The following is a 43,469-nucleotide window of genomic DNA, read 5'->3' on the forward strand; positions in this document are numbered from 1 at the left end:
TCCTCTTCCATTCTTGCCATCACCCTGGTTCCGGTATTGATGGTGCTGCTCATTCGCGGAAAGCTGCGACCGGAGAATGCCAATCCCATCTCGCGCGTTACGCAGGCCCTCTATCTGCCGATCCTTCGCTTCTGCTTGAAGTATCGCAAGCTGACCATCGGGCTCAACCTCATCTTTCTGGTTGCGACCTTGCCTGTCGCGTTCAAGTTGGGCAGTCAGTTCATGCCTCCGCTCTTTGAGGGCTCTGCACTCTACATGCCGACAGCACTTCCCGGCATCGCGATCGAACAGGCGAAGGCCTTGCTGCAAAAACAGGATGCGATTCTACGCACAGTCCCGGAGGTGGCCAGCGTCTTCGGCGCTGTCGGACGTTCGGACAGCGCGACGGACAACGCGCCGCTCGATATGTACGACACCACCATCATGCTCAAGCCGCGCGAGCAGTGGCGTCCCGGCATGACCTACGAAAAGCTCATTCAAGAAATGGATGCGAAGGTGCAATTTCCCGGCCTCGCAAACACCTGGACAAGCCCGGTCGAGAACCGGCTGGATATGGAACTGACTGGCATCAAGACACCTCTCGGCCTCAAGGTCCAGGGCCCAAACGTCGACGGCATCGAACAACTCGCTGCACGGATGCAGAGCGTTCTCGCGGCGATGCCGCAGGTACGGTCAGTCTTCGCGGAACGAATCTCGCAGGGCTTTTATGTCAACGTGGAAGCGAACCGTGAAGAGGCCGCGCGCTACGGCCTCAGTGTTGCCGATATTCAAACAGCCGTAGCCTCCGGTATCGGCGGACAAAACATTGCGGAGAACATCGAAGGACGCGAGCGTTACCCCATCAACGTCCGTTACTCGCAGGACTTTCGCGACAGCGTGGACCGGATGCGCAGCGTCTTGATCGCGACGCCTTCAGGGGCGCAGATTCCACTCGGACAGGTAGCACGCATCTCGTTCTCGCACGGCCCGGCCATGATCCGCGACGAGGATGGCCAGCTCACCGGGTATGTGTACATCGACCTCAAAGACAGCAACTACGGTGGTTTCGTCGAAGCTGCTACTCGGAAGCTGCACAGCCAGATTGCACTGCCTGCGAGTTATGGCTTCAAGTGGTCGGGAGAGTATGAGTTCGAGCTACGCGCCAAGCAACGGCTCAAGCTCATCCTGCCCATCGTCTTCTTCCTCATCTTCCTGCTTCTCTACATGGTCTTTCATTCCGTCGCCGAAGCCGTGGTGCTGATCGTTCCGACGATCTACGCGATGACCGGCGGACTGCTGCTGCAATGGCTGCTCGGTTACAACTTCAGCGTCGCGGTATGGGTTGGATATATCGCGCTGTTTGGCATCGCGGTGGAAACAGGGGTCGTCATGGTGGTCTACCTTCACGAAGCCCTGGAACATCGTTTGCAGCAAGGCACGACTCTGACAAACGCCGATATAGAGGCCGCGGCGATTGAAGGGGCCGTCCACCGGCTGCGCCCCAAATTGATGACGGTCATAGCCGTGCTTGCCAGCCTCGTTCCCATCCTCTGGGAGTCCGGCATCGGCTCTGACGTGATGAAGCCGATCGCCGCACCTATCGTGGGTGGCATGATTACTTCCACTATTCACGTCCTGATCCTTGTGCCCGTCTTCTTTGTGATGATGAAGGAACGAGCCTTGCGTAAAGGACATCTCCACGCGGAGAAAGAAACCGGGCATCCAGTTCAACCCTCAATTCAAGAAGAGCTCTAACGACTCGGGGCGTCATGGTTGTTGCACTTGCTTCGGAGATAGGTCCGGGCTTTAGCCCGGACATTCAAGACAAGAACGAATGAGGCTTTAGCCTCTGGGACAAGCCTTCTTTCTGACAAACGGCCATGCCTCAGGACAAGAATGCCTGTCCCAAGGGCTAAAGCCCAGACTGTGCTGGTTCATTCATGCCCGGGCTTTAGCCCGGACCTATCTCAGAAGCAACAACCATGACAACAACAAAAGCAGACCGTTCCGATTCCCCCAGGCACGACTAATGCGGATAAGAAATCAACATCATTTTATTTTTCGTCGATAACCGCAGAAAACACGGGCTTTGGCCATGGGTTACAGATACACTTTTCCCAATCTGTTTTCAGGATGTGCCATGCGCCGAATGTTATTCGCTCCGCTTCTATGCCTTCTCGCCTTGTTCGCGCTTCCGCAGGTACACGCGCAAGCGCCTCACCTTCTGCGCGCGCCTTCGATCTCTGAGACGCAGATTGCCTTTCGCTACGCCGATGACATCTGGCTGGTCTCTCGCGACGGAGGCGCCGCGCGGCGGCTGACCTCGACGTCCAACATCACCGAAGGTCCCTACTTTTCACCCGACGGCAACACCATCGCCTACTCCGCCAACACCGGAGGCAACACAGACATCTACACGATCTCCGCGACCGGCGGAGCGCCGAAGCGCATCACCTATCGCCCCGGCGGTAACTTCGTCACAGGCTGGACGCCCGATGGCCATGACCTGCTGATGCAGAGCATGCAGAACGCCGTGCGCGTCTACTTCCAGCTCTATCGCGTGCACGCCGACGGCAGTGGCCTGCCCGAGCGTCTGCCGCTGCCCTCCGCCTGGTACGGCACGCTGTCTCCCGACGGCTCACATCTCGCCTACAACCCCTGGCTGCAGTGGCAGGAGGAGTCCTGGAAGCGCTATCGCGGCGGCCAGACACAGCCTGTCTGGATCGTCGACCTGAAGACGCTGGACCGCGTCAAGATTCCGCGTGAGAACTCCAACGATCGCTATCCCCTGTGGCTCGGCGACTCGGTCTACTTCCTCTCCGATCGCAACGGCCCCACGACGCTCTTCCGCTACGACGTGAAGAGCAAAGAGGTGAAGCAGCTCGTCGAGAACCATGGCTTCGAACTCAAGACTCTGGGTGGCCGCGGCAACACACTGGTCTACGAGCAGTTCGGCACGATCCATCTTTACGACCTGACCGGCGGCGCGGATCACCTCGTCAACATCTCGCTCGACGGCGATCTACCCTCGCTTGTGCCGCACCTGGCCAAGATCAACAGCAGTGAGATCCAGAACGCGGACATCTCGCCTACCGGCGTGCGCGCCGTGTTTGAGGCCCACGGCGACATCTTCACCGTGCCCGCCGAGAAGGGCGATGTGCGCAACCTCACCAACAGCTCAGGCTCCGCCGAGCGCTCTCCCGCGTGGTCGCCCGACGGCAAGCGCATCGCCTACTTCTCCGATGCCACCGGCGAGTACAAGCTCTATCTGCGCGACCAGGACGGCCTCTCCGCACCGAAGGTCATCGACCTCGGCCCGGACCCCACGTACTACTACTCGCCAGCCTGGTCGCCCGACTCCAAACGCATCGTCTTCTCCGACAAGCGGCTGAACCTCTGGTACGTCAACGTCGATCCCGCGCTGGGCCCGGCAAAGCCCATCAAGGTCGACACCGATCTGCGCGAAGGCTTTGGTCCATCCGGCTTCAGTGCGAGCTTCTCACCCGATAGCCAGTGGATTCTGTACGCACGCTCTCTACCGAGCCTGGAGGACGCTGCCTTTCTCTACTCCATCGCAACGGGCAAGAGCACACAGATCACCGACGGCATGAGCAACGTCACCAATCCGGTCTTCGACAAGAACGGAAAGTATCTCTACTTCACCGCCAGCACCGATATCGGCCCGGCAATCGATGGCTTCGGTCTGGGCAGCCTGAACCGCACGACGACCGCGAATGTTTACATCGCAGTGCTGTCTAAGGACGAAAAGTCGCCCATACCGCCGGAGAGCGACGACGAGAAGAGCAAGGCCGACGACGATAAGAAACCAGCCCCAGGCGACGCCGCCAAGTCCGATGAAAAGAAGGACGCGGCAAAGGACAGCGATAAAAAGGACGACAAGGACAAAGACAAAAAAGACAAACCCACACCGCCGACAAAGATCGATCTCGACGGCATTCAGCAGCGTATTCTCGCTCTGCCGATACCGGCTCGCAACTACGTCACGCTGGTCGCCGGCAAAGAAGGCGTCATCCTTCTCGGCGAGGGCAACGCTGCGGCGAACCCTTCGGCCGGAAACGGAATCATGCGCTCGGTGTGGCGCTTCACGCTGGAGACGCGCAAGACCGAAGACGTGCTGCATGACTCCACGGCCATCGCTACCTCCTTCGACGGAGAGAAGGCTCTCTACATGAAGGGATCCGGCTGGTTCATCGCCAAGGTGAGCGACCTGAATCCCGGCGCCGCCGATGGCACTCCCGGCAAGGGACTCAACCTGGACGGCATGAACGCGAAGATCGACCCACGCGCGGAGTGGCGCCAGATGTACGCAGAGTCCTGGAGGATCGAGCGCGAGTTCTTCTACGATCCCGGCTTCCACGGCCTCAACCTGAAGAAGATCAGCGACAAGTACGCGCCGTATCTCGACGGGCTTAGCTGCCGCAACGATCTCACCTACCTGCAAAAGGAGATGCTCGGCGAGATCACCGTCGGCCACATGTTCATCGGCGGGCCGCACACCGACAACGACACGCCGAAGTCCGGCCTGCTCGGTGCGGACTATGCCGTGGACCACGATCGCTACAAGTTTGCGCACATCGTCAACGGCGGCAACTGGAACCCGAAGATGTACTCACCGCTCACCCAGCCCGGCGTCAACGTGCATGAGGGCGACTACCTGCTCGCGGTCAACGGCACGCCGCTGCACGCGACGGACAACCTGTACGCGGCCTTCGAAGGTCTGGCCGGCAAGCAAACCACCATCACGGTCGGCTCCAATCCCGAAGGCTCCGGTTCGCGCGACGTGCTGGTCGTGCCCGTCTCCAGCGAGGGCGAGATGCGCTTCCACGCCTGGATCGAAGAAAACATCCGCCGCACCAATGAGCTCTCGAACGGACAGATCGCGTATGTGTATCTGCCCAACACGGCGGGAGAGGGCTTCGACAGCTTCAACCGCTACTTCTTCGCGCAGACCGACAAGAAGGCCGTCATCGTCGACGAGCGCTACAACCAGGGCGGCGATATCGCTGACTACGTCATCGATGTGCTGAAGCGCACACCGATGCTCAACTACGAGTCTCGCCAAGGGCTGCACACGACCGAGCCCACCGGCGCAATCTTCGGGCCCAAGGCGATGCTGATCAACCAGAACGCCGGCTCCGGCGGCGACGCGATGCCCTGGCTCTTTCGCCAGGCCAAGCTCGGCCCACTGGTAGGCACGCGCACGTGGGGCGGCTTGGTAGGCATCGGCGGCTATCCCACGCTGCTGGATGGTGGCAGTATTACAGCACCGCGCACCGCCCTCTACGGCCTGCACGGCGAGTTCGAGATCGAAAACCACGGCGTCGCCCCCGACGTGGAAGTGGAAGACGATCCGAAGCTGGTGGCCGCCGGTCACGACCCGCAACTGGAGAAGGCTGTTTCTATTCTGCTCGACGAGCTGAAGCAGAACCCTCCACCGCAGTTCGTAACGCCTCCGTATCCCAACTATCACCAGAACGATGGGCTGGGCGGGAAGTAGCAGGGCGGGAAGATCTTCACAATCGCAGAAATTCAAACCCCACACGAGACATCGTGTGGGGTTGTTTTTTATCGATTGGACTATTTAGATGGAGTCATTGCGCGAAGCGCGTTCCCCGATGCTTCAGCATCGGGGAGGCGGAGGGTAAGGGAGGCAATCGCCTTTAGGCCCCTGAATTCGGGTTTAGCAAAGATGTGGCCTTTAGGCCCGGGCCTTCTTTCGGCTGCGGACAAAATGCCCGGGGCTAAAGCCCAATTCTTTCTTGGCCCCTTGTTCCGTAGCCTAAAGGCTACGGCTCCCTCCGTCTCCGCGACGCTAAAGCGTCACGGTTGGCGCTTCGCGCTATTTGAACGCCCTATGCTTCGTTGAATGATCAACGCACGACCCTAGCGCAGAAAATGCTGCCCCTCCAACCACTGCTGGAACAATTCAGGCCACGCCGACTCTTCCGGAATACCCGTCGCCAGGCCCGCTCCATGCAGTCCATGCTGAAAGAACTTCGCCTCCACCGGCACATTGCCCGCATGCAACGCCTCCGCAAAGAGCACGCTGTTCAGGGGGCTTATCCGCGCATCGTCCATGCTCTCAAACAAGAACACGGGCGGAGTGTGCGGTGTCACGTTGTCCTGTCCGGAGAGATAGCGCTGCAAGTGGTCGAGCTCCTTGCCGCGATAGCCGTACAACAGATGGTCGTGGGAACTCTTCGCCGCATATTGCTCCGGGTCCATCGAGATGACCGGATACCCCAATCCCAGCAAGTCGGGCCGGGCATTCGTGCTGTCCACTGCATCGTGTACGGGCAGGTCGAAGTCCGAAGCGCTGTGCAGGGCCAGCGTGCTCGCCAGGTGGCCACCCGCGGAGAATCCAAAGATCATCACCCGGTTTGGGTCCACGCCCCACTGCCGCGCGCGATACCGCACCAGCTTCAGCCCACGTTGCCCATCCCACATCGGCACAGGGTAGCGATACGTGCCGTCTGTCTGCACCAGGCGGTAGTACAGCACAAAGGTAACCGCATGCAGTTGGTGGGAAAAGTACTCGCCTACCGGCGTCTGCTCCTTCGCATCGGAGAGCCGGTCATAGCCGCCGCCCGGCATCACGATAATGGCTGGGCTGGCGGCAGACTGCCCTCCGGCCGCGGGAAACATCCGCAGAAAAGGGATGTCACGGCAAGGGTCGCTGCCTGTAGCGCCGGGCGCCGTGCCTTCCCACAGACGAATGTCGTTACGGTCGCCCGGATCAAAGCAGGGTGCGGCGGCCGGTGTCTCGGAACGCTCGTGATGATGTCTCTGGGCCGGCGCCGCCCCATGAAGCAGGACGGTCAAGATCAATAAAACAAGGGCCTTGCGCATTTCGTTCTCCATAAGTACCGCGGAAAGATCGTTGAAGGTTCCTGATCCTCAGGACAGGCCTTCGCCGTGGTTATGGGAACCCGCATTTCCTCCGCCTGTCGTGACCAGCCAGGGACTAAATGCAAATCTGGTCGTTAAACGGTATGATTTTTTTACATCCAGCACAGATCAAAGCAAACTGCTTGCGCACCTGTTATACTCGCGAGTGCTTAGGTTCCGGCGAAATTAGCCGAGAGCAAACTATTTCCCCAAAAATCATGGCCGTCCAAATGACGCGCCGTGGAGGCATCCTATCCCACCGCTCGACAAACGCTCCGCTAAGTCCTTTATCCGCACCAACGAACGTATCCGTGCCCGCGAAGTCCGCGTGATCGACGAGAACGGCGAACAGCTTGGCGTCATGGCCCCCTTCGAGGCCCTGAAGATGGCTCGCGAGAAGTCCCTCGATCTCGTCGAGATCTCGCCGAACGCCGTCCCTCCCGTCTGCAAGATCCAGGACTACGGCAAGTATCTCTACGAGAAGGACAAGAGCGACCGCGCTGCGCGCAAGAAGCAGAAGGTCATCGTCATCAAGGAAGTCAAGTTCTCGGTCACCGTCGACGAGCACGACTACCAGACCAAGAAGAACCAGGCCGTGCGTTTCCTCGGCGAAGGCGACAAGGTCAAGGCCAGCCTGCGCTTCAAGGGCCGCCAGATGGCACATCGCGACCTCGGCTACAAGATCATCAATCGCCTCATCATGGATATCGGCGAGGCCGGCACGGTAGAGTTCATGCCCCGCATGGAAGGCACCACGCTGCACGCCATCCTCGCGCCCAGCAAGAAAGCCGAGCCGAAGGCTGAAACAGCCCCTGCGCCACCCCGGCCGCCCAAGCCCGAAGCCCCTGCGGCTACGGCTCCCACTCCTGTGGCTTCGTAAAGCTATCGCTGTAAATGCAAAACCCCTCTCTGCATGAGAGGGGTTTTGTGTTGTCCGCCGATCGCCTCGGGAGCGCTGGAACGGCTACCCCTAGAGCAAATCTCCTGTAGGTGTATAGCGAAACCGCGACACTTATGGCCGTTTTTTCCTAGAAAAACGGTACTGCACGCCGATTCAACTTCCCAGTCACAGGAAATTTGCTCTAGACGCTGCCCGTTCCATCGCCTATCCACTCCATGATGGCATCGAGCGCTTCTTTTTGAAGCATGAAGTTATCTATGCCCTTCCCTGGTATTTGATTAAGAACTGGAGCCATCGCGGATCTCACACCTGGATTGGCAGCAGACGCATTCTCGGGGCTGAGAGCGGAGGACTCCGGTTGAACCGTCGGCCAGTTCTTGCTTTGCGAGTTCGACGAACCCGGGCTGGGAGTCCACCCCGTTTGCAGGCCATTCAGGGCAGTACGCACCTCCTGACGGCGGATCTGCGGTGGTTGGCCTTTCGGCTGTGCTGCCGAATTCTCTTTCCAATACAGCCCCTGTGCAATGCCCGGCGGCACATCCACGACGCTTCTGTCGAATCCAGGAACAACTCCGCCAAGCCACTTCTCCATGCGCGCTGCCTGCGCATTAAATGCCTCTTCCAGGAATAGGGTACGAATACCCACCAGCGCCGGAACTTCAATCATGCCACTGCGCATTCCAATGATCGACACATTGGGGTAAAGCATGGCGAAGTAGCACCATAATCCGAGTTGCGCGCTCCTCGCGTCGATGGCAGTACCTTTCAATATCTCTTTCCATTCCGGATCGTTCCAGAATTCTGCCAGATCCGGATCTGTCCGTAGACCAATGCGATCGCCCGCCGCCACCGGAATGATCCGGTAGTTGTTGCTTTTATCCTGATAGTGCTGGTCGAGCCTGTCTTTCAGTAGGTTCCAGGTCAGAATGGACGTAAAGTGGTGTGCCTTCTCCGCCGACCGGTCTCCCTGCTTTGCAAAGAGAAAGACGTATCGATTATTGGGATTGAATCTCTTTTTCTTCTCCAGCCAGGTGCCGACCTTCTCCTCCAATTCGGCTGACGTGCTGCCCAGGCGCCATAGGGTCTGCAACTGGCCACGCGCGGCAATGGCGTTCGCAGAATTGGGAACAACGACACGACCGGGACCCATCTCACCAAACGCATTTGCAATCACTTTCGTACCGAAGGTCGCCGACTGTACCTTGACCTTGCGCGAGCCAATCTCCTTCTTCAACCAGGCGGGACTTCCAGTAGCAGCCTTGTACGCTTCGGTAAGAGATCCCCTTGCGTCTTTCCCCGGTACGGAGGGAACCGCCACTGACGTCACGCGATCCGGCCCGGCCACCGAAGCGTAGAAGTTCTTCAGAACATCTCCCGATTGGAGTGCCCCAGGCTCCGTCAGGATGACTACGCCAAGCGTCTTATCCAAACGAAGTGCGGAGGCTATGCCATTGCGATCTCCGCTCATATACGTAGCTTGAACCAGTACGTTTTTGACCGCCGGATTCCAATTCATGTTCCGCTCCAGGCAAAGTTCAGGCTCTGGCCGTGAAAACTTTGCTTCTGGAGTAACACACACGATGCAGATTTATTCCGGCAGAACGATACTTCGGGGCACGGAGGTGCCGTTGTCAACTCTCCATTGAACTTCAGGAAGACTCCTCTGCCGTGCTGCGGAGCATACTGGAACCGGCTAAGAACCTCTCCTCCAGAGCTGTTGATAGTGGAGAGCACTGCTGAGACCCGCGAGTGGTGCTGGTCAACGATCCCGGCATACTCAACCGGTACAATTAGGTTCCGTGATCAATAGGCTCACACTTGCAAATCTCGCTCATCGCCCTGTCCGCACCGCATTGAGCATCCTCGCCATCGCCGTAGAGGTGACCATGATCCTCACCCTGGTAGGCGTCAGTAACGGCACATTGCATGAATCGGCACGCCGCGCCCGAGGGTCGGGTGCAGATATTCTGGTCCGCCCGCCGGGCAGCTCCATTCTTTCTTCCTTGAGCTCCTCCCCCATGAGCGACAAGTTGCCCGACGTCTTCAGCAAAGAGCCGCACGTTGTTCTTGCAACGGGCACGATCATCCAGCCACTCGAGCTATTCGACTCGATTACCGGTTTGGATATGGAGCAGTTCTCCAGGATGAGCGGAGGCTTTCATTTTCTGGAGGGAGGTTTGCCCGTTCAAGACACGGACATGATCGTGGATGAGCCTTACGCCAGAGAAAAGCATTTGCATGTCGGCGACACCCTCACGCTGATCTCGCATCAGTGGCACATTACAGGCATCTATGAACCGGGCAAGCTGGCCCGAATCTGTGTGAAGCTTGCAGCCCTGCAAAACTTTACCGGCAATCCCCACCACCTGAGCCAGATCTATCTTCGGTTGGACGATCCGAGCAAGGCGCAATCGGTGGTTGATACGCTCCGGGCCAAGTATCCCGGCTATCCGATCTTTACGATGGAATACTTCACCTCCATGCTCTCGGTGAACAGCCTCGGTCTGCTGCGCAACTTCACCTATGTGGTGATCGGAATTGCGATGATCGTCGGATTCATTGTGGTTTTTATGGCGATGTACACTGCGGTTCTCGAGCGAACCAGAGAGATCGGCATCTTAAAAGCGGTGGGAAGCTCCTCTGCCTTGATCCTCGGCATGTTGATGCGCGAGACACTCCTGCTCGCGGTCTTTGGAACCATCGCTGGCATTCTGTTGACCTACCTTACACAATGGCTCATGCTGCACTTCGCCCCGGGCGGACTGTATCAGGAGACAGTCTACGGATGGTGGCCGATCACAGCCGGAATCGCCATCGTCGGCTCCCTCATAGGCGCCGTCGTCCCTGGCATTAAGGCTGTTCGACAAGATGCCACGGAGGCGCTTTCGTATGAGTGAAACTCCGATGATCCAGACGCGGCAACTGACCAAAACCTATCGAGTCGGCGACATCGACGTGCACGCACTCCGCGGCGTCAACCTTGAAGTGAACAAAGGCGAGTTTATCTCCGTCGTGGGTGCGTCAGGTTCTGGCAAATCGACACTCTTCAGTGTTTTGGGTGGGCTCACTCCGGCAACCAGTGGAAGCGTTCGCATCAACGGTAGAGACTTGTCCCACATGACGAACGCTGAGCGCACCAACCTGCGTAAAGACACCGTCGGGTTTGTCTTCCAGAAATACAATCTACTGCCCACGCTGTCCGCTGAGGACAATATCAAGCTGGTTAAATACATCGGCAGTCACAACACCGAGCTTGACTCGTCCTTCAAGGAAGTCCTCACCCTACTCGGTATCGCAGACCGCCTGAAGCATAAGCCTCGCGCTCTTTCGGGTGGGCAGCAGCAGAGAGTCGCCATCGCGCGTTCGATCGTCAACCAACCAGCGATTCTGCTTGCCGATGAGCCGACCGGCAACCTGGACAGCCAGAACTCGGTAGCCGTTCTGACCTTGCTCAGGGACCTGAATGAGCGCCTGGGGCAAACCATCCTGATGATCACCCACGACGAAGAAGCTGCCTCCTACTCGCATCGCAGAGTGCATATGCGCGACGGACAGCTAACGTCCTAAGCCGCGCCCTTCTCTTTGCCAGCTCCTGCCAGCGGCTGCCTGCGCTCCACCTTGCCCAGCGCTGCACGCTCATACTGCTTCGGCCAGCTTGCAGGACGCTGCAGCGCATCCGCTGCATGGATCGGCCAGTACGGATCGCGCAGCAGCTCGCGCGCCAGCAGCACGAGATCGGCCTGCCCGGTGCGAATAATCTGGTCCGCCTGAGCCGGATCGGTAATCATTCCGACCGCGCCGGTAGCGATACCCACCTCGCGGCGAACACGTTCCGCAAAGGCCACCTGGTACCCAGGTCCCACGGGAATCTGCTGGCGTGGATCGTTGCCACCCGACGAGACATCGATCAGGTCGATGCCTTCAGCTTTCACCAGCTTCGCGAACTCAACCGCATCGTCCACGCTCAAGCCACCCTCGACCCAGTCGGTAACGGAGAGCCGTACCCAGACCGGAAGTTCCCCCGGGAAGTTCGCCCGCACGGCACGAATGATCTCCAGCGGAAAGCGTGCACGGTTGGCGAGGCTACCGCCGTACTCGTCGGTGCGCTTATTGGAGAGTGGCGAGAGAAACTCATGCCCCAGGTAGCCATGCGCCGCGTGAACCTCCACAAGCAGGAAACCCGCCGCAACCGCGCGTTTCGTCGCCGAGGCGAAGTCGGCGACGATCTTGTCCATCCCGGCACGATCTAACGCTTGCGGAAGAGGATAAACCTCCGAATATCGCTCTGCCGAAGGCGCGACGACATTCTCCCATCCGCCTTCGGCCTGCGACGCCGCCCGATGCCCCTCCCAGGGCACCAGAGTGCTGGCCTTGCGCCCGGCGTGCGCAAGCTGAATGCCCGGAACGCTTCCCTGCTCGCGCAGGAAGTCGGTGATGCGGCGGAGTTCCACGATGTGTTTGTCGTCCCAGATGCCGAGGTCCTGCGCGGTGATGCGGCCCTCCGGGCTTACCGCTGCGGCCTCCGTAAGGACCACGCCTGCCCCACCCACTGCACGGCTGCCGAGATGAACGAGATGCCACTCTGAGGCGAAGCCGTCGATCGAGCTGTACTCACACATCGGCGAGCAGGCGATGCGGTTTGGCAGCGTAAGACTGCGCTGCTGCAGAGGCGCAAAGAGATGGTCAGGAGCGGGGATAGCGGTCGACATATATGGAAGCTTAGATGAGCGCCGTGAAGATAAGAAGCGGCTGTGTGCCTTTCTCCGTATCAACACATCCGCCCCTTAGCCTCCGCGTCCCATAGAATTGTTCCTAGAGAACCTCACGAATGCCCGCCACAGTTCTACCGCCGGAACCGGCACCACCCAGCGTCATCCACAACTGTCCCAATTGCAGCCACTGGCTGCCCGACGGCACGCTTGTCTGTCCCGACTGCCAAACCCTGACCTACGGCCAGTACCTGAGCGAACTGGCCAGTTCCGCACAGCAACTGGAACTGGAGAAGCAGTGGCCGCAAGCGCGCGACCGCTGGAGCTCCGCGCTACAGTGGCTCCCTGCGGACACACAGCAGGCAGCCAGCATTCAGCGGCACATCGCCCAGATCGATGTCCGCCTCAAGGCCGAAGAAGATCAGAAAGCCCGCTGGACCAAACGCCTTGGACCGTTCGCACCCATCGTTCTGTTCCTGCTCAAGATCAAATCAGGACTCTTTCTCCTCTTCAAACTCAAGTTCCTGTTCGGCATCCTCGGCTTCTTCGGGCTGTACTGGGCGATCTTCGGCTGGAAGTTTGCGCTGGGATTCACCGCCTGCATCTTTATCCATGAGATGGGCCACTTCGTCGCCGTAAAGCGGCGCGGCCTCAAGGCCGATCTGCCCATCTTCTTCCCCGGCCTCGGCGCCTACGTGCGCTGGTACAGCATGGGAGTCTCACGCGAAGATCTTGCGGCGATTGCTCTGGCAGGCCCGCTGTTCGGCCTCGCAGCGGCGCTGATCTGCTTCGGCATCTTCTGGAAGACGCACGTCGAGATCTGGCTGGTGCTGGCCAACGTCGGCGCGTGGATCAATCTCTTCAACCTGGTGCCGGTCTTCGGGCTCGATGGCGCACAGGCCACCTATGCGCTCTCACGTACCCAACGCGCGCTCATTACCGCAACCTGTGCCCTGTTCTTTGGCCTTACGGTCAATGCCTCCGGAGGCGATCCCTTCGGCCCGAACACCCAGTGGGTGTTCCTGTTTGTCGCCGCCGGTATGGGCTGGCGCTGCTTCACCAACGACACGCCGGAGAAGCCCGACACGAACACGTTCATCTACTTCCTGGCGCTGATCCTCGCGCTCGGATTCCTGCTCTTTCTCACCCCGGTTCGGAATCTGCACTAAGGTTCGAGATAGAAACTGCGCAGAGATCTGCAGGCAAGAAAAATGCTCCAACCCAGGCGCGATGATCGGCGCGGGGTTGGAGCGTTTTTCTTATTCAGCTAGAGCGGGATTAGCGATGTCCGCCGCCACCGTGACCGCCGCCACCGTGGAAACCACCACCACCACCGCCATGGAAGCCGCCGCCATATCCACCACGGTAACCACCACCGTAGCCGCCGCGATAACCCCCGTAGCCACCACGTCCGTAGCCATAACCGCCACGATAGTAACCACCACGGTAGTAGCCGCCGTAACCAAAGCCTAGGCGTACCCCGCCGTAACCGTAGGGATAACCATAGCCATAGGGATAGTACGGATAGCCGTAGCCATAGGCGTAATACGGATAGGGCGCGGGAGCATAGGCGGGAGGAGGATACGCCTGCGCTTCTTGAGTTTGGGCAGCGTCAGGGCCCTGGTCGTTCGGATTACCGTTGTTGGCGACCTGGCCGTTGTAGCCGTTGTCCTGGTTGTATTGCTGGGGAGCGTCGTTGGAGTACGACTGCTGGATGGGAGCTGGTTGAGCCTGAGTGTAATTTCCTGGGCCGGCTGGGTACGTGTTCTGCGCTAGCGCAGTCGCGGACAGAGTCGCCAGGGCGAGCAGAAGAACCGTGGGCCTGGTCATAATAAAAACCTCTGTATTTGTAGATGCGATTCCGGGAAAAATGTTGCGGTCAGATGAATTGGGCGGCCGGATGAGGCTTGCTGGCTGGGACAGCCTTCCTCTTTCGGGATTCCGGGCAACACCCTTATCGGTAGGACATCAAAGCCAACCCTATAGCGCGAAGCGCATTCCCTGACGCTTCAGCGTCAGAAAGACGGAGGGAGCCGTGGCCTAAAGGCCACGGCTCCCTCCGAACCGCGACGCTAAAGCGTCGCGGTTTGCGCTTCGCGCTGTGAGACCACATTGATTCTTTAATGAACTAAAAAATCAGAAACTAGCAGTAAACGACTTTGCGCTGTTGTCCGCGCACAATGCGTCCCAGCACAATCGACCGCTCATTCATGCGACTCAGCACCAGCCGTGCCTTCTTGAGCAGCGCCGCCGGCACCACCGCAACCAGCCCGATGCCCATATTGAACGCTCGCAACATCTCTTCGTTCTCGATGCTGCCAAGCGTCTGCAGATGCGCGAAGAGCGGTGGCGGCTCCCAGCTCGCCAGCTCCACCTGTGCCGCAAACCCCTTGGGCAGAATGCGCGGCAGGTTCTCCGTAAGACCGCCTCCGGTGATGTGCGCAAAGGCATGCGCCACCTCGGCCTGCAGCAGCTTGCGGATGGGCGCAAGATAGCTGCGATGCGAGCGCATCAGCGCCGCGCCAACCTTGTCGCCAAGCTCGTTGACATACTGATCCGCTCGGTAGCCGGCGGTCTCGAACAACAACTTGCGCGCGAGCGTGTAGCCGTTGGTATGCAGGCCATTCGACGGCAGCCCTAACAGGATGTCTCCCTCGGCAATGTTCTCGCCTGAGAGCATCTTCGCGTGGCTGACGGCGCCGACGAGGAAACCGGCGAGGTCGTACTCCTTGCCGCGATAGAGGGTTGGCATCTCCGCCGTCTCGCCGCCCAGCAGGGCGCAGCCATTGGCCTTGCAGGCCTCCACGATGCCGCCGATCACCTGTTCGACGACGTTCGCGTCGAGCTCCCCTGCTGCAAAGTAGTCGAGAAAAAACAGTGGCGTCGCCCCCTGCACCGCGACGTCGTTAACGCAATGATTCACCAGGTCGGAGCCGATGCTTCCATGCAGTCCGAGCTGCGCAGCGAGCTGCAGCTTGCTCCCGACGCCGTCCGTGCTCGCCACCAGCACAGGTTCGGGAAAGCGTTCGGCATCGAGTGCGAACAGCCCTGCGAATCCGCCAATTTCGCTCAGCACATTCTTGTTGAAGCTGCGCCGAGCCGTCAGCTTGATGCGCTCGTTCGCGATCGCCGCGCGATCCCGGTCGACACCTGCTTCGGCATATGTAGCGCGCGTACGCGTAACCCGCTTCGCCGGAGGCACTGCCGCTGAATCGTCCACGCTCATCTCTCCCACCTCATCTTTTCCACGCCGGCCACCCTGACGCAGCGATCACCACGGTCCCCGGCAAGCACGAGTTCCGCGCTCGCTGGCTGGTTCCTATCATTCATACCTAAGGGATGACGTCTTTCACTGGATTACAGGGGCTGGCTTTATTAGGCCACAAGGACCGTCTATCTACACCGCGAATTCGCAGTCTACCAGCCGACTTTTATACTGAGGTTATGGCACTCCCTCTCACCCGCTCCAAAGTCCTGCAACGACGCGCCGAAACCCTGCTTCCGGGGGGTGTGGATTCTCCTGTTCGAGCGTTTCGCGCTGTCGGTGGAGACCCACCGTTTCTCGTCAGTGCCAAGGGCGCCTGGCTCACCGATGCCGACGGCAACCGCTACATCGATCTCTTCGGCTCCTGGGGGCCCATGCTGCTCGGCCATGCGTTTCCGCCCGCGGTGGAGGCCATCCGTGAGGCTGCTGGACTCAGCGCCTCGTTCGGCGCGAGCACAGCCGCCGAAGCGGATCTTGCGGAGCTCGTTCAGCGCTGCTTCCCCTCCATCCAAAAGCTGCGCTTCGTCAGCTCCGGCACCGAGGCCTGCATGTCGGCCATTCGCCTGGCGCGCGGCTTTACAGGACGCTCCTTTGTCATCAAGTTTGAGGGTTGCTATCACGGCCACGCTGATGCCCTGCTCGTAAAAGCCGGCAGCGGCGTCGCGACCTTCGGCATCCCCGGCTCCGCGGGCGTTCCCAACGAGACGGTCATGCACACGCTGGCCCTTCCCTATAACGATCTCTCTGCGGTTGAGGCTGCGTTTGCCGCTCATCCTGAGCTGATTGCCTGCGTCATTCTCGAGCCCGTCGTCGGCAACGCGGGAACCATAGCGCCGCTCCCTGGGTATCTGAAGGGTCTGCGTGAGATCACCCGCAAGCATGGCGCCCTGCTGATCTTCGACGAGGTCATGACCGGCTTCCGTCTCGCTCCCGGCGGCGCCCAGGAGCTGTTTGCGGACGAACTGGGCGGAGCGCCCGACCTCACCACCCTCGGCAAGATCGTCGGTGGAGGCCTGCCCGTAGGAGCCTTCGGTGGACGTGCTGAGATCATGGACTACCTCGCCCCGCTGGGCCCCGTCTATCAGGCAGGAACACTCTCCGGCAATCCCCTCGCCATGGCTGCGGGCATTGCGACCCTCCAATCTCTCCTGGAGCAACGCGAAACGATCTATGCCACTCTGGAAGCGACTACAGCCGCCATCGTCGAAGGCATCGCCCGGCTCGCCGTAGAACGGGGCATTGCACTCACCGCAAACCGTGTCGGCAGCATGTTCACCTGTTTCTTCACACCTTCTGCCGTCACAGACTTCACGACAGCAAGCCACTCCGACACAGCAGCCTTCGCGCGCTTTCATCGTGCCATGCTGGAGCGTGGCGTATGGCTTCCGCCCAGCCAGTTCGAAGCGGCTTTCGTCTCCACAGAACATGGCCCGGCTGAAGTCGATGCCATTCTGGCAGCAGCCGCAGAAGCGCTGCACGAGGTTCAGAAGTAGAGGCGATTGAAGATCGCTTCTGCCGATTCATCGCCTCTGTTCTGTTTTGCTTTGGATTCGGGTTTCTGAGGTCGTTGCTTTTGTCGTTGCCTTTCTGGTTGTCATTCCGACCCTCCCGCGAAGCAAAAGGGAGGAATCTGCTGTCTGCCTGGACAAGCAAGGTTTCCTCACGCAGGCACGAACCGGAAGGGCACGGTTTCAACCGTGCCGGGAAAGCTCGAACTGAAAGCTCGAACTGAAAGCTCCTACCGCTCTGCCGAAGGCGGGAGTAGAGGCGTAGCCACAACGACTGATTTGCCTTCTTTTGCTAGCCGAAGATGCATGGGGATAGCACCTGAATTCTCCCTCGTAGCGCCACGATCTTCGCAAAGGTCCAGTCCTCTTCATTCAACGGTGCTACAGCGATTCCTGCCGTTGGCCAGGCTGATTAGCCCCTACCAAAGAAAGCAGTTCAGTCGTTGCGGCTACGCCTCCACTCCGGCCTTCGGCAGAGCGGCGGGCCTTTGGCCCGACGCTTGCGGCATGGCTGAAGCCATACCCTTCCGGTTCTTTCCTATGCAATGACCATCGCGATACAGCGAATCCACGGCCACGAAAGCCACACAAATGACAAGCGCCTCATCTCACGACAAACTGTCGTGAGATGGGGCGCTTGATGATGCAAGAACGGCAGCAGGAAGTTTTGATCCCTGCGTAATCCCAGCTTAGTGTCCGGCTTCGACCTGCGGCGTAATGATGCCGATGTTGGTTACGTCAGCACCATGTCCGAATCCGATGGCCTCAGCAACGCTGCTGAAGTCGAGATCCTTGTCGCCTTTGACGAACATCACCTTCTCCTGACGGGTCGCGAAGATCTCCGTCAGCTCGGCAGTAATGTCGCCCTTGGCGAAGTCCTTATCGTTGATCTTCCAACCCGGAGCGCCACCACCTGGCCGTGAGGTGACCTGCAAAACGATTGTTCGGTCGTTCTCGGGCGGCGGTGGTTGGTTCTGTTTCGGCGGCTGGGGTACCAGCGCCTCGAGACCTCTCGGCGTCGTCGGAACGATGACCATGAAGATAATGAGCAGTACCAGTAGCACGTCGATCAGCGGTGTAACGTTGATCTCCGAGACCGATCCGCCCGATGATCCAGTACCCATTCCCATATCGATACTCCTTATGTCTTACAACAGTTCTATCGAACTGCAGGCGAAAGAAAACGCCCCAATCCTGCTAGTTGGTCTGGTTGATATCGGTCAGCAAATTGAGCTGACTGACGCCGGCCACGCGGACGCCATCGATGGTATCCATCACTTTGCCATAATTGGCACGCGCATCGGCGTGCAAATAGACAGATTTGTCGTCGCCAGGGTTCGTCTTCTTGGCAAGAAGGTCTGCAACCTTCGAACCGAGATCCGAAATGGATACCTGGTCGGCATTAAGGAAGGTCTTACCGTCGCGAGTGACCGAGACATTAATCGCATCTTCTTTGCTGGCGTTCTCCATCACGGTCGATGCGGTGACCCTAGGAAGATCTACGTTAACGCTGTGGTTCAACATGGGGGTGACGACCATGAAGATGATCAGGAGCACCAGCATGACGTCCACCATCGGGGTCACGTTGATGTTCGAGTTGACCTTCTTGCCCTCTTCCCGCTTTGCCATTGCCATAAGATTGTGCTCCGTCCGGGCGTTCTAGCCCGTGCTCTGACTGAGTCCCCGGGAACCTCTGATGAAGGCCTCCGGACGCCGTTGCTTTGGCGTCCGGAGAGTCCTAAGAGTGATTCCCGCAGGATGTATTACTCGACTGTTGCGCTACCTGGTCTTGCAACCAGAACGGCGCACAGTTTAGCGGTGCGACTGCTTGATGAAGTAGTCGACCAGCTCCGACGAGCTGTTATCCATCTCTACGTCAAAGGCTTCTACCTTGCTGGTGAAGTAGTTGAAGCACATAACGGCAGGGATGGCGACGAGCAGACCGAAAGCGGTCGTAACCAGAGCTTCCGAGATACCGCCGGCAACCTGACCGATGCCCGAGCTCTTCGACGAAGCGATGGAGCGGAAGGCGTTGAGAATACCGATAACGGTGCCGAACAGTCCGATGAACGGCGCTGTGGAACCGATCGTGGCCAGACCGCTGAGGCCCTTCTTCAGCTTCGCGTGGGTGATCGACTCTGCACGCTCAAGAGCGCGCTTGGAGCTCTCAACCTGCTCTGGGGTGATCGCGCCGCCCGAACCGAAGCTGCGGAACTCGCTGAGACCAGCGGTAACCACTTCAGCAAGATGAGACTTCTTGGAACGGTCGGCAACCTTGATCGCCTCGTCCAGACGGCCTTCCTTGAGAGCGCCGGCAACCTTGGGGGCAAACTCACGCGACTGCTTGCGAGCCGCCGAGAAGTAGAGAGCGCGATCGATGATCACAGCCAACGACCAGATCGACATGATGAAGAGAATGATGACGACGCACTTGGCAGGCCAGCCCATGTTCGCCCAGAGCTGGGGAACGCTGAAACCTACTTCAGAACCGGAATCCTGAAGGAACATGGCGAGCGAGGTGGTGTGGGCGTGAGCAACGTTGATGAGATGAGCGAGAATCACTGAATTCTTTCCTCCTGGTTAACTTGAACGAACTTGGACTTGATCGAGCCGGACAGGCGCGAAGTTGAAGCTGTTGAACCTGATCTGAAGAGTACGGCAACCACAACAACCTGCCGCGTTAGACGAGAATATTGTAGTTGCGCTTCGCTTCAACTGGCCGAAGAGAGTCGGGGCCAGTTGAAGCTGCCGGCTTGATATCAGCCACCGCCGTTGAGGTTGAAGTTCACCATGATGGTCGTGTCGACCTCGGTAGGCTCGCCGTTCAAGAGATACGGCTTGTACTTCCATGTCTTGACGGCATCGAGTGCGGCGCCCTGCAGCATCGCCGGACCACTGATGACCGTCAGGCTTATGATGCCGCCGGTCTTCGAGATGATGGCATGCAGTACAACAGTTCCGCCCTGGTGCGCGGCGCGAGCGATCGGAGGATAGACCGGCTGAGTCTTGACGAGAATGTTACCCGCGATCACACCACCCGAGATACGGGCCGGACCCTGCGGCTTAGGCTTGGCGACGACGATAGCCGGACCAGCACCTGTGCTGCCAGCCATGCCACCCATGATGCCACCGGCAGAGCCACCGGCCATACCCGCCATACCGGCCACGCCCGCAGACGAAGGCGGTGGGGGTGCAGCGTCTTCCTTCAACATCTTGATGTCTTTAGGAATCTTGGTAGGCGCGTGAAGGCCCTGGTCGATCTCCGACACCATATGCACCGGCTTGATCACAGCCGCCGGCGGCGGTGGGGGAGGCGGGGGCGGTGGGGGAGGCGGTGGGGCGGAGATTGAAGCTGCCAAGGAGTTCTTTGGCAGCGCTTCTGGGTCGATCAGCGGAATCAGGATCATGATCGCCAAGAGCGTGCCCCAGAAAAATGCTGAGGCGATCATCCAGTACTTGGATGCGGTCTTGATCTTTCCGCCGGATTCCATCATTGAATCTTCAAACATATGCAACCTCGGTCCCGCGAGGGATAGCTATTTGCCTTAGACACCACAGAGACTTAAATTGTTCCCAACTCGCTATTGACTTGTTTGGGAGACTACCTGGTTTGCTGCTTGTTGCTCATCCTATCCCAAATTGACGGGTACCGAGTGACGGTAAAGCGAAACCCCATGATCGGAATAGGAAACGCCTATTGGCGTCTGATATTTCTACCTCAATCATGCAAGAGTTGTCATCTCCTCTCGACGCAGCGCATCCTTTTTTCTGGCTTTCACTGGCGATTCAGATCCCAACGAATCAGCAAGGAAGGCGCCAATAGCAAAACAAAGGCCCTCGCGTGGGCGAGGGCCTTGTGTCTGGAGAAGTAAGCAGTTTACCGCCGGGTGCCCCGCGCGGCGGGCAGGGTGGCCTTCTTGCCGCTCCTGGTGCGCCAGTCCTGATAGGCAACCAACATGGGAGCCGCCACCGCGATCGACGAGTACGTTCCGATCAGGATGCCGACCACCAGGGCGAAGGAGAAGCCGTGCAGCACTTCGCCGCCGAACAGGTACAGGCTGAGAACGGTGAGGAAGGTCAGACCCGAGGCGATGACCGTCCGGCTCAGCGTCTGGTTGATGCTGCGGTTGACCACGTCAGAGAGCGACTCGCGCCGGCTGGAGGCGAGGTTTTCACGGATACGGTCGAAGACCACGATCGTGTCGTTCATCGAGTAGCCGATCAGCGTCAGGATCGCCGCGATGACCGTGAGAGAGATCTCCTGATTCGTCAGGCTGAAGAAACCAACCGTAATCAGCGTGTCATGGAAGACCGCGACGACAGCCGCGACGCCGTAGATCAGCTCGAACCGGAACCAGAGGAAGACGAGCATCCCGATCAGCGAGTAGATCGTCGCCAGCAACGCCTGATGCTGAAGCTGCTTGCCGGCGGTTGGGCCGACGATGTCGACCTGCTGCACCGAGAAGCCGGAGTCATGATAGTTCGCGCTCAGGGCGTTCTCGATCGTAGAGCGGCCCTGATCGTGGGCGCTATCGCTCGCCGTCGACTCTGGCAGGGAGATGATGACGTTGTTGACCGCCGCACCGTTCGCACCCGAGATACGCTGGATCGCGGAATCCTTGACGCCAGCGGCATCGATGGCATGGCGAATATGCTCTTCGTTCGGCGCCTGGTCGAAGTGAACCGTGATCTGCGTGCCGCCGCGGAAATCAACGCCTAGCGGAATATGGTGCCAGAACGCCATGCTGAGAATGCCGGCGACCGAAAAGATCAGAGAGAAACCGAGGAAGTACCACTTCTTCCCCAGCCAGTCGATATTTGAGCTACGAAACAGTTCCACGTTTCAATCCTTGAGCTGCCAGTGAGCAGCCACTGGCTTCTAGCTTTTTCTTTGCCGTTGCCGCAGCGAAGCTCGCGGCGAACGACGAATCGCTGTAACTAAATCGACAGAGCCGCGCCGCGTTCCTTCTTGCTGAGCAGATAGTCGAAGATGACGCGCGAGACAAACACCGCAGTAAAGATGTTGGCCAACAGACCGAAGGTCAGCGTGACCGCGAAACCCTTGACTGGACCGGTCCCAAAGAGGAACAGGATGCCCGCCGAAACGATTGTCGTGATGTGCGTATCGACGATCGTGATCCAGGCATGGGCGAAGCCCTCCTGCACCGCTGCGGCGGTCGTCTTACCCAGCCGCAGCTCTTCGCGGATACGCTCGAAGATCAGCACGTTCGAATCGACGCCCATACCGATCGTGAGGATGACGCCGGCAATACCCGGCAGCGTCAGCACGGCGTGGGTGAAGCCCATAAAGCCGAGCAGGATGACAAGGTTGAGAAACAACGCCAGATCGGCATTGATGCCCGCACCGCGATAGTAGATGAGCATGAAGACCATCACAGCCAACATGCCGGCTACAGCAGCAACAACACCCTGATGAATGCTTGCCGCACCAAGCGACGGGCCTACCGAGCGAGTCTCAAGATAGGAGATCGTAGCCGGCAAGGAACCCGTGCGCAGCATCATGCTGAGGTCCTGAGCCTGCTGCTGCGTGAAGCCGCCGGTGATACGGCCGGAGTCGCGAATCGCCTGTTGAATCGTTGCGACTTCTTTCACGCGGTTCTCGAGCACAATCGCCATCGATCCCGTGCCCTTGTTGGCATCGGTGTACTTGTAGAAGCGATCTCCGGCTTCCGTCGTCAGAGTGAAGCCAATATCCGGCCTGCCGTTTTCATCGGTCTGCGGCGTGGCATCGCGGAAGTCGGTGCCCTCAACGACCGACGCGCGCTGCAGAAGGTAAACCTGATCGGGGCCGCCCATGCCGCCGGAACCCTTGACCAGCTCCTGGTCAGGAGGAAGAACGCCGTTCAGAGCGGTCATCGCCTGCTGCTCGTCAGGATAGGACCCGATAACAGCATGAATCTCAAGCTTCGCAGTGGAGTTGATAATGCTTTCCACGTGCCCTGGATCGTCGACGCCAGGAAGCTGCACGAGAATCTCGTTGTCACCCAGACCGTACTGCTCGATGACCGGCTCGGAGACACCGAGTGAATCGACGCGCTGACGGATGGTCTCAATGGACTGATCCAGGGTGCGCTTTTCGAGATCGGTGATGGCCGACTGCTTCATCGTGAGCACGTAGCCGCCCGCAGAAGAAGTCGTCACGTCATACACGGCGTAATCATTGCTCGTGAGCGTGTCATGAACACTCGACTGTTGCGCAGGCTGAACGCCGCTGATCGTAATCACCTCAGGATGCGCAGGATCAAGCTTGGAAGCCGTTACACCGGGGATCGAAGTGTTCAGCCGCTGCACATCACGATCTGTGGCACTGTTAAGCGCCTCCGCCACATGCACCTGAAGCACAAGGCGCGTGCCGCCGCGAAGATCGAGCCCGAGGTGGATACGGTCAGTGATCGACTGTTTGAGACTGCCGTGCGGAATGCCGAAGATCCCGTACACGAAAATCACCAGGACCGCGATAATAAAGCCTGTTTTGCCGGCCAGATTCTTGCCCATCTTATTGTTGTTCCTTCAAGATTCCGCGAGCTAAACGTCGCCGCGGCCCTTACATTTTTCCTTGCGAATCTCTGTGGCCCGTGGAAATCCCTGCATCAGCTTTCGCTGTGGTAACAATATCTCCGGCCCGCCTACGACTTGGATTCTTCCTCGGCGGTGACGGCTGCGATGGCGCTGCGGACGATCTCGAACTTGACCCCGTCAGGCTGCGTGCGAATGACCAGCACATCGTCCTTGACGTTGACGACCGTGCCGCGCATGCCACCGTTGGTTGTTACCTTGTCGCCGGGCTTCAACTGCGCCAGCATCGATTGCCACTGCTTCTGCTTGCGCTGGTTCGGCACAATGAGCAAAAGGTACATGGCTACAAACATGATCACGAGCAGTGGCAAACTACCCAACGACCCAAAGCCGCCAAAACCGGCAAAACCGGCAAACGCTAACGCGAGAAAGCTCAAGCTGCACGTCCTGCTGCCGTGACCGGACTCTCAAGCGAAAGCTCTCGTCTGATCACGTCTTCCATAAAGTTTTCGGGGATACTGCTGCCCGGATAGGCAGACACCGGAACCGGCCGTGCTCCAGACAGATTGTCCAGACACACCTCTACCGTTTCCAGTCAATCACACCTGAGGATTAAGCATCGCGTAGCCGGGCGGTGATGTCAAGGAAATCACGCGATTGGCCGTGTATTGCACGCGGCGGTGATCGGAAAACTCTGACCACCGGGCAGAAACACCGCACTCTTCCAATACGAGCTGACTTAAACGAAGATCGGCGGCACGGTTGAACCCGTGCCGCCGATGTTCTGCAAGCGATACCTCACACCCTTTGACTAGGGGCGCGAAGCAGGATTGCCGTAGGGAGCGATGAGGTTTCCTGCCAGCGGGGTGACGACCGGCGCTGCAAGACCGATGATCTCCGTGACAGAGGTGCCGTTAGGGGCGCTGTTGGGGATCCAGATATCGCCCGAGCTATCGAGAGCAATACTGAAGGATCCGGCGGTGCTGGGAATGCTAAAGCCATTGCTGGCTGCGAGCGAACCATCATTGTTGAGCTCGACGAGAGCGTTCGTGCTATTGTTGACGGCCCAGGCATGACCTGCACTGTCGAGAGCAATGCCTGTCGGTGTCGTGAGCAGGGGTCCCTGGTAAGGAGCAACAGAGGTGACCGTACCGTTGGTGGTGACCTTGTTGATTCCACCCAGCAGGCCGACCAATCCCGTGCTAGCCACCCAGACATTGCCACCATTATCGATAGCAAGACCTGTGCCGCCCAGAATTCCGCCGGAGAGGAGATGAACCGTGAACGAACCTGTGTTCGCGGTGCTGGCTCCATTCATCTGGAGGACATTGGCAACCGTGGAAGAAGCCATCCAAAGATTGCCGGAAGCATCGATGGCGCTACCGACGGGTTGATTGACGAGGCCCACCGTGTAACCAGCTGCTCCCGAAGGAATGGTTCCAGCGCGCGTGATCTCGGTGACACCGGCGATGATGGCGCCGCCAACACCGCCGGTGTTGGGAATCCAGGCATTACCCAGACCATCGACAGAGACGGTATCAGGCAGATTGATGGAGCTACCCGAGAAATCGCCGGACAGAGCACCTGAGGAGTTCAACGTCCTGACGTGGTTCGGCTGGAGGAGGCCAGGAGTACTCAGGTTAGTGACCCAGGCAGTACCCGTTGTAGCGTCGATCGCGAGGCCGGACGGAGAGAAGAGTCCGCCTTTACCGAAGCCGTTCGTACCGGAGAGGACCTTACCCGTGCTGGAGAGCTCCGTAACGACATTGGAGTTGGCATTCGTGATCCAGGCATTGCCCACAGCATCGATGGCGATGGTGCGCGGGGCGCTGATCGTGGGATCGGTGTAGATAATGCCAACCGAAAAGTCAGTGGCGCTGGTCTCGAAGGGCTGGAACGGACCTGCATTGGTAGCCAGATTCAGAAGCGCACTCACATGCGCGCCCGGATGCTGAGCGATGTTGATCGCAGCCTGTGCCGTATTTGTCGGAAGGACGCCGGCTGTATTCGGCGCGTTGGCAAAGAGCGTTGCGCAGCCGCTGGAGGTCGGACCGGTCGAGTTGATGCAACCCGCGAGGATGTCCGCCAGGGTGTTGAGTTCGACCTGAGGCACGGTACCGTTGCCGGCAGTCGTCTTCGCCGGAATGGCTCCAGTGGCCTGAACCACCAGGTTGACGGCGTTGGTGAAGGCGTTGGTGACGCCAGTCTGCGCCTGCGTGGAATGCGCCGTGGGAGCAGAGATATGCGTGGGGTCAGTGGTGTAACCCGCCAGCGCATAGGCCGCAGCGATCGTGCTGGCCTCATTCATGTAGATATTGGTGACAGTGCTGGGGAAGGTATTGCCGGCTCCGCATTCGCCGACAGCAGCCAGCAAGCCCGAACCCGAGTTATCGCCGGTACCTACACCAGGATCTCCGCCGGTCGCATAAAGATAGACGTTCGTATTGGCAGTGCAGGCGAATTCTCCGCCGATATTGAAGTTGCCGGCACCATCCGTGGTGGTAAAGAAGTTCGTTCCGTCGGAAGAGGTCGTGGGTCCTGCAGTCAGCAGCGAGGTGGAAGCCTCACCATAGGTGTCTACGCCTGCGGCAAACATGTAGACATGCGCACCGACCAGACCCTGCTGGCCACCGTGCACGATGCCTTTAATGCTCATGGCGGTTTGACTGGCAACGTTCGCCGAGTCTCCAAAATTTGACGAGCAACCGCTAAGGCCCAGGACTCCTATCAGTCCAACGAGGCTAACGGTGACGGGAAGCGATAAACGATGGATTTTCATAGGAATCTCCTTGATACAACCTTCAAGTTCGAACAAACAGAAAACCTGAATAGATGTTTGAGGCCCAACAAGACGAGGGCCCGGAAACACAATCGAAACAGCTCGACTGTGGCTTATAAAGTAGCCCGGTGGAAGTTTTAGAGACAGTGGCCCGATTACAGTTACGGTATGCAGTGCAGTTAGGAGTTGGTTTGCGTGGCTACTAGCGTGCAGCGACCTGACAGAAACCCACTGACTAGACTGGTTGAGATCGAAGTTGATGTCAAGAAGTAAAGTTAGTGATCTACAAAATTTCTTAAACTTGGGGTTAGTTTACATCAGCAAGTAGTTGTATGCGTAAAGATCCAACCCTGATTGTGATTCATGAAGGTAACAGACTTGGTCCGGAAGAGAATGGGACTGTGCAACGGCTCATTGCAGATACCGAGTCTGTACCGCATAAGCAACACGCAAACACCAGACGTGGTTTCAGAGCAAGCGCCCAGAGGGAAGGACACACTTCCTGATGAGACCTGGCAAAGTTCTTCCAGCCCCCGCACAGTGTCCCCTCTCCCTCCCGGTCTCACCTCTATATAGTTAGTGCGCTGCCGGCGCCTTGCCCCCAACCTTGAAGTTCTTCGAGAGCAGAACAAGCGGCGCCGCGACCAGCGTGATGACGCCGATCACGAAGAAGCAGTCCATAAAAGCCAGCAGACGAGTCTGTGCCCCCAACTGATCGTAGTAGCGGAGATAGGCGGCCTTGACGGCATCCGCGTGGGAGAATCCATGCGATTGCAGATAGGCCGTAGTCTGCTGCACTGCCTGCTGCAGGAACGGAGACGACGAAGGCAGGTTCGAGCCGACCCTCACCTGATGGAAGTTCTGACGGCGCTCGGACATGGTCGTCACGAAGGCGATACCGAAGCTTCCACCCCAGTTGCGGAAGAAGTTCGTCAGCGACGACGCCTTATTGTTCTGGTCGGGCCGCAGTTGCGAGTACGAAAGCACCGAGAGCGGAACGAAGAAGAACGCATAGCCCAAGCCCTGAAGCCCGCGGGCCAGAGCGTAATGGCCATAGTCCGTCTGAAGATTGAAGTGGCTGTAGTGAATGAACGATATTCCCACCACCATGACCGCACCAAAGAGCAGGATGCGTGGATGGATGATGCCTCGCTGCACGAGCTGGGCTCCGACCGGTGCGAGTAGCGTGATGACGAGAGCCCCCGGCCCGAGCACCAGGCCGGCATCGATGGCGCGGTAGCCGTAGAGCGATTGCAGCATCTGCGGGATCATCGTCGTGGAGGCGAAGAGACCGAAGCCGAAGACGAAGTAAAAGATGTTCGAGATAGCAAAGTTGCGCACTTTCAACAGGCGCAACTCAATGACGGGATCGGGGTGATGCAACTCCCAGAAGATGGCAATGCCGAGGCAGGTGATGCCAATGCCGAACATCCAGCAGATGAAGGGTGAACCAAACCAGTCATCGATCTGTCCACGGTCGAGCAGGACCTCAAGCGCTGCCGAACCCAGGCCTATCAGCGCGATGCCGACACCATCGACGCGGAGCTTTCCGTTGGCCGAGCGGGCGGACTTGCGCTCCTCCGCGAAGGACGGCGGATCGTGAACGAAGCGATTGGTCAGGAAGAGCGACAGAATACCGATGGGAATGTTGATCAGGAAGACCCAGCGCCAGTTGTAGTTGTCGGTGATCCAGCCGCCGAGCACTGGACCGATAGCGGGAGCTGTAACGATCGCCACGGTATAGAGGGCAAACGCGGTAGCTCGTTTGGCCGGAGGAAAGGTGTCGACCAGGATGGCCTGCTCGACCGGAGCCAGGCCGCCGCCGCCGATTCCCTGAAGAACGCGGGCCATGAGCATGAAGCCGAGCGTGGGTGCAATACCGCAGAAGAAGGACGTAATCGTAAACAGCGCGACACAGGCCATGTAGTAGTTCTTGCGGCCAAAGACCCGGGACAGCCAGGCCGACATAGGAAGGACGACCGCGTTTGCCACGAGATAGGTCGTGAGAATCCAGGTCACTTCATCGAACGAGCGGCCCAGGCCCCCAGCAATATAAGGCAGCGACACGTTGGCGATGGAGGTATCGAGCAGCTCCATGAAGGTTGCGAGCGTAACCGTCAGCGCCACGACCCAGGGATTGATCGTGGGGAACCCCGAAGCGGCGCGTTGTGTAGCTTTCTGGGGTAACGGGGCAACAGCGGTAGCCACAGACAGGTCCTCACAAGCTGAAATTATTTAGAGACTGTTCGGTCTCTTTCACATCTGATTCAGAGAGAGAGGAAACCGATGCGTCTTTTTTCGTATTCTTCTCCACGGAGGTTTCGCAGTGGCCAAGGGAGAGCTGACCAGGCAGAGGATCATCGCGGCTGCCGCACCGATCTTCAATCAACGGGGGTATTCCGGGTGTTCCATGCAGGACATCATGGAGGCTACCGGGCTGGAGAAGGGTGGACTGTATCGCCACTTTGCCAACAAGGAAGAGCTGGCGGCAGAGGCGTTCCGGTTTGCGCTTGCCCAGTGCGTCAAGACACGGACGGAGGACCTGGAGAACATCGAAGGCTCGGTAGCGAAGCTGCGTTCTGTCGTACAGCGATTCGTCGCAACCCCTTCGCCCATGCCCGGGGGCTGCCCGCTATTCAATACAGCCATTGATGCCGACGACGGCAACCTCGTGTTGCGGGAACTCGTCCACGAGGGCATTCAGGCGTGGAAGGCTCGGATCAGCAATATCGTGAAGACCGGCGTCGAGCGCGGGGAGATCCGCCAGACCATAGAGCCGCAGAGTATTGCCAACACTATGATCTCCATGCTGGAAGGCGCCCTGATGATAAGCCGCATCGAAGGCACGAAAAAGCCGTTGCAGGATGCCTGCGCCATGCTCGAATGCGTGCTGGATGGGATCGCCACGAAGTGCTCGTAGAGCTTTCTTTCGAGTTCATTCCAAAGTAAGTTTGAAAAAAGACACCCTACTTTGTCTCGCTACTCGCCGGCCTGGCGGCCGCGGGGTCCAGACGGTTCGCATTCTGGAAGGGCAGCATCCAGCCGGGATACTCCGGCGGCAGAGCGCTTACCTCATCGAGCTGCTTGATCTCGTCCGCAGTCAGCTTAACCTCGATGGCGGCGATGTTGTCCTGCAACTGGTCGAGGCGCTTGGCTCCAATGATGATCGACGTCACCACAGGCTTCGAGAGCAGCCACGCGAGCGAGATGCGAGCCGCGCTGCAACCGTGGGCCTTCGCGATGGGTGCGATCGCATCGAGGATCTTCCACGTGCGTTCCTTGTCGACGAGGGGAAAGTCGAATTCGGAGCGGCGGGAGCCCTCAGGCTTCTGGTTTTCACGGCTGAACTTGCCGGAGAGCAGCCCACCCGCAAGCGGACTCCAGACGAGCAGCCCCGTCTTCTCCGCTTCGAGCAGCGGCACAATCTCGCGCTCGAGATCGCGTCCGGCGATGGAGTAGTAGGCCTGTAGCGTGTCGAAGCGCGCGAGGTTCTTGAACTCGGAGATGCCGAGCGCCTTGGAGAGCTTCCAGGCCTGCCAGTTCGAGGCTCCGATGTAGCGCACCTTGCCCTGCTGCACGAGGGTGTCGAGCGCACGCAGCGTCTCTTCGACTGGAGTGATCGAGTCGCTGGCGTGGATCTGATAGAGGTCGATGTGGTCGGTCTGCAGGCGACGCAGGCTGGCTTCGACGCCGTCCATAATGTGTCCGCGCGAAGCTCCGACATCGTTGCGGCCCGGGCCGACGCGGCCGAAGACCTTGGTCGCGATCACCACGTCCTTGCGCGCGATGTTGAGGTTCTTGAGCGACTGGCCGAGCGTCTTTTCGCTCTCGCCCTCGGAGTAAACGTCGGCGGTATCGAAGAAGTTGATGCCGGCTTCAATGCTGGCCTTGACGAGGTCATCGGCTCCGGCCTGATCGACTGTGCCAATGACCTTCCAGAAGCCCGCGCCACCGCTAAAGGTCATGGTTCCGAAACAAAGGCTGGAGACGAGTAAACCGGTGTTGCCGAGTGTCTTGTATTGCATGACTGTCCTTTGGTGGGTTGTTTCTTGCAAGAGAGGATCGAGCTCTGTTCGATTGGACGTGCGAGGAGGCTTGTGCGACTCAGAAGGTCACTACTCTATGGTTAGCCCTAACCTACCCGAGAAGCGTCATCCCGAGCGAAGTCGCTCGCGCACTTTGCGAGTGACGCAGTCGAAGGACCGCGAAGCGTCCCCTCCTGCCGATACAGTTCAATCCTTTTCCACCACGAAGCCCAGTGCACGAATGCTTCTTGTCGCAAACATTTGCACGCTACGGGTTCATCTGCTCGTGCACGGTAATCATCTGCCATCCCCAGGTTTCTGCGAGATCTTTAAACTCTGGATTGACCGAGCGGATCAAATTCAGTTTCTTCTCGCGTCGCCAACCTTTGAGTTGCTTTTCGCGTGCGATGGAGATTCGGATATCTTCGTGTCCTTCGAAGTAGAGCAGGCGTTTGCAGTCGTGGGTCGCAGAGAAACCCTCGAAGGTACCGTTCTTGTGTTGCATCATGCGCAGGTACAAATTGCTGGTGACGCCGATGTAGAGCGTGCCTGTAATACTGCCGAGGATGTAGGTATAGCCGCCGGACATGGCAAGATGCTAGCAGTTTTGTGGTCGCTGCTGGAAGATGATCGCCGCTACCAGAGCACGAACATTTGCGGTCGAAAAGGTGTGAGGTGCATGGGGAATGTGGACAGCTTCGGGGTCCTTCGACTGCGCGTCTCGCAAAGTGCGCGAGACGCTTCGCTCAGGATGACGGTCCTGGGGTGATCCAGAAAAAGAACTCTCTTTTACTCCCACGCTGTAACCCCATCGCAACGGAATACTCACGCCCTGTGCGATACCCTAGCTCATGCGCTCCACCGACATCCGCCGCGAACTGCCGCTGCTCCTGAAGCTGGCTCTGCCCCTGATCGTGGGCGAGCTGGGTTGGGTGGCGATGTCGCTGGTCGATACGATCATGGTGGGACGGCTGCCGCACTCGGCCATTGCGATGTCCGCCGGTGCGCTGGCGCAGGTGCTCTTCAATACGCTGGTGTTCGGCATCGGCGGCATTCTGCTGGCGCTGGACACGCTGATCTCACAGGCCTTCGGGGCCAAGGAGATGCAGCAGGCCAATCGCTGGCTGCTGCACGGTCTCGTGATGGCCGTCCTCCTCAGTGGTGTGCTGATGACATTGTTCGCCGCGGGTCCGACGCTGCTGATGTATATGCCGGTCGACCGCGCCGTGCTGGCGCAAGCTGTCCCCGCGATGTGGGGATTGAACTACGGCACGCTGCCGCTGCTGCTCTACTTCACGCTGCGGCGTTATCTGCAGGCCATGCATCATGGCCGCCCGATTGCCTTCGCGCTCATCTCCGCCAACCTGGTGAACATTGCCGGAGACTGGCTGATGATGTTTGGACATCGCTGGCAGATTCTCGGACACACGATTGCGATTCCCGCCTTCGGCGTTGAGGGCTCGGCATGGTCCACCAGTTTTGCGCGGCTGTATCTCATGGCGGTGCTGCTCTTCGCGGTGCTGTGGGCCGACCAGCAGGGTGACTATGGCCTCCGCACCGTCTCGCGGAGGATCGAGGTTCAGCATCTGCGCAAGCTGTTTGTGCTGGGAGCCCCGGCAGGCGCTTCCCTGCTGATCGAGATCGCGATCTTCGCGCTCGTCACCTCGCTCGTCGCGACGATGGGGCCGCTGGCGCTGGCGGGACACGAGGTTGCGTTGCAGTGCGCCAGCACCACGTTCATGGTGCCTCTCGCGATCTCCTCGGCCACCGCAGTGCGCGTCGGCCATGCAGTCGGACGCATCCGCACCGGAGCCGCCACGATCGCGCAGGCTGCGCTCGCCGGCTGGTGCGGCATCGGGCTGGGCGCTGCCTTCATGCTGGTCGCAGCCGTTGTGTTTCTCACGATCCCGGCGGCGGTCGCGCGCCTCTTTACGCCGGATCAGGATGTCATCCATGCGGCTGTGCCGCTGTTGTTCGTAGCCGCAGGATTTCAATTCTTCGATGGCGTGCAAATCACCGCGACCGGCGCGCTGCGCGGCGCAGGCAATACGACCGCGCCGCTCTATACGCAGGTTCTCTGCTACTGGGCGATCGGCATGCCGCTCGGAGTGCTGCTGGCGTTTCGCGCCCATCTCGGCGCAGCCGGATTGTGGTGGGGATTGCTCATTGCGTTGACCGCTGCCGCGCTGATGCTGCTGGCGCTCTGGCATAGGACGACGAAGTCGCTGGCGCAGACGATGCGACGCCCGCAACAGGCGTCTGGGATGTGAGGGGTTTCCGCGACTTCCCGCCAGCTTATCGAGGAACGGCACAAAGAGAATCTGTTTTTCGTCGTCATCCTGAAGCGAGGCTGAAGGCCCCCCGCATTGGGTACCACCTTGTATGTTGCAACTCAAGGCGTAACGATGGAGTTGCGCTGCGGCGGAGAGGCCGTACCCACCTGAGGCCGGGAGCAATCCTGAGCCTGTCGCAGAGAACGGCCGCCGTCCCTCTCTCATTACGCCGTGGAGAATGGGAGGCATAAAGCCTGCATGTTCAAGGTCGGCGATAAGAGCGAGTCCGGAACTGCGGACAGGGACGGAAGCCGAGGCCGTATCTGAACGCCGGAGGCCATTCATGAGCAAGCGATCCATACAGTTGCAGGAGACAATGTACTGTGGCATTGATGTCAGTGCCAAAAGTCTCACCGTAGCGATTCAACGCGTGGGCCAGCCCGTAGAACAAGAGAGCTTCGCTAACAATCCAATTGGTCACAAAGCTCTCATCGTCTGGCTACAAATCTGGATAGAACCATGTGCTACGGGACAAGGCCACCGTACGAAATCATCGGAATAAATCTGCCGGGACTCAGTTTAAGAAGGTAGAGCCAATATCTGTCTCTATCTGAGTCTCGGAGATTCGACTATGCATTTCCAGCGAAAATCGATTGGGGACCGGGAATTTCCGGTTTCATTGCGCTCATCCGTCTGTTTCGTCACGGCTGCCTGTCTGGCTATGTGTGTGGGCCTCCAGCAGGCCTGGGCCGCGGCGCCAACGACCACTGCTCTAGCGGTGACATCCGCCGGGGGCGTGGTCACGACGGTGACATCTGGCAGCGTGGTCACGCTGACTGCAACCGTGACGGCCGGCGGCACGGCCGTCACGCCGGGCCAGGTCAACTTTTGCGATGCGGCGGCGAAATATTGCACGGACATCCACATCCTGGGCACGGCGCAGTTAACCGGCGCGGGGACGGCGACGCTGAGGTTCCGTCCCGGAATTGGCAGCCACAGCTACAAGGCGGTGTTCGCCGGAACCAATAATGCCGCCGCGAGCGCATCGGCTGCGGCGGCGCTGACGGTGACAGCAATCGCGGGAATACAGCCCTCGACGACGAGCATCGCATTCAGTGGTTCTCAGGGAACTTACACGCTCACGGCAAACGTCTCCGGCAACGCCGGCGTTGTGCCGACGGGCTCGGTACCATTTGTGGATACGAGCAATGCGAATGCGGTGCTGGGAACGGCGCCTCTGACACCGGGTACTGGCGCACTGTTCTTATCCTCGTCGATATTCTTTGAGCAACCTAGGCAGCTTGTGACGGGTGATTTCAATGGCGACGGGATTGTCGATCTGCTCGCTACCGTCAATGGAGGGAACTCTGTACAGATTCTGTTGGGCTATGGGGATGGAACATTCAGGGACGGTGAGAGTTTTTCCGCTCAACTGAACGGTATTGTAGTGGGAGACTTTAACGGAGACGGCAAACTGGACCTGGCAATGGCGTCCAGTGGCACGGTAACCATCTTTCCAGGAAACGGCGATGGAACCTTCACGGGCGGATACCAGTCGCCGCCAATGCAGAGTCTCGCTTTAGTTGCGGCGGGCGACTTCAATGGAGATGGCAATCAGGATCTGCTGGTGGAGTCCGGTTCCTCCAATCCCAATCCCACTCTCGCAGTGCTGTTGGGCAATGGAGACGGAACATTCAAGATGGGCGCTACCATGCCGACGGCCCCTGGTCCCGTGGCAGTGGGCGACTTCAACGGAGATGGCAAGCTGGATCTGGCTGTGGGCAACCAGCAAGGCGATTCGGTGAGTATCTTGCTGGGCAATGGGGATGAGACATTCACCGTGGGAGCCACGGTACCCACAGGCGCCACCGCCGGTGTGATCGCGGTTGCAGACTTCAACGCAGACGGCAAGACGGACCTAGCCGTGGCAGCCAATGGGACCGTGACGATCCTGCTGGGCAATGGGGATGGAACGTTTACCACCGCGGGTCCGGCGACGGGCTACTCCGGCACAACTGTGGTCGTGGGGGACTTCAATGGAGACGGCATAGTCGACCTAGGAGTGGCAGGCAAGGGCGATTGCGTCCTGCTGGGCAATGGAGATGGGATCTTTACGGCTGTGATCAGCAACCAGGAAGTAACCGACAACGGGTCGATTGCGGTGGCAGACTTTAATGGCGACGGCGCATCGGATATGGCTGGCGCGATCCTCAACGAGGACGACGAAGGGATTTCAGTGTTGCTTTCGCAGCCAAAGTTTGCGACGGCTACGGTGAACAATGTCACGCTTCTTGCCACTGGCATTAATGCGTCGTTTCAAGAGATCGACGCAAGCTACGCCGGCGACGCCACCTATAGTGGCAGCGTTTCCCCGCTCCTTGAATTACTGTCGCAGACTGCATTCACTATCGGCGCTACGACCTTGCCTCCGATTGGCGTCGGTGCGAGCGCCACCTCGACGGTCACGGTTACGCCCGCGATCAATCTTACTGGGCTTGTGACGCTCAACTGTAGTATCAGTTTCCAGTTCATGGGGATATCCCCGCCAACATGTTCGATTCCGCAGTCTGTCATGCTCTCTGGAACGGCGGCTGCGAGTGCGACTGCCACGGTTTCCACGCTCCCCGCAACAACCCCGGGAGCGTACCAGATGATCGTGCAAGGCACCCCCGATGGCGGGGGTATTGTCGTCACTTCGGCCACCTCATTTACCGTCGTCGCACCAAGCTTTGCGCTGAGCAACACCGCTATCCCCATCGCCGCGCCTGGGGCTAGCGGCACTTCGACCGTTACGATCACTCCGAGCAACGGCTTTACCGGGACCGTTGTCCTTACCTGCGCTGTGACGGGGATTCCGGTGGGTGCGACCGACGTGCCAACCTGCTCGGTCACCGCTCCGGCGGCAATCTCGGGGACGACGCCTGTGACGGCGACACTCACCATCGGCACCACGGCCATGTCCAGCGCCGCAGTCCACGACCCGCTGCGCCGGACCCTCAGCGTCGGCGGAGGCGTGGTCATGGCGGCGCTGTTCTTCTTCGGAATGCCCGTACGGCGGCGGAGGTTGAAGACGCTACTGGGTCTGCTGCTGTTCGCGGCCGTCGCTGGTGCAGGCATCGGTTGCAGCAGCGTGGCGAACAACACGCCCACGACGCCTGCCAACCCAGGCACCACCCCGGGAACCTATACCGTCACAGTGACGGGAACCAGTGGCGCAACAACGGCAAATACCGCAGTCAGTGTCACCGTTAATTGAGCCGAACCGGTCTGTAGTCCAGCTTGAGACAGAAATCCTGGCGCCAGCCGCAGATCAACAGATATTTGATTGCGTTGCGCCAGGGCTTTCGTCTTCAAACCGCAGACGCAAGGAGCAATCCAGGCAGATCGTTCGGAACTCGTCCAAGAGTCCCCGATTGAGGCCGCAAACTCGCTCGGGTGAGCAAGCATCCGGTCCCATTCGAAAACCGCTACAACCGATTTACTCGGATGTAGCGTCGGCAAGCCGGACGTAATCTGCGTCTCAAATCTCAATTGCCGCAAAATCGCCGAGTCACTCATTGAGCCGCGATCTGCAAGCGGAAATTGCTTTCTGCCAGGGAAGTTCCTTGGCTGAGATCAGCGATTCGTCTGCTTTCATGATCTCTCTGTGCTCCCTCTGGAAAGAAAAATATCCCCTCTGGACACCCCTAAAGAGAAAAGAAAAGCCTAGACAAGCGAGAGAGAATCTCTGCGGTCCGTCGCCACACCAAAATACGGGGGCCTTCGCCTACGGCTCAGGATGACGACGAAAAACAAACAACGACCGAACTGAGCTTTTACTCGGACAAAGCTGCGAACCGTCGTTCAATCAGGGCCGTTGCCTCTTCGAGCTTCGATTGCCGCACTTCGATGGCAACCGTTTCTTCGTCAGGAAGCTCGTTGGTTTCATCGCGTCCATCGCGCCAGAGATACGAGATCCCCGCCTCGCCAAGGACCTGCGCCACAATCAGCGCCTCTTTCAAATCGAACATCGCCAGAAACGTAAGACCCTCAACCGGATTGAGCGGACCGCCGGACTCGCCGCCTTCCTCGTGTGACGGAAATAGCCCCAGCTTTTCATGAAGAACGGAAGCAGCCTTTCCCGCCATCTTTCGATGGACTACCAGCGCCAGGTCAAGACCCGAAGGATGGATCGGTCTTTCAGGATCGACTACATGCCAATCCACGATGCGATGGTCGACTTCGGCAGCCTCCATATGGCGCATCGCCTCCCGCGCCTGGAAGGCATCGTGGAACAGGTAGGCGACGGTCTCGCCCTCACTGAGAACGTCAGCTCGTAAATCCAGATTCGGAGCAGCGGAAGCCACCTGCTTATCGTTCGCGGTCGGCTGCGCAAGCCCGCGATCTTTCATCACCTGGGCCAGTGCGTCCTGCGCAACCTGCGTGAGGTCTTGCCGCTCCTGATGCAGCTCCAGCAGGTCTTCATCACTCTGTTCCGCGTAGATTTCGCGGAGCCGTTTTCCTTCGTTATCCATTTCCATTTGAGCAAAAGCGTATCACTATCGAGAGGGGTGTTGCATGCAGAAGTGGCATAGGGCATATCATCCAACTTCGAGATCGAACGGAGCAAACAGTTTGCTGCGGCACTGTTTCTTTAAGGGCATGGCTTCACAGGGATGTATCCGTCGCGAGAGGTAACTGGTTTCGCCATGACCAAAGAAGGCAATTCAGTCGTTGCGGCTCCGCCTTCACTCCCGCCTTCGGCAGAAAGGTACGGCCTTTGGCCTGCTACTTACGGCATGGCTGAAGCCATGCCCTTAACGAAACCGTGCCACCACAACCTGTTTGCCCAGTTCAAATTCATCCCACGAGCAATTTGATGACAATTTTGTGGTGGGTTTGTGGTGAGTCTGTGATGGCCGCAGCTTTCGCGGCTTACTCTTCCGGCACGTTCTGCTGGAAGATTCCTGCGAAGGCCGAGCGGACGCTCCACGCCGTCACCAGCCAGAGCACGGTCACAAGAAGCGGCAGCGGAAGGCCTGCCGGGTTCATGCTGATATGGAACAGGAGGATGTTGACGATCACCGGACCCAGCAGGGTAAGAGCCAACGGCACGAAGCGATTGATCAACAGCAGCACTCCAGGGATCAATTGCAGCAGGAAGACGGCGACCAGGTAGTGAGAGACAAACATCGCTCCCAGAAACTGCGCGGCAGTCCCCGTAGGAGGAGGCATTGGAATAAAGTGCAGAAACCCATTGAGCCCAAAGACCACGAAGACCAGGCCGAGCAGAAGACGTACGATTAAATTGACGATTTTCATCACGAACCCTTTCAGAATGGAGTTGGTCGCAGAAGCAGTTCTGAAGCTATTTGGGGTCTATTTATACGCCGAAAACCGGGACTCCCGCGCCGATTTCTTCAGAAAAAGCGACGCGGGTACCGGAATAGAGAAACAGCGGAACAGGCTTAGTTGACCGCGAACCTGGCGCGGATCGCCTCGACGTGGGGCAGCAGGAAGGCCTCACGGTCGGCTCCGTAGTTCAGGGAAGCAGCGCCACCTGCGGTCTGGAAGCTGGTGTCCGTAACCCCGAGGAAGCCGAAGACGGTACGCAGATAAGGCTCTACGAAGTTGAAGGACTCCATCGCCGAACCCGCGCCATAGACGCCGCCGGTTGCGAGAAGGAAATGAGCCTTCTTGCCCTGGAGCAGGCCCTTGGGGGCACCGTCGATATAAGCAAAGGTCTCGCCAGCGCGAGCGATCAGGTCGATCCACTGCTTGAGAACGCTGGGAACACCGAAGTTGTGCATCGGAGCGCCAATGGCGTACTCGTCGGCCTCTTTGATTTCGGCAACCAGGCTGTCGGAGAGGACGAGCAGCTGGTTCTGCTCCGGGGTGCGTGACTCTTTCGGCGTAAAGAACGCGCCGATCAAAGGCGCAGTAAGAGAGGTGAGGCCGCTGGTCGTGAGGTCGCGGGTGATGACCTTGCCTTCCGGGTTTGCCTTCTTCCAGTTCTTGACGAACTCGCTGGTGAGGTGGCGGGAAACGGAGGCTTCGCCAAGTGGGCTGGCGTCGAGATGGAGTAAAGTAGGCATTCGGGTAAATCTCCTTTGCAACAATAGATGCTTAAGCAACATCTGTTGACTTATAAATACACAACAGATGTTGTTTTTGCAACAAAAACTGTAAAGTAGAAGAAGGCCTATGGCAGAATCTGCTTGCGAAGCTATTGATCCTCGCGTCAAACGCACCCGCGATCTGCTGCAGCAGGCGTTAGGAAAGCTGTTGGAGTCTACGGAGTTCGAAAAGATCTCCGTGCAGGACATCACCGATGAGGCCACGGTGAACCGGGCGACCTTCTATGCGCACTACCCCGATAAGTTTGCACTCTTCGAGTGCATGGTTGCCAGCAAATTCAACCAACTTTTAGAAGACCGCGGCGTCACGTTTAACGGAACCTGCGCGTCCGCCCTGCACCACATCGCGCTGGGCGTCTGCGACTATCTGGCCCAGACGCCCGGCGTAGAGTGCGAACGCCAGCGGCAGATGGAGCCGCATTTGGAGTCCGCCGTGATTACCGTGGTGGGGAAGATGATTCTCGATGGTGTGAGACAGCACCCGCCCCCCTCGGGCGACTCGCCGGAGGTAATCGCCTCCATCGTAAGCTGGGCGATCTTTGGCGCTGCGAAGGAGTGGGTAAGGACTCCGGACCGGGTTCCTTCCGAGCAGATCGCCGCGACGGTGGTGAGGCTGATTGGGCCGGTGCTCGGAACGTAGAACGAACGACTTCTCAAAGTTGAGAGGGTAAAAGTAGAAAATCAGCCCTGAACTGAGCCTCTATCGGACTTTTTTGGGTTGTTATATTTTGCCTTCCCTCGGCCACATTGTTATTGCAATCCCCACTTTGACATCATGCAATGTGTGAGGTGAAATATGGCAGCGATCACCGTTCGCAATCTATCTGAAGCAACCTATTGCGCTCTCAAGCAGCGTGCAGCCTTACATGGGATCAGTACAGAAGCCGAGATCAGAGCCATTCTGGCAGAGGCTGTGCGGCCCAAAACCAAGGTCATGATTGGGACAGAATTAGCCGCCTTTGGACAGAACTTTGACAGGCTCCGCCTCGATCTTGCGCGTGACCAAACGCCAACGGAACCGGCAGCGTTTGGGTGATTCTTTGCCTTTGTGTACCAACTCCTCGGGAAGACTTAGGACGTGTCATCAAATGACATCTGAGATGAAGTTGGACTGTGCAAACAGCTTCATCCCAGTCCTGAACCCAGGGCTACGCTCTGGCTACTATCGCGTCGCCTCTTCGGGGCTCAGTCCCGTGCCTGTACTACGCGCCTGCCAGATCAGCCCGCACACGCTCCATCGTCTCCAGATAGAACGACAGGTTGTGAATGGAGTTCAGCGTGGCCCCCAGCGGCTCTCCACTTGCAAACAGATGCCGCAGGTAGGCGCGGGTATAGCGCTGACACACGCTGCATTTGCAGCCCTCATCGATAGGCCGCTGGTCCTGGGCGTTGTCCTGCTTCTTGATGTTCAGGCGGACCACGGCGCTCCTGCGGTCGTTCGGGTCTTCGCGGATGAACAGCAGCCCATGCCGACCGGCGCGCGTGGGCAGTACGCAGTCCATCATGTCGACACCCATGCGCGCGTACTCCTCGATCTCGTCGGGGTAGCCGACGCCCATCACGTAGCGCGGCTTGTCTTTGGGCAGATGCTCCAGCGTCAGTGCGATCATCTCGCGGGTCACCTCGCGGGGCTCACCGACGGCCAGGCCGCCGATCGCGTAGCCGGGAAGGTCCATCTCCACGAGCCTGTCCGCGCTCTCGCGGCGGAGGTCGGCGTACATGCCTCCCTGCACGATGCCGAAGAGCGCCTGGTGCTGGCCGCCGCGCTCCGCATGCCAGGGAACCTCGTGGCGGTGCGCCTCCCAGTAGGCCCTGGACCGTGCGGCCCAGGCGTGCGTCAGTGTCATGGAGTCGCGGGTGCGCTCCCAGCTGGCGGGCGTCTCCACGCACTCGTCGAAGACCATCATGATGTCCGCTCCGAGGGCGATCTGCACGGTCATGGAGTGCTCGGGCGAGAAGAAGTGCCTGGAGCCATCGAGGTGCGAGCGGAACTCGACGCCGTCCTCGGTGATCTTGCGCAGCTTGGCTAACGAAAATACCTGGAAGCCACCGGAGTCGGTCAGCATGGGCCGGCGCCAGCTCATGAACTTGTGTACGCCGCCGAGTGAGCGGATCAGTTCATGCCCTGGGCGCAGATACAGGTGATAGGTATTGGCCAGGATGATCTCAGCGCCACGGCCGCCAAGGGTCTCCAGCGCGTCCTGAGGAACGGCCTTTACGGTTGCCGCCGTGCCGACAGGCATAAACACCGGCGTCTGGACGACTCCGTGCGGCAACGAGAGGGCGCCGCGCCGGCCCCCCTGCTCCGTCGTATTTGCAACTTCGAATTTAAGTGACATCGCCCTCCATTCTAGAAGGGCGTGGCATTGGGTGGCGTGGCATAGAACTAAGCCCCGAAAGGGCGACCCTTGTGAGTCGTAAATTCGTTGTATCGTGATGGCCTGTTCAAGACAGCGCGTAGCGCAAATCCTGACGCTTCAGCGTCGCGGGACGGACGGAGCCGTAGCCTTTAGGCTACGGAATTCAAGCTGAGAAAAGATGTGGCCTTTAGGCCTGGGCCTTCTTTCGGCTGCGGACAAAAGGCCCGGGGCTAAAGCCCGATTCTTGCCCTGGCCCTTATTCCGTAGCCTAAAGGCTACGGCTCCCTCCGTATCCCTGATGCTGAAGCATCAGGGAACGCGCTTCGCGCTGTGCTCAACGGGCCATTATGGCTCACCAAATAAGCTCAAGACGGTAGGGACTGACATCAAGTGCCGCCGAAGCTACTGATGGGGTACAGGCGGTATCGGCGGAATGGGTGGAACCGGGACGCCGCTCATGCCGCCGCCCATCTTGACGAGGTCGCCCATCGACATGTGTCCGCTCAGGTGGATGAAGGTCAGCTCTTTCGCCTCGGCGGTCATAATGACCATCTCGTTGGACTCGCCGTGCTCTCCCGACCGCGAGCAGATATCCGTCGAGCCATCCTTGTCGCGTGTATGGATAAAACAGTTCCAACTGCCGTCCGTCAGCTTTTTGCGGAAGACGTCGATGTCTTCCATGCGATACATTCCGGGTTTGTCATAGGTGTACGAGTGGATCACGATGTAGTCCATCTTGCTCGCCATCCCTCCCCCGCCCTTGGGGACCATGCCGAGCATGCTCTTGTCCATGTTCACTTCGGTTACGTCTTTCGCACCCTGCGCGAACTTCTCCGTGCCGGCGAACAGGTCGTCCTTTACCTGCGGCGCCTCGGCTCCGCTCGAAGAAACCCGTATCGTCACTTGTGCCCGCATCGGCAGTGCCGCAAGCATCGCGACCGCCAGCGTCAGATTCAAACCCAGTCTCTTTGTCATCGTTCTATCCCTCACGCCTCTCTCAGTCGCCTAACTTAAACCCTGCGCGTTCCAGGTGCGCGCGCGTCTGGCCGAGAGCGCGATCGGTGACGCGCATCGCCGTGTCAAACTGCTGCTGCGCCATCTCCGCCTTCTCCTGCTGCTGCCTGACGTGAATCCGTTCCGCGGCAAAGCATCCCAGCACCAGGGCTGCGGCAATCGCACCGCCTGCCCAGGCGTGCTGCCTGGCCAGCCAGACGGGCATCGTCAGCACCCTGGCGCGCACCGGCGTCTGCTTCGCGGCAAGATCCAGCACGCGGAGCGCAAACCCCTCCGGTGCGTCGACCCTTTGCAGCTCGCGTGTTAGTAGCTCTTCAAACTCGTCCATCTTTCCTGCTCCGAGCTCATTCTTTTTTTCTTCAGGCCTGTCCACGAACATATCCCTTCATTGTCACTGCCGCCTTGACGCGCAGCAGTTGCAATCCACGCTGCAGATGACTCTTTACCGTCGCTACCGGCTGCCCCAGCAGCTTTGCAATCTCATCCGGCGCCATCTCTTCCTGGTACCGCAACACCACAGCCACACGCATCGACTCCGGCAGGGCCCGCAGCAACTCTTCCAGCCGCGCTTCGATACCGGCATCCAGCCGCGTGTTCTCATTCTCAACGTGCTGCTCTTCCATCCACTCTTCCGCGGCAGCCTCGGGCTGGCGGGATTTTCTCCGCAGAGCGTCGGTGGCACGATGTACGGTCACCCGCCGCAGCCAGAAGCGCACATGGTCCGCGCTCGTCAGCCGCTCGGCACCGCGATATAGCTCCAGGAAGACGTCCTGGGCGACCTCCTCGGCCGCTCCGTACTCTCCGGTAACGCGCAGGGCGATAGAAAACACCATCTTCTGATGGGTCTCGACCAGTGTCCGAAACTGGGTTGCTTCCATGCTCATCCGCGCGCTTGCTTCCGTATCACTTTGCCTGCTTACTTCTCTATACGCAAAAAGAAGGCCGTCGGAATGCAAAATCTTTGCGGTGGGGAAAGAATTTTTTTTGGGGGGGCACGTCGTTTGTTTTTCGTCGTCATCCTTCTATGAAGAGAGGCGTAGTTGTCCAGGGGTATTTTGCGAACAGATTGCGTACAGACTTCTATTCGTGCTCAT

34 protein-coding genes and 1 pseudogene (1 of these 35 cut by a window edge) are annotated in these 43,469 nt (G+C 58.9%); 12 read left to right on the top strand and 23 right to left on the bottom strand.

Going from position 1 to position 43,469, the window contains the following annotated elements; genetic code table 11:
* Window positions 1-1,734: the 3' portion of an efflux RND transporter permease subunit gene (locus tag HDF15_RS11355; protein WP_184255590.1), read on the top strand. Its footprint begins 1,455 nt before the window's first position; only the last 1,734 of its 3,189 coding nucleotides appear in the window; its start codon lies off the left edge, out of view; the stop codon is at window positions 1,732-1,734.
* A 385-nt stretch (window positions 1,735-2,119) separates the two neighbouring features.
* On the top strand, window positions 2,120-5,497 hold the full coding sequence (locus tag HDF15_RS11360) for a S41 family peptidase (RefSeq protein WP_184255591.1): 3,378 nt from the start codon (window positions 2,120-2,122) through the stop codon (window positions 5,495-5,497).
* A gap of 386 nt (window positions 5,498-5,883) precedes the next feature.
* Here the strand turns inward: HDF15_RS11360 and HDF15_RS11365 are convergent, their stop codons facing one another.
* Complete coding sequence (locus HDF15_RS11365) at window positions 5,884-6,849, bottom strand: alpha/beta hydrolase (protein WP_184255592.1); 966 nt, start codon at window positions 6,847-6,849, stop codon at window positions 5,884-5,886.
* A 292-nt stretch (window positions 6,850-7,141) separates the two neighbouring features.
* Here HDF15_RS11365 and infC point away from each other — a divergent pair.
* Window positions 7,142-7,675, top strand: a pseudogene (infC, locus tag HDF15_RS11370) (translation initiation factor IF-3); the annotation flags it as partial.
* A gap of 295 nt (window positions 7,676-7,970) precedes the next feature.
* On the opposite strand, the gene HDF15_RS11375 reads toward infC, so the two are convergent.
* Complete coding sequence (locus HDF15_RS11375) at window positions 7,971-9,305, bottom strand: hypothetical protein (RefSeq protein ID WP_184255593.1); 1,335 nt, start codon at window positions 9,303-9,305, stop codon at window positions 7,971-7,973.
* Between the two features lie 283 nt (window positions 9,306-9,588).
* Between HDF15_RS11375 and HDF15_RS11380 the strand changes: the two genes are divergently transcribed.
* Window positions 9,589-10,686 carry an FtsX-like permease family protein gene (locus tag HDF15_RS11380; RefSeq protein ID WP_184255594.1) on the top strand — a complete coding sequence of 366 codons (1,098 nt, stop codon included), beginning with the start codon at window positions 9,589-9,591 and terminating at the stop codon, window positions 10,684-10,686.
* Window positions 10,679-11,356: an ABC transporter ATP-binding protein gene (locus HDF15_RS11385; protein WP_184255595.1), complete on the top strand. Its 678-nt coding sequence runs from the start codon at window positions 10,679-10,681 to the stop codon at window positions 11,354-11,356. The genes HDF15_RS11380 and HDF15_RS11385 overlap by 8 nt, the downstream gene beginning before the upstream one ends.
* Here HDF15_RS11385 and HDF15_RS11390 read toward each other — a convergent pair.
* Window positions 11,353-12,498 (bottom strand): NADH:flavin oxidoreductase/NADH oxidase, encoded by a 1,146-nt coding sequence (locus HDF15_RS11390; RefSeq protein WP_184255596.1) that lies wholly within the window; start codon window positions 12,496-12,498, stop codon window positions 11,353-11,355. The two genes, HDF15_RS11385 and HDF15_RS11390, sit on opposite strands and share 4 nt — an antisense overlap.
* Before the next feature lie 119 nt (window positions 12,499-12,617).
* Here HDF15_RS11390 and HDF15_RS11395 point away from each other — a divergent pair, with 119 nt between their 5' ends.
* On the top strand, window positions 12,618-13,667 hold the full coding sequence (locus tag HDF15_RS11395; RefSeq protein WP_184255597.1) for a site-2 protease family protein: 1,050 nt from the start codon (window positions 12,618-12,620) through the stop codon (window positions 13,665-13,667).
* A gap of 109 nt (window positions 13,668-13,776) precedes the next feature.
* On the opposite strand, the gene HDF15_RS11400 is transcribed toward HDF15_RS11395, so the two are convergent.
* Both HDF15_RS11400 and purM read right to left on the bottom strand, forming a co-directional pair.
* Entirely contained in the window at window positions 13,777-14,328 is a 552-nt protein-coding gene (locus HDF15_RS11400; protein WP_184255598.1) for a hypothetical protein, read from the bottom strand.
* Window positions 14,329-14,641: 313 nt separating this feature from the next.
* Complete coding sequence (purM, locus tag HDF15_RS11405; protein ID WP_184255600.1) at window positions 14,642-15,724, bottom strand: phosphoribosylformylglycinamidine cyclo-ligase; 1,083 nt, start codon at window positions 15,722-15,724, stop codon at window positions 14,642-14,644.
* A 218-nt stretch (window positions 15,725-15,942) separates the two neighbouring features.
* Here purM and hemL point away from each other — a divergent pair, with 218 nt between their 5' ends.
* Window positions 15,943-17,256 carry a glutamate-1-semialdehyde 2,1-aminomutase gene (gene hemL, locus HDF15_RS11410; RefSeq protein WP_184255602.1) on the top strand — a complete coding sequence of 438 codons (1,314 nt, stop codon included), beginning with the start codon at window positions 15,943-15,945 and terminating at the stop codon, window positions 17,254-17,256.
* A 704-nt stretch (window positions 17,257-17,960) separates the two neighbouring features.
* Here hemL and HDF15_RS11415 read toward each other — a convergent pair.
* From HDF15_RS11415 to HDF15_RS11455, 9 genes are all read right to left on the bottom strand, one after another.
* The gene (locus HDF15_RS11415) at window positions 17,961-18,401 is read right to left on the bottom strand and encodes a biopolymer transporter ExbD (protein WP_184255604.1); all 441 of its coding nucleotides are present in this window, start codon (window positions 18,399-18,401) and stop codon (window positions 17,961-17,963) included.
* A 67-nt stretch (window positions 18,402-18,468) separates the two neighbouring features.
* Window positions 18,469-18,906 (bottom strand): biopolymer transporter ExbD, encoded by a 438-nt coding sequence (locus tag HDF15_RS11420; protein WP_184255606.1) that lies wholly within the window; start codon window positions 18,904-18,906, stop codon window positions 18,469-18,471.
* A gap of 177 nt (window positions 18,907-19,083) precedes the next feature.
* Window positions 19,084-19,833 carry a MotA/TolQ/ExbB proton channel family protein gene (locus tag HDF15_RS11425; protein WP_184255608.1) on the bottom strand — a complete coding sequence of 250 codons (750 nt, stop codon included), beginning with the start codon at window positions 19,831-19,833 and terminating at the stop codon, window positions 19,084-19,086.
* Between the two features lie 197 nt (window positions 19,834-20,030).
* Window positions 20,031-20,780, bottom strand: a complete 750-nt coding sequence (locus tag HDF15_RS11430; RefSeq protein WP_184255610.1) for an energy transducer TonB — start codon at window positions 20,778-20,780, stop codon at window positions 20,031-20,033.
* Window positions 20,781-21,148: 368 nt separating this feature from the next.
* A complete protein-coding gene (secF, locus tag HDF15_RS11435) occupies window positions 21,149-22,111 on the bottom strand; it encodes a protein translocase subunit SecF (RefSeq protein WP_184255611.1) in 963 nt (320 codons plus the stop codon).
* A gap of 98 nt (window positions 22,112-22,209) precedes the next feature.
* On the bottom strand, window positions 22,210-23,787 hold the full coding sequence (gene secD, locus HDF15_RS11440) for a protein translocase subunit SecD (protein ID WP_184255613.1): 1,578 nt from the start codon (window positions 23,785-23,787) through the stop codon (window positions 22,210-22,212).
* Between the two features lie 131 nt (window positions 23,788-23,918).
* A complete protein-coding gene (gene yajC / locus HDF15_RS11445; RefSeq protein WP_184255615.1) occupies window positions 23,919-24,245 on the bottom strand; it encodes a preprotein translocase subunit YajC in 327 nt (108 codons plus the stop codon).
* Between the two features lie 374 nt (window positions 24,246-24,619).
* Window positions 24,620-26,587 carry a hypothetical protein gene (locus tag HDF15_RS11450; RefSeq protein WP_184255617.1) on the bottom strand — a complete coding sequence of 656 codons (1,968 nt, stop codon included), beginning with the start codon at window positions 26,585-26,587 and terminating at the stop codon, window positions 24,620-24,622.
* Between the two features lie 576 nt (window positions 26,588-27,163).
* Window positions 27,164-28,795 (bottom strand): DHA2 family efflux MFS transporter permease subunit, encoded by a 1,632-nt coding sequence (locus tag HDF15_RS11455; protein WP_184255619.1) that lies wholly within the window; start codon window positions 28,793-28,795, stop codon window positions 27,164-27,166.
* A 118-nt stretch (window positions 28,796-28,913) separates the two neighbouring features.
* Between HDF15_RS11455 and HDF15_RS11460 the strand changes: the two genes are divergently transcribed.
* Window positions 28,914-29,507 (top strand): TetR/AcrR family transcriptional regulator, encoded by a 594-nt coding sequence (locus tag HDF15_RS11460; RefSeq protein WP_184255620.1) that lies wholly within the window; start codon window positions 28,914-28,916, stop codon window positions 29,505-29,507.
* Between the two features lie 46 nt (window positions 29,508-29,553).
* Here HDF15_RS11460 and HDF15_RS11465 read toward each other — a convergent pair whose 3' ends face one another.
* Both HDF15_RS11465 and HDF15_RS11470 read right to left on the bottom strand, forming a co-directional pair.
* The gene (locus HDF15_RS11465) at window positions 29,554-30,612 is read right to left on the bottom strand and encodes an aldo/keto reductase (protein ID WP_184255621.1); all 1,059 of its coding nucleotides are present in this window, start codon (window positions 30,610-30,612) and stop codon (window positions 29,554-29,556) included.
* A gap of 268 nt (window positions 30,613-30,880) precedes the next feature.
* Window positions 30,881-31,201, bottom strand: a complete 321-nt coding sequence (locus HDF15_RS11470; protein WP_184255622.1) for a GIY-YIG nuclease family protein — start codon at window positions 31,199-31,201, stop codon at window positions 30,881-30,883.
* Window positions 31,202-31,463: 262 nt separating this feature from the next.
* Between HDF15_RS11470 and HDF15_RS11475 the strand changes: the two genes are divergently transcribed.
* Both HDF15_RS11475 and HDF15_RS11480 read left to right on the top strand, forming a co-directional pair.
* Window positions 31,464-32,882: an MATE family efflux transporter gene (locus HDF15_RS11475; protein ID WP_184255623.1), complete on the top strand. Its 1,419-nt coding sequence runs from the start codon at window positions 31,464-31,466 to the stop codon at window positions 32,880-32,882.
* 634 nt (window positions 32,883-33,516) lie between these two features.
* A complete protein-coding gene (locus HDF15_RS11480) occupies window positions 33,517-36,141 on the top strand; it encodes an FG-GAP-like repeat-containing protein (protein WP_184255624.1) in 2,625 nt (874 codons plus the stop codon).
* A gap of 559 nt (window positions 36,142-36,700) precedes the next feature.
* Here HDF15_RS11480 and HDF15_RS11485 read toward each other — a convergent pair.
* From HDF15_RS11485 to HDF15_RS11495, 3 genes are all read right to left on the bottom strand, one after another.
* A complete protein-coding gene (locus tag HDF15_RS11485) occupies window positions 36,701-37,399 on the bottom strand; it encodes a hypothetical protein (protein ID WP_184255625.1) in 699 nt (232 codons plus the stop codon).
* A gap of 400 nt (window positions 37,400-37,799) precedes the next feature.
* Window positions 37,800-38,186 carry a hypothetical protein gene (locus HDF15_RS11490; protein WP_184255626.1) on the bottom strand — a complete coding sequence of 129 codons (387 nt, stop codon included), beginning with the start codon at window positions 38,184-38,186 and terminating at the stop codon, window positions 37,800-37,802.
* Window positions 38,187-38,332: 146 nt separating this feature from the next.
* Window positions 38,333-38,959 carry an FMN-dependent NADH-azoreductase gene (locus HDF15_RS11495; RefSeq protein ID WP_184255627.1) on the bottom strand — a complete coding sequence of 209 codons (627 nt, stop codon included), beginning with the start codon at window positions 38,957-38,959 and terminating at the stop codon, window positions 38,333-38,335.
* A 109-nt stretch (window positions 38,960-39,068) separates the two neighbouring features.
* On the opposite strand from HDF15_RS11495, the gene HDF15_RS11500 reads away from it, so the two are divergent.
* Together HDF15_RS11500 and HDF15_RS11505 are read left to right on the top strand one after the other, a co-directional pair.
* Entirely contained in the window at window positions 39,069-39,641 is a 573-nt protein-coding gene (locus HDF15_RS11500) for a TetR/AcrR family transcriptional regulator (protein ID WP_184255629.1), read from the top strand.
* 156 nt (window positions 39,642-39,797) lie between these two features.
* Window positions 39,798-40,037, top strand: coding sequence for a FitA-like ribbon-helix-helix domain-containing protein (locus HDF15_RS11505; protein WP_184255631.1), 240 nt, complete (start codon window positions 39,798-39,800; stop codon window positions 40,035-40,037).
* A 166-nt stretch (window positions 40,038-40,203) separates the two neighbouring features.
* Here HDF15_RS11505 and tgt read toward each other — a convergent pair whose 3' ends face one another.
* From tgt to HDF15_RS11525, 4 genes are all read right to left on the bottom strand, one after another.
* Window positions 40,204-41,340: a tRNA guanosine(34) transglycosylase Tgt gene (tgt, locus tag HDF15_RS11510; RefSeq protein WP_184255634.1), complete on the bottom strand. Its 1,137-nt coding sequence runs from the start codon at window positions 41,338-41,340 to the stop codon at window positions 40,204-40,206.
* A 423-nt stretch (window positions 41,341-41,763) separates the two neighbouring features.
* Window positions 41,764-42,336 (bottom strand): DUF4252 domain-containing protein, encoded by a 573-nt coding sequence (locus HDF15_RS11515; RefSeq protein WP_184255636.1) that lies wholly within the window; start codon window positions 42,334-42,336, stop codon window positions 41,764-41,766.
* A 22-nt stretch (window positions 42,337-42,358) separates the two neighbouring features.
* On the bottom strand, window positions 42,359-42,703 hold the full coding sequence (locus HDF15_RS11520; protein ID WP_184255638.1) for a hypothetical protein: 345 nt from the start codon (window positions 42,701-42,703) through the stop codon (window positions 42,359-42,361).
* A gap of 31 nt (window positions 42,704-42,734) precedes the next feature.
* On the bottom strand, window positions 42,735-43,259 hold the full coding sequence (locus HDF15_RS11525; protein ID WP_184255640.1) for an RNA polymerase sigma factor: 525 nt from the start codon (window positions 43,257-43,259) through the stop codon (window positions 42,735-42,737).
* Window positions 43,260-43,469: the final 210 nt, after the last annotated feature.

It is taken from the genome of Granulicella mallensis, assembly GCF_014203225.1.
GTDB classification, from domain to species: Bacteria; Acidobacteriota; Terriglobia; order Terriglobales; family Acidobacteriaceae; genus Granulicella; species Granulicella mallensis_A.

Bases quoted from the DNA above. Each gene is read 5' to 3' on its own strand.
- HDF15_RS11360 (WP_184255591.1), top strand. From the start codon at position 2,120: ATGCGCCGAATGTTATTCGCTCCGCTTCTATGCCTTCTCGCCTTGTTC.
- HDF15_RS11365 (WP_184255592.1), bottom strand. From the start codon at position 6,849: ATGCGCAAGGCCCTTGTTTTATTGATCTTGACCGTCCTGCTTCATGGG.
- HDF15_RS11375 (WP_184255593.1), bottom strand. From the start codon at position 9,305: ATGAATTGGAATCCGGCGGTCAAAAACGTACTGGTTCAAGCTACGTAT.
- HDF15_RS11385 (WP_184255595.1), top strand. From the start codon at position 10,679: ATGAGTGAAACTCCGATGATCCAGACGCGGCAACTGACCAAAACCTAT.
- HDF15_RS11390 (WP_184255596.1), bottom strand. From the start codon at position 12,498: ATGTCGACCGCTATCCCCGCTCCTGACCATCTCTTTGCGCCTCTGCAG.
- HDF15_RS11395 (WP_184255597.1), top strand. From the start codon at position 12,618: ATGCCCGCCACAGTTCTACCGCCGGAACCGGCACCACCCAGCGTCATC.
- HDF15_RS11400 (WP_184255598.1), bottom strand. From the start codon at position 14,328: ATGACCAGGCCCACGGTTCTTCTGCTCGCCCTGGCGACTCTGTCCGCG.
- purM (WP_184255600.1), bottom strand. From the start codon at position 15,724: ATGAGCGTGGACGATTCAGCGGCAGTGCCTCCGGCGAAGCGGGTTACG.
- hemL (WP_184255602.1), top strand. From the start codon at position 15,943: ATGGCACTCCCTCTCACCCGCTCCAAAGTCCTGCAACGACGCGCCGAA.
- HDF15_RS11415 (WP_184255604.1), bottom strand. From the start codon at position 18,401: ATGGGAATGGGTACTGGATCATCGGGCGGATCGGTCTCGGAGATCAAC.
- HDF15_RS11420 (WP_184255606.1), bottom strand. From the start codon at position 18,906: ATGGCAATGGCAAAGCGGGAAGAGGGCAAGAAGGTCAACTCGAACATC.
- HDF15_RS11430 (WP_184255610.1), bottom strand. From the start codon at position 20,780: ATGTTTGAAGATTCAATGATGGAATCCGGCGGAAAGATCAAGACCGCA.
- secD (WP_184255613.1), bottom strand. From the start codon at position 23,787: ATGGGCAAGAATCTGGCCGGCAAAACAGGCTTTATTATCGCGGTCCTG.
- HDF15_RS11450 (WP_184255617.1), bottom strand. From the start codon at position 26,587: ATGAAAATCCATCGTTTATCGCTTCCCGTCACCGTTAGCCTCGTTGGA.
- HDF15_RS11465 (WP_184255621.1), bottom strand. From the start codon at position 30,612: ATGCAATACAAGACACTCGGCAACACCGGTTTACTCGTCTCCAGCCTT.
- HDF15_RS11470 (WP_184255622.1), bottom strand. From the start codon at position 31,201: ATGTCCGGCGGCTATACCTACATCCTCGGCAGTATTACAGGCACGCTC.
- HDF15_RS11475 (WP_184255623.1), top strand. From the start codon at position 31,464: ATGCGCTCCACCGACATCCGCCGCGAACTGCCGCTGCTCCTGAAGCTG.
- HDF15_RS11480 (WP_184255624.1), top strand. From the start codon at position 33,517: ATGCATTTCCAGCGAAAATCGATTGGGGACCGGGAATTTCCGGTTTCA.
- HDF15_RS11485 (WP_184255625.1), bottom strand. From the start codon at position 37,399: ATGGATAACGAAGGAAAACGGCTCCGCGAAATCTACGCGGAACAGAGT.
- HDF15_RS11490 (WP_184255626.1), bottom strand. From the start codon at position 38,186: ATGAAAATCGTCAATTTAATCGTACGTCTTCTGCTCGGCCTGGTCTTC.
- HDF15_RS11495 (WP_184255627.1), bottom strand. From the start codon at position 38,959: ATGCCTACTTTACTCCATCTCGACGCCAGCCCACTTGGCGAAGCCTCC.
- HDF15_RS11500 (WP_184255629.1), top strand. From the start codon at position 39,069: ATGGCAGAATCTGCTTGCGAAGCTATTGATCCTCGCGTCAAACGCACC.
- HDF15_RS11505 (WP_184255631.1), top strand. From the start codon at position 39,798: ATGGCAGCGATCACCGTTCGCAATCTATCTGAAGCAACCTATTGCGCT.
- tgt (WP_184255634.1), bottom strand. From the start codon at position 41,340: ATGTCACTTAAATTCGAAGTTGCAAATACGACGGAGCAGGGGGGCCGG.
- HDF15_RS11515 (WP_184255636.1), bottom strand. From the start codon at position 42,336: ATGACAAAGAGACTGGGTTTGAATCTGACGCTGGCGGTCGCGATGCTT.
- HDF15_RS11520 (WP_184255638.1), bottom strand. From the start codon at position 42,703: ATGGACGAGTTTGAAGAGCTACTAACACGCGAGCTGCAAAGGGTCGAC.
- HDF15_RS11525 (WP_184255640.1), bottom strand. From the start codon at position 43,259: ATGAGCATGGAAGCAACCCAGTTTCGGACACTGGTCGAGACCCATCAG.